Source organism: Sporosarcina sp. GW1-11 (assembly GCF_033088395.1).
GTDB lineage: Bacteria > Bacillota > Bacilli > Bacillales_A > Planococcaceae > Sporosarcina.
Genome location: NZ_JAPMIW010000006.1, coordinates 4,529 through 62,199 on the forward strand (window position 1 = coordinate 4,529; position 57,671 = coordinate 62,199).

54 protein-coding genes and 3 pseudogenes (1 of these 57 cut by a window edge) are annotated in these 57,671 nt (G+C 39.1%); 47 read left to right on the plus strand and 10 right to left on the minus strand.

Translation table 11 applies throughout. The annotated features are described in order from the left end of the window. The 18 genes and pseudogenes from purL to ORD22_RS05645 all read left to right on the plus strand — a co-directional run. The coding region (purL, locus tag ORD22_RS05560; protein ID WP_317644938.1) for a phosphoribosylformylglycinamidine synthase subunit PurL at nt 1-1,716 on the plus strand (1,716 nt) is incomplete at its 5' end. Then, nucleotides 1,692-3,116 carry an amidophosphoribosyltransferase gene (gene purF / locus ORD22_RS05565; protein WP_317644939.1) on the plus strand — a complete coding sequence of 475 codons (1,425 nt, stop codon included), beginning with the start codon at nt 1,692-1,694 and terminating at the stop codon, nt 3,114-3,116. The genes purL and purF, both read left to right, overlap by 25 nt. Nucleotides 3,117-3,127: 11 nt before the next feature. Then, nucleotides 3,128-4,183, plus strand: a complete 1,056-nt coding sequence (gene purM / locus ORD22_RS05570) for a phosphoribosylformylglycinamidine cyclo-ligase (RefSeq protein ID WP_317644940.1) — start codon at nt 3,128-3,130, stop codon at nt 4,181-4,183. Then, the gene (purN, locus tag ORD22_RS05575) at nt 4,183-4,755 is read left to right on the plus strand and encodes a phosphoribosylglycinamide formyltransferase (protein ID WP_317644941.1); all 573 of its coding nucleotides are present in this window, start codon (nt 4,183-4,185) and stop codon (nt 4,753-4,755) included. Before purM ends, purN begins: the two co-directional genes overlap by 1 nt. Nucleotides 4,756-4,803: 48 nt before the next feature. After that, entirely contained in the window at nt 4,804-6,339 is a 1,536-nt protein-coding gene (purH, locus tag ORD22_RS05580) for a bifunctional phosphoribosylaminoimidazolecarboxamide formyltransferase/IMP cyclohydrolase (protein ID WP_317644942.1), read from the plus strand. A 21-nt stretch (nt 6,340-6,360) separates the two neighbouring features. Further along, nucleotides 6,361-7,620 carry a phosphoribosylamine--glycine ligase gene (gene purD / locus ORD22_RS05585; RefSeq protein WP_317644943.1) on the plus strand — a complete coding sequence of 420 codons (1,260 nt, stop codon included), beginning with the start codon at nt 6,361-6,363 and terminating at the stop codon, nt 7,618-7,620. Nucleotides 7,621-8,501: 881 nt separating this feature from the next. Continuing rightward, the gene (locus tag ORD22_RS05590) at nt 8,502-10,217 is read left to right on the plus strand and encodes an adenine deaminase C-terminal domain-containing protein (protein ID WP_317644944.1); all 1,716 of its coding nucleotides are present in this window, start codon (nt 8,502-8,504) and stop codon (nt 10,215-10,217) included. A gap of 8 nt (nt 10,218-10,225) precedes the next feature. Continuing rightward, nucleotides 10,226-11,242 (plus strand): DUF3048 domain-containing protein, encoded by a 1,017-nt coding sequence (locus ORD22_RS05595; RefSeq protein WP_317644945.1) that lies wholly within the window; start codon nt 10,226-10,228, stop codon nt 11,240-11,242. A 24-nt stretch (nt 11,243-11,266) separates the two neighbouring features. After that, nucleotides 11,267-11,584, plus strand: coding sequence for a YerC/YecD family TrpR-related protein (locus ORD22_RS05600; protein ID WP_099689360.1), 318 nt, complete (start codon nt 11,267-11,269; stop codon nt 11,582-11,584). Nucleotides 11,585-11,680: 96 nt separating this feature from the next. Beyond that, nucleotides 11,681-12,379: a heptaprenylglyceryl phosphate synthase gene (pcrB, locus tag ORD22_RS05605; RefSeq protein ID WP_411567623.1), complete on the plus strand. Its 699-nt coding sequence runs from the start codon at nt 11,681-11,683 to the stop codon at nt 12,377-12,379. Between the two features lie 44 nt (nt 12,380-12,423). Further along, on the plus strand, nt 12,424-14,658 hold the full coding sequence (gene pcrA / locus ORD22_RS05610; RefSeq protein ID WP_317644947.1) for a DNA helicase PcrA: 2,235 nt from the start codon (nt 12,424-12,426) through the stop codon (nt 14,656-14,658). A gap of 29 nt (nt 14,659-14,687) precedes the next feature. Next, on the plus strand, nt 14,688-16,715 hold the full coding sequence (gene ligA / locus ORD22_RS05615) for an NAD-dependent DNA ligase LigA (protein ID WP_317644948.1): 2,028 nt from the start codon (nt 14,688-14,690) through the stop codon (nt 16,713-16,715). Next, nucleotides 16,708-17,832 carry a CamS family sex pheromone protein gene (locus ORD22_RS05620; protein ID WP_317644949.1) on the plus strand — a complete coding sequence of 375 codons (1,125 nt, stop codon included), beginning with the start codon at nt 16,708-16,710 and terminating at the stop codon, nt 17,830-17,832. Before ligA ends, ORD22_RS05620 begins: the two co-directional genes overlap by 8 nt. Nucleotides 17,833-17,921: 89 nt before the next feature. Then, nucleotides 17,922-18,209 (plus strand): Asp-tRNA(Asn)/Glu-tRNA(Gln) amidotransferase subunit GatC, encoded by a 288-nt coding sequence (gatC, locus tag ORD22_RS05625; RefSeq protein WP_317644950.1) that lies wholly within the window; start codon nt 17,922-17,924, stop codon nt 18,207-18,209. Nucleotides 18,210-18,264: 55 nt separating this feature from the next. Next, complete coding sequence (gene gatA / locus ORD22_RS05630) at nt 18,265-19,728, plus strand: Asp-tRNA(Asn)/Glu-tRNA(Gln) amidotransferase subunit GatA (protein WP_317644951.1); 1,464 nt, start codon at nt 18,265-18,267, stop codon at nt 19,726-19,728. Nucleotides 19,729-19,730: 2 nt separating this feature from the next. Continuing rightward, on the plus strand, nt 19,731-21,161 hold the full coding sequence (gatB, locus tag ORD22_RS05635; protein ID WP_317644952.1) for an Asp-tRNA(Asn)/Glu-tRNA(Gln) amidotransferase subunit GatB: 1,431 nt from the start codon (nt 19,731-19,733) through the stop codon (nt 21,159-21,161). A gap of 93 nt (nt 21,162-21,254) precedes the next feature. Next, nucleotides 21,255-21,810: pseudogene (locus ORD22_RS05640) on the plus strand (thioredoxin family protein). 77 nt (nt 21,811-21,887) lie between these two features. Continuing rightward, nucleotides 21,888-22,811 (plus strand): diacylglycerol kinase, encoded by a 924-nt coding sequence (locus ORD22_RS05645; protein ID WP_317644953.1) that lies wholly within the window; start codon nt 21,888-21,890, stop codon nt 22,809-22,811. A gap of 112 nt (nt 22,812-22,923) precedes the next feature. On the opposite strand, the gene ORD22_RS05650 is transcribed toward ORD22_RS05645, so the two are convergent. Next, complete coding sequence (locus ORD22_RS05650; protein ID WP_317644954.1) at nt 22,924-23,355, minus strand: NUDIX hydrolase; 432 nt, start codon at nt 23,353-23,355, stop codon at nt 22,924-22,926. Nucleotides 23,356-23,662: 307 nt separating this feature from the next. Between ORD22_RS05650 and ORD22_RS05655 the strand changes: the two genes are divergently transcribed. The 5 genes from ORD22_RS05655 (at nt 23,663) to ORD22_RS05675 (ending at nt 27,950) form a co-directional block, all read left to right on the plus strand. Then, on the plus strand, nt 23,663-25,000 hold the full coding sequence (locus ORD22_RS05655) for a cytochrome ubiquinol oxidase subunit I (protein WP_317644955.1): 1,338 nt from the start codon (nt 23,663-23,665) through the stop codon (nt 24,998-25,000). Beyond that, nucleotides 24,997-26,022, plus strand: a complete 1,026-nt coding sequence (locus ORD22_RS05660) for a cytochrome d ubiquinol oxidase subunit II (protein WP_317644956.1) — start codon at nt 24,997-24,999, stop codon at nt 26,020-26,022. The genes ORD22_RS05655 and ORD22_RS05660 overlap by 4 nt, the downstream gene beginning before the upstream one ends. A 12-nt stretch (nt 26,023-26,034) precedes the next feature. Next, nucleotides 26,035-26,169, plus strand: coding sequence for a cytochrome bd oxidase small subunit CydS family protein (gene cydS / locus ORD22_RS05665; RefSeq protein ID WP_317644957.1), 135 nt, complete (start codon nt 26,035-26,037; stop codon nt 26,167-26,169). Nucleotides 26,170-26,236: 67 nt separating this feature from the next. After that, entirely contained in the window at nt 26,237-27,604 is a 1,368-nt protein-coding gene (gene rlmD / locus ORD22_RS05670; protein ID WP_317644958.1) for a 23S rRNA (uracil(1939)-C(5))-methyltransferase RlmD, read from the plus strand. 118 nt (nt 27,605-27,722) lie between these two features. After that, the gene (locus ORD22_RS05675) at nt 27,723-27,950 is read left to right on the plus strand and encodes a type IV toxin-antitoxin system AbiEi family antitoxin domain-containing protein (protein ID WP_317644959.1); all 228 of its coding nucleotides are present in this window, start codon (nt 27,723-27,725) and stop codon (nt 27,948-27,950) included. Between the two features lie 189 nt (nt 27,951-28,139). Here ORD22_RS05675 and ORD22_RS05680 read toward each other — a convergent pair whose 3' ends face one another. From ORD22_RS05680 to ORD22_RS05690, 3 genes are read right to left on the minus strand one after another with little or no spacing between them, the layout of a single operon-like run. Then, nucleotides 28,140-28,661 carry a hypothetical protein gene (locus tag ORD22_RS05680; protein ID WP_317644960.1) on the minus strand — a complete coding sequence of 174 codons (522 nt, stop codon included), beginning with the start codon at nt 28,659-28,661 and terminating at the stop codon, nt 28,140-28,142. Nucleotides 28,662-28,666: 5 nt separating this feature from the next. After that, a complete protein-coding gene (locus tag ORD22_RS05685; protein WP_317644961.1) occupies nt 28,667-29,950 on the minus strand; it encodes a hypothetical protein in 1,284 nt (427 codons plus the stop codon). Next, complete coding sequence (locus ORD22_RS05690) at nt 29,947-30,237, minus strand: hypothetical protein (protein WP_317644963.1); 291 nt, start codon at nt 30,235-30,237, stop codon at nt 29,947-29,949. The genes ORD22_RS05685 and ORD22_RS05690 overlap by 4 nt, the downstream gene beginning before the upstream one ends. Before the next feature lie 163 nt (nt 30,238-30,400). On the opposite strand from ORD22_RS05690, the gene ORD22_RS05695 reads away from it, so the two are divergent. From ORD22_RS05695 to darG, 6 genes and pseudogenes are all read left to right on the plus strand, one after another. Further along, nucleotides 30,401-30,880: a DEAD/DEAH box helicase family protein gene (locus ORD22_RS05695; RefSeq protein WP_317644964.1), complete on the plus strand. Its 480-nt coding sequence runs from the start codon at nt 30,401-30,403 to the stop codon at nt 30,878-30,880. An 8-nt stretch (nt 30,881-30,888) separates the two neighbouring features. Further along, entirely contained in the window at nt 30,889-31,032 is a 144-nt protein-coding gene (locus ORD22_RS05700) for a DEAD/DEAH box helicase family protein (RefSeq protein ID WP_317644965.1), read from the plus strand. 170 nt (nt 31,033-31,202) lie between these two features. Further along, the gene (locus ORD22_RS05705) at nt 31,203-31,796 is read left to right on the plus strand and encodes a hypothetical protein (protein ID WP_317644966.1); all 594 of its coding nucleotides are present in this window, start codon (nt 31,203-31,205) and stop codon (nt 31,794-31,796) included. 15 nt (nt 31,797-31,811) lie between these two features. Next, nucleotides 31,812-32,087 (plus strand): annotated as a pseudogene (locus ORD22_RS05710) (restriction endonuclease); the annotation flags it as partial. A gap of 286 nt (nt 32,088-32,373) precedes the next feature. Further along, nucleotides 32,374-32,967 (plus strand): DarT ssDNA thymidine ADP-ribosyltransferase family protein, encoded by a 594-nt coding sequence (locus tag ORD22_RS05715; RefSeq protein WP_317644967.1) that lies wholly within the window; start codon nt 32,374-32,376, stop codon nt 32,965-32,967. 31 nt (nt 32,968-32,998) lie between these two features. Beyond that, nucleotides 32,999-34,039, plus strand: coding sequence for a type II toxin-antitoxin system antitoxin DNA ADP-ribosyl glycohydrolase DarG (gene darG, locus ORD22_RS05720; RefSeq protein WP_317644968.1), 1,041 nt, complete (start codon nt 32,999-33,001; stop codon nt 34,037-34,039). A 340-nt stretch (nt 34,040-34,379) separates the two neighbouring features. On the opposite strand, the gene ORD22_RS05725 is transcribed toward darG, so the two are convergent. After that, complete coding sequence (locus ORD22_RS05725) at nt 34,380-34,796, minus strand: hypothetical protein (protein WP_317644969.1); 417 nt, start codon at nt 34,794-34,796, stop codon at nt 34,380-34,382. A 162-nt stretch (nt 34,797-34,958) separates the two neighbouring features. Then, the gene (locus tag ORD22_RS05730; RefSeq protein WP_317644970.1) at nt 34,959-36,458 is read right to left on the minus strand and encodes a reverse transcriptase domain-containing protein; all 1,500 of its coding nucleotides are present in this window, start codon (nt 36,456-36,458) and stop codon (nt 34,959-34,961) included. Between the two features lie 1,787 nt (nt 36,459-38,245). Between ORD22_RS05730 and ORD22_RS05735 the strand changes: the two genes are divergently transcribed. From ORD22_RS05735 to ORD22_RS05745, 3 genes and pseudogenes are all read left to right on the plus strand, one after another. Next, nucleotides 38,246-44,113 carry a leucine-rich repeat protein gene (locus ORD22_RS05735; protein ID WP_317644971.1) on the plus strand — a complete coding sequence of 1,956 codons (5,868 nt, stop codon included), beginning with the start codon at nt 38,246-38,248 and terminating at the stop codon, nt 44,111-44,113. A gap of 631 nt (nt 44,114-44,744) precedes the next feature. Then, on the plus strand, nt 44,745-45,053 hold the full coding sequence (locus ORD22_RS05740) for an HNH endonuclease (RefSeq protein ID WP_317645045.1): 309 nt from the start codon (nt 44,745-44,747) through the stop codon (nt 45,051-45,053). Then, nucleotides 45,020-45,346: pseudogene (locus ORD22_RS05745) on the plus strand (protein adenylyltransferase Fic); the annotation flags it as partial. The gene ORD22_RS05740 and the pseudogene ORD22_RS05745, both read left to right, overlap by 34 nt. Nucleotides 45,347-45,535: 189 nt before the next feature. On the opposite strand, the gene gloA reads toward ORD22_RS05745, so the two are convergent. Continuing rightward, the gene (gene gloA / locus ORD22_RS05750) at nt 45,536-45,913 is read right to left on the minus strand and encodes a lactoylglutathione lyase (protein ID WP_317644972.1); all 378 of its coding nucleotides are present in this window, start codon (nt 45,911-45,913) and stop codon (nt 45,536-45,538) included. 227 nt (nt 45,914-46,140) lie between these two features. Then, a complete protein-coding gene (gene gloB, locus ORD22_RS05755) occupies nt 46,141-46,842 on the minus strand; it encodes a hydroxyacylglutathione hydrolase (RefSeq protein WP_317644973.1) in 702 nt (233 codons plus the stop codon). 383 nt (nt 46,843-47,225) lie between these two features. Here gloB and ORD22_RS05760 point away from each other — a divergent pair, with 383 nt between their 5' ends. From ORD22_RS05760 to ORD22_RS05770, 3 genes are all read left to right on the plus strand, one after another. Continuing rightward, a complete protein-coding gene (locus ORD22_RS05760; RefSeq protein ID WP_317644974.1) occupies nt 47,226-47,915 on the plus strand; it encodes a GAF domain-containing protein in 690 nt (229 codons plus the stop codon). 20 nt (nt 47,916-47,935) lie between these two features. Next, nucleotides 47,936-48,295 carry a helix-turn-helix domain-containing protein gene (locus ORD22_RS05765; RefSeq protein WP_317644976.1) on the plus strand — a complete coding sequence of 120 codons (360 nt, stop codon included), beginning with the start codon at nt 47,936-47,938 and terminating at the stop codon, nt 48,293-48,295. A 68-nt stretch (nt 48,296-48,363) separates the two neighbouring features. Further along, the gene (locus ORD22_RS05770; RefSeq protein ID WP_317644977.1) at nt 48,364-49,152 is read left to right on the plus strand and encodes an ATP-binding protein; all 789 of its coding nucleotides are present in this window, start codon (nt 48,364-48,366) and stop codon (nt 49,150-49,152) included. A 218-nt stretch (nt 49,153-49,370) separates the two neighbouring features. Here ORD22_RS05770 and ORD22_RS05775 read toward each other — a convergent pair whose 3' ends face one another. Further along, a complete protein-coding gene (locus tag ORD22_RS05775; RefSeq protein ID WP_317644978.1) occupies nt 49,371-50,324 on the minus strand; it encodes a calcium/sodium antiporter in 954 nt (317 codons plus the stop codon). A gap of 292 nt (nt 50,325-50,616) precedes the next feature. Then, nucleotides 50,617-51,162: a cupin domain-containing protein gene (locus ORD22_RS05780; protein ID WP_411567624.1), complete on the minus strand. Its 546-nt coding sequence runs from the start codon at nt 51,160-51,162 to the stop codon at nt 50,617-50,619. Between the two features lie 307 nt (nt 51,163-51,469). On the opposite strand from ORD22_RS05780, the gene ORD22_RS05785 reads away from it, so the two are divergent. The 12 genes from ORD22_RS05785 to nagZ all read left to right on the plus strand — a co-directional run. Then, nucleotides 51,470-51,592 carry a hypothetical protein gene (locus ORD22_RS05785; protein WP_317644979.1) on the plus strand — a complete coding sequence of 41 codons (123 nt, stop codon included), beginning with the start codon at nt 51,470-51,472 and terminating at the stop codon, nt 51,590-51,592. A 74-nt stretch (nt 51,593-51,666) separates the two neighbouring features. Next, nucleotides 51,667-51,789, plus strand: a complete 123-nt coding sequence (locus ORD22_RS05790) for a hypothetical protein (RefSeq protein WP_255407423.1) — start codon at nt 51,667-51,669, stop codon at nt 51,787-51,789. Nucleotides 51,790-52,149: 360 nt separating this feature from the next. Next, nucleotides 52,150-52,272, plus strand: a complete 123-nt coding sequence (locus tag ORD22_RS05795) for a hypothetical protein (RefSeq protein ID WP_317644980.1) — start codon at nt 52,150-52,152, stop codon at nt 52,270-52,272. Between the two features lie 59 nt (nt 52,273-52,331). Further along, nucleotides 52,332-52,454: a hypothetical protein gene (locus tag ORD22_RS05800; protein ID WP_317644981.1), complete on the plus strand. Its 123-nt coding sequence runs from the start codon at nt 52,332-52,334 to the stop codon at nt 52,452-52,454. Between the two features lie 54 nt (nt 52,455-52,508). After that, nucleotides 52,509-52,631 carry a hypothetical protein gene (locus ORD22_RS05805; protein ID WP_317644982.1) on the plus strand — a complete coding sequence of 41 codons (123 nt, stop codon included), beginning with the start codon at nt 52,509-52,511 and terminating at the stop codon, nt 52,629-52,631. 164 nt (nt 52,632-52,795) lie between these two features. Beyond that, nucleotides 52,796-53,398, plus strand: coding sequence for a TetR/AcrR family transcriptional regulator (locus ORD22_RS05810; RefSeq protein WP_317644983.1), 603 nt, complete (start codon nt 52,796-52,798; stop codon nt 53,396-53,398). Nucleotides 53,399-53,417: 19 nt separating this feature from the next. Continuing rightward, nucleotides 53,418-54,257 (plus strand): substrate-binding periplasmic protein, encoded by an 840-nt coding sequence (locus tag ORD22_RS05815; protein ID WP_317644984.1) that lies wholly within the window; start codon nt 53,418-53,420, stop codon nt 54,255-54,257. Between the two features lie 21 nt (nt 54,258-54,278). Further along, nucleotides 54,279-54,920, plus strand: a complete 642-nt coding sequence (locus ORD22_RS05820) for an amino acid ABC transporter permease (RefSeq protein ID WP_317644985.1) — start codon at nt 54,279-54,281, stop codon at nt 54,918-54,920. Between the two features lie 14 nt (nt 54,921-54,934). Further along, nucleotides 54,935-55,681, plus strand: a complete 747-nt coding sequence (locus ORD22_RS05825) for an amino acid ABC transporter ATP-binding protein (RefSeq protein ID WP_317644986.1) — start codon at nt 54,935-54,937, stop codon at nt 55,679-55,681. Nucleotides 55,682-55,700: 19 nt separating this feature from the next. Beyond that, nucleotides 55,701-56,123, plus strand: a complete 423-nt coding sequence (locus tag ORD22_RS05830; RefSeq protein ID WP_317644987.1) for an OsmC family protein — start codon at nt 55,701-55,703, stop codon at nt 56,121-56,123. Between the two features lie 209 nt (nt 56,124-56,332). Next, nucleotides 56,333-57,283 (plus strand): bile acid:sodium symporter family protein, encoded by a 951-nt coding sequence (locus ORD22_RS05835; RefSeq protein ID WP_317644988.1) that lies wholly within the window; start codon nt 56,333-56,335, stop codon nt 57,281-57,283. 348 nt (nt 57,284-57,631) lie between these two features. Beyond that, nucleotides 57,632-57,671: the start of a beta-N-acetylhexosaminidase gene (gene nagZ / locus ORD22_RS05840; protein ID WP_317644989.1), read on the plus strand. 1,229 nt of this gene lie beyond the right edge of the window; the window shows 40 of its 1,269 coding nt (coding positions 1-40); the start codon lies at nt 57,632-57,634; the stop codon falls past the right edge of the window.

A 57,671-nucleotide genomic window follows, 5' to 3' on the forward strand; every position in this document is an offset into this window, starting at 1 on the left:
GAAGTTCAGTTCGATCAATGTTATTCTAAGCGTCCACTCGTTAATGCGATGGCAGTAGGGTTATTGAATCACGAAGATATTCAAAAAGGTTTGGCTGCAGGTGTTGGCAACACGATCATCTATGCGGGTGCTACAACTGGTCGTGACGGAATTCACGGGGCGACGATGTCTTCAGCTGAATTGGCTATTGACGAAGAAGCAGAACTACCTGTTATGCAAGCGGGTGATCCATTCATCGAAAAGTTATTGATGGAAGCTTGCCTAGAATTAGTTAAATCGGATGCATTAATCGGTATACAAGATATGGGTGCTGCAGGTTTAACTTCTTCAGCAGCAGAGATGGCTTCAAAAGCTGGCTATGGTGTGGAGATGAATTTGGATCTAGTACCACAGCGTGAAGAGAATATGACGGCATATGAAATGATGTTGTCAGAGTCTCAAGAACGTATGCTAATCGTTGTTAAAAAAGGTCGCGAAGAAGAAGTCATTGCATTATTCACGAAATACGGTATTAATGCAGTGGCAATCGGTCATGTAACAGATGATAAAATGCTACGCTTGATCTTTAAAGGAGAAGTAGCGGCAGAAGTGTCAGCTGATTTATTGGCTGAAGACGCTCCTAGCTATCAAAAAGAATCAAAAGAACCAGCATCGTTTGCGGAAAACCAAGCGATTGAAAATAAAGAACCACAAGTAACAGATTTAAAAGCTACATTGCTTGATTTGCTACAACGTCCAACGATCGCGTCTAAAGAATGGGTCTACAATCAGTTTGATACAGGTGCTAGAACGAGTACAGTATTAGCTCCTGGTGCGTCAGCTGGTATCGTGCGTGTTAGAGGAACAAACAAAGGAATTGCGATGACAGCAGATTGTAACTCACGTTTCATTTACTTGGATCCAGAAACAGGTGGTAAAATTGCGGTTGCAGAGGCTGCACGTAATCTTGTTTGTTCTGGAGCAGAACCGATTGCGCTTACGGATTGCTTGAACTTCGGTAGCCCGGACAAACCAGAAGTGTTCTGGCAGCTTGAAAAGTCTGCAGACGGAATTTCAGAAGCTTGCCGTAAACTTAATGCACCAGTCATTGGCGGTAACGTTTCACTTTCAAATGAAGTTAACGGAGTTTCAATCTACCCAACACCAACAATTGGTCTTGTAGGACTCGTTCATGATTTGAAGCAAGTAACAACACCTGGTTTCAAACAAGCTGGAGATGCGATTTATCTAATCGGTCAAACAGCAACAGAATTCGGTGGTAGTGAACTGCAACAAATGACCGAAGGAAAGATTTTTGGTCAAGTGCCAGCAATCGATCTAGATGTAGAAGTGAAGCGTCAAGAGCAATTGTTAGCTGCGATTCAGCAAGGATTAATACAATCAGCTTCAGACCTATCAGAAGGCGGATTTGCTGTAGCGCTTTGTGAAAAAGCATTCGCAACAAACGGCTTAGGTGCAAATGTATCAGTTGAAGGTTCTGCAATTACGGCTTTATTTAGTGAAACGCAATCACGTTTCCTAGTGACAGTCCAAGCAGATCAAGTAGCAGCGTTTGAACAGAGTGTAGATGACGCAGTGAAAATCGGAACAGTGACAGATGACGGACAACTAGTCATTAAAAGTGCAGAAGGAACTGTCCTAGTAGAAGGGACGGTAGAACAATTCCACGCTGCTTGGAAAGGAGCTATTCCATGCTTGCTGAACTCAGAGGACTAAACGAAGAGTGCGGCGTATTTGGTATTTGGGGGCATGAGGATGCGGCACAAATTAGCTATTACGCATTGCATGCGTTACAACATCGTGGGCAGGAAGGAGCCGGCATCGTCGTAAAAGGCGATGGCGGTCTCCATGCTGTTAAGGGTGAAGGGTTAGTCAATGAAGTGTTCTCAGGTGATAACTTGAGTACACTAAAAGGCAGTGGGGCAATTGGACAAGTCCGCTATACAACAGAACTAGGACGCGGTATTGAAAACGTTCAACCACTCGTCTTCCGTTCAACTACAGGTAGTCTTGCTATTGCTCATAACGGTAACTTAATCAATGCGACAGATTTAAAAGAACATTTGGAGCGTCAAGGAAGTATTTTCCAAACAACATCAGATACAGAAGTATTAGCCCACTTGATCAAGCGTAGTAGTGGTTCATTGAATCAACGTGAAAAAGTGAAAAAAGCATTGAGTATTTTAAAAGGTGCGTTCGCATTTGTCTTAATGACTGATGAAGGATTAATGGTCGCACAAGATCCGAATGGTATGCGTCCACTTTCTCTAGGGAAAATTGGGGATGCATGGGTTGTAGCTTCGGAGACATGTGCATTTGATATTATTGGAGCTGAACATATTCGTTCTGTAGAACCAGGTGAGTTATTAATTATCAATGATAAAGGATTAATTTCTGAACGATTTGCGCCAGCCGCCGATCCAGCGATGTGTTCAATGGAATACGTTTATTTCTCACGTCCCGATTCAGATATCGACGGAATTAATATTCATGCTGCTCGTAAGCGTTGTGGAAAACAGCTAGCTCGTGAAGTACAAATTAGCGCGGATGTCGTTACGGGTGTTCCAGACTCTAGTATTTCTGCGGCTATCGGTTTCTCCGAGCAAAGCGGAATACCATACGAACTTGGTTTGATCAAAAATCGTTACGTTGGTAGAACATTTATTCAACCGTCTCAAGCATTGCGTGAAAAAGGTGTGAAGATGAAGCTTTCGCCTGTTCATCAAGTGGTTCATGGTAAGCGAGTCGTCATGGTTGATGATTCAATCGTCCGTGGTACTACGTCTAAACGTATTGTTGCGATGTTACGAGAAGCGGGTGCTAAAGAGATTCATGTGGTCATTGCATCACCACCTCTAATCGCTCCTTGCTATTACGGAGTAGATATTAGCTCTGATTCTGAATTAATTGCAACGGGTCGTACCGTAGAACAAATGTGTGAAGAAATCGGTGCGGATTCGCTTCATTTCCTATCAATAGAAGGAATGCTTGAATCGAATGGTCGGTCGTCTGAAATGAAAAATTGCGGACAATGCTTAGCTTGTTTCACAGGTGATTATCCAACAGAGATTTATTCGGATACTGCAATGCCGCACGTAAAAGAAATCGTACGATAGGAGGCCTTTCCATGTCGAAGGCGTATGAAAAAGCAGGAGTCAATATTGAAGCGGGCTATGAATCAGTAGAACGCATGAAGTCCCACGTAGCAAGAACTACTCGTAAAGGAGTGGCAGGCGCATTTGGTGGTTTTGGCGGAATGTTTGATCTTTCTGCTCTTGAATATAAAGAACCGGTTCTGATTTCAGGAACAGACGGTGTAGGTACGAAGTTGAAACTAGCGTTCATGGCAGATCGTCATGATACGATTGGTATCGACTGTGTTGCAATGTGTGTAAATGATATCGTGGCTCAAGGAGCAGAACCTTTATATTTCCTTGATTATGTAGCGCTTGGAAAAGCAGTTCCAGAAAAAGTTGAAGCAATCGTTAAAGGTGTAGCGGATGGCTGTGTGCAATCCGGTGCTGCATTGATCGGTGGCGAGACTGCGGAAATGCCAGGTCTATACGAAGAAGATGAATACGACTTAGCTGGTTTTGCGGTAGGTGCTTGTGAAAAGAGTAAGCTTGTTACAGGTGAGAACGTACAAGTAGGCGATGTTCTTGTTGGAATCGCGTCTAGCGGTATTCATTCGAATGGTTATTCACTTGTACGTCATATCGTATTCGAACAGTTGGGTGCGGATATTAATGGTACAATTGAAGGCTATGAAGAGCTAGGAACAGTTGCGGAAGCATTGCTTACACCGACAAAAATCTATGCGAAGCCTGTACTTGAAATGCATCAACAACTAGATGTTCACTCGATGGGACATATTACAGGTGGCGGATTCTTTGAAAACCTACCACGTATGTTCTCTGAAGGATTTGGAGTAGAGGTAGATTTAGGCGCATGGCCGATTTTACCTGTCTTCCACATGCTAAAGGAAAAAGGTGAATTAACAGACCGTGATCTATATAGTGTCTTTAATATGGGTGTAGGTTTCGTCGTTGCACTACCAGAAGCGGAAGCAGAAAAAGCAATTGAAATTGCAAAAGCGCATGGTGAACAGGCATATGTAATTGGGCGCGTTACAAATCAGGAAGGCGTCAAGTTCAACGGTGAACATGACGGTACTTTAGCGTAATGGAACAGAACGTTAGAATTGCTGTTTTTGCGTCAGGAAGTGGTAGTAACTTCGCAGCGTTAGAAGCGGCATGTAAAGCGGGAGAACTACCTGCCGACATCGTATTACTTGTAACGGATAAACCGGATGCCTATGTTAACGAACGAGCGAAGCAAGCTGGAGTTCCAGTAGCATCTTTCCGCCCGCGTGAATTTGCAACAAAGCAAGCGTATGAGCAAGCAGTTCTAGAAACTTTACAAGAAGCAAAAGTAGAGTGGTTAATACTAGCAGGTTATATGCGTTTGATCGGTCCGGATTTACTCAATGCTTACCCAGAACGAATCATCAATATCCACCCATCTCTCTTGCCTTCATTTCCAGGTAAAGATGCGATTGGGCAAGCAGTTGCTAAGGGTGTCAAAGTAACAGGCGTTACGGTCCACCTTGTAGATGAAGGAATGGATACGGGTCCGATTTTGGCACAGCGAGCAGTTGATGTGATTGACAATGATGTAGAGCAAACTGCTACTGCGATTCATGCAGTAGAGCATGATTTATATGTGGAGACGTTAAAAAACGTATTTAAAAATTGATTAGCCTGTTGTGAAAACAGGCTTTTTTTATAAAATGGAGGGATTTTCTTGAAAAAGCGTGCATTGCTAAGTGTATCAGATAAAAGTGGCGTATTGGAGTTTGCGAAAGAACTCGAACAGCTTGGATATGAATTATTATCTACAGGCGGTACGATGAAGCATTTGAAGGACAATGGAGTAGCAGTTACAGCAGTCGATGAAATTACAGGTTTCCCTGAAATTATGGAAGGTCGCGTAAAAACATTGAATCCGATGATCCACGGCGGATTGCTAGCGAAGCAAGATGATCCAGGACATCAAGCGCAAATGAAAGAACACGGCATTCAACCAATCGATGTTGTATGTGTAAACTTATATCCGTTTAAAGAAACGATTTCAAAGCCAGACGTATCTACCGAAGATGCGATTGAAAATATCGATATCGGTGGTCCAGCGATGCTACGTGCTTCTGCAAAGAATCATGCATACGTTACTGTGATTGTTGACGCGTCAGACTACGAAGCAGTTTTGGATGAACTAAAAGCAGATGGTAAAACAACACTGGAAACGCGCCGTCGTCTAGCAGCTAAAGTTTTCCGTCATACAGCAGCTTATGATGCATTAATTTCTAGCTACTTAACAGATCTTGCGGGTGAACAATTCCCTGAACAAGTGACGTATACATACGAATTAAAACAACCGTTGCGTTACGGAGAGAATCCACACCAACAAGCTGCATTTTATAGCCGTCCGATGGGTTCTGATTTCTCAATCGCTTATGCAGAGCAACTTCATGGAAAAGAGCTTTCATACAACAATATCCAAGATGCCAATGCAGCGATTCAAATCGTTAAAGAATTTACTCAGCCCGCTGCAGTTGCAGTTAAGCATATGAACCCTTGTGGTGTTGGTACAGGTAGCACGATTGCAGAAGCTTTCAAGAAAGCTTATGAAGCGGATTCAACGTCTATCTTTGGCGGAATCATCGCGTTAAATAAAGAAGTAGATCAGGAAACTGCAGTACAGTTAGCAGATATTTTCCTTGAAATCGTAATCGCACCTTCATTCACAGAAGAAGCAATTGAGACATTGACGAAGAAGAAAAATATCCGTCTATTAACGATTTCATTTGAACAGAAGAAAAAAGATCAGTGGAACACGGTATCTGTTGAAGGTGGATTGCTCATGCAACAGCCGGATACATACGGATTTGAAGAAGCGGATATTAAAGTAGCAACAGACCGCGAACCAACGGAAGCTGAATGGAATGCGATGAAACTTGGTTGGGCCGTTGTTAAGCATGTGAAATCTAATGCAATCGTCGTTACAGATGAGCATATGACAATTGGTGTAGGTGCGGGTCAAATGAATCGTGTAGGTGCTGCAAATATTGCATTAACACAAGCAGGCGAACGCGCAAAAGGAGCAGCTCTTGCATCGGATGCGTTCTTCCCAATGGATGATACAGTGGAAGCAGCAGCAAAAGCGGGCATTACAGCGATTATCCAACCAGGTGGTTCTGTGAAAGATGCTGACTCCATTAAAAAGGCAAATGACTATGGCATTACAATGGTATTCACTGGCGTACGTCATTTTAAACACTAAAAGGCAGGAGGAAAACGGACAATGAAAGTTCTTGTAATTGGAAGTGGCGGTCGTGAACATGCAATTGCTAAACAGTTCAACGAATCACCTTCTGTAACGGATGTGTATGTTGCACCCGGTAATGATGGAATGAAACAAGATGCTACATGCTTACCAATTGATGCATCGGATTTTGAAGCATTGGCGAAATTTGCGATAGACAATGAGATCTCGTTAACATTTGTAGGACCCGAGCAACCGTTAGCAGAAGGAATTGCTGATTTCTTCTTGGACAAAGGCTTGACTATATTCGGTCCGACGAAAGCAGCAGCTCGTATTGAAGGTAGTAAGTCATTCGCTAAAGAAATTATGGATAAGTATGATATTCCGACAGCTTCTTACGGCACGTTTACGGATGCGGATGAAGCGAAGGCATTCATTCGCGAACAAGGCGCGCCCATTGTTATCAAAGCAGACGGATTAGCGGCTGGTAAAGGCGTAATCGTAGCAATGGAACTTCAAGAAGCGTTAGATGCAGTAGATGATATGATCGGCAATCAAAAGTTTGGTGAATCATCTTCACGTGTTGTAATTGAAGAATTCTTAGACGGCGAAGAATTTTCTTATATGTCATTTGTTCATGATGGACAAATTTATCCAATGGTGATTGCACAAGACCATAAAAGAGCATATGACGGAGATCGTGGTCCAAACACAGGTGGTATGGGAGCTTATTCTCCTGTACCTCAAATTTCAGATGAAGTCGTACAAGAAGCGTATGAACGCGTTGTAGTTCCAACAGTCGAAGCAATGACGGAAGAAGGGATTCCTTTCACAGGTATTCTATACGCGGGCTTGATCTTGACGAAACAAGGCCCAAAAGTCATTGAATTCAATGCGCGTTTTGGAGATCCAGAAACACAAGTCGTTTTACCACGCATGGCTTCAGATTTCGGGAAGTTCATGGAAGCGCTAATGGCTGGAGAAGCCTTTGACTTACAGTGGCATGAAGAAGCGATGCTAGGTGTCGTAGTGGCATCAGAAGGTTATCCAGGCGATATCGTCAACGGTAAAAAATTACCCAATTTAGATGGGCTGACAGCTAATGGGCTAGATGTGTTCCACGCAGGAACAAAAATGGAGAATGACCGTTTTGTTGGTAATGGTGGCCGCGTCCTTCTAGTTGCTGCGAAAGCTGATACTCTAAAAGAAGCACAGCAAAAAGTGTACGAAGGACTAGCAACTGAAGAATGGAACGGTTTCTTCCACCGCAATGACATTGGCTGGAGAACATTTTCTTAAATAAATATACTTTACTACGAAATCCCTCTGTGAATGATTAGCAGAGGGATTTTAGTTTGTAGATAAAGGAATCGAAAAAAGCTAATAAGTACATCGGGATTTACACTACAGAAATTAAGGCAGCGGTGATCCTAACGCTACACTTTCGTTCAGTCCACGGTCACAGACTCACGCTATTCTTCAGGGAAGAGCAGTAACGAAGAACGTCTTTTGCGATCATAAGCGAAGCGTTGAAAGTACATCTTTGCATTTCGCCCCTTCTTAAGCTTCAATCCTATAGAAAGAATACAAGTAATTTGAGACTTCATTGTAGTTATTAAGTGACGTATTGACCGTTCTTTAAGTTCAAATATAAATGCTAAGTAAATAGCTGAATCTTCTACTCACTATCTTCAGGATAAAACACTAGTGAAGCGTAGTGTAAGGCGGCGACTCGGGGAGGATCAGCCCGACAGGTGAGACGACCAGGGGAGCAAAGCGACCGGTTGGCTCACCGCGGGCCCTCCCGAACGCGTCCGCCTGAAACGAAGTGTAACGGTATCCTACGCTTTCCCAATCTCATTATCTACAAACTAAATCCCTCTGTGCATATGCAGGGGGATTTATTATTGTTCAACAAATAAATGAATATTGTGGATAACTCATGTATAACCGTAGATATTCACAGCTAAAATAAAAATCTGTGAATGATTAGTGGGTAAATTGTTAGTAAGTTGTTAGTAATGTGAATAGTTTGTCTATAAAGTAAAATACTATTAACATAGTTGTGGAGAACGCAAAGGTAACTTGCCTATTTTTCTTCAGATTGCTATCTTAATATAAAGCATACACGTATGAAATATTGGAAAAATGTAAAACTACTTTATAGGAATGGTGATTGAATGTGGAATGCACAAGAAATAGAAACACAGCTAGCGATTATTAACGGACAAAAAGCACCTGATATAGTAATTGAAAATGCTACCTATTTACAATCTATATTCAAGAAATGGATGCAAGGTAATATATGGATTCACGGTGATCGAATCGTTTACGTGGGGGAACGGCTACCTGCACAGCTTGAAGGTACGGAACGAATTGATGCTTCAGGAAAGAAAATCGTACCGGGCTATATTGAGCCACATGTCCACCCGTTTCAGCTTTATAATGTGGAGACATTTGCGGATTATGCTGCGCGTCGTGGAACGACTACATTCATATCTGATAACTTATTACTATTCATGACGCTTGATAAAAAAATAGCCTTTTCGCTCATTGATCAATTGAATAAGCTACCTTTTTCATTCTATTGGTGGGCACGTGTAGATTCACAGACAGTCTTACAAAATGAACGAGAGTTATTCAATCCTTCCAAGATTGCAGAATGGATAAAACGTCCAGATGTCTTGATGACAGGAGAGTTATCGGGGTGGCCAAGACTATTGAAAGGTGATCAAAATATGATGCGTTCAATAGAGGAATCTAAACGCCGGGGGAAGAAAGTTGAAGGCCATTTTCCGGGAGCATCTGAACGAACACTAGCAAGGATGAAATTGCTTGGGGCAGACGGTGATCATGAAGCGATGACCGTAGAGGAAGTAGGAAACCGTTTACAACAAGGCTATGGGGTGACGTTACGCTATTCTTCGATACGTCCAGATTTACCTAATCTATTGGCTGGGATAGTGGACAAAGAGTGGGAAGTGTTTGATCATCTAATGATGACAACTGATGGCTCTAGCCCGGCGTTTTATAAAGCAGGTGTAATGGATCAGTGTATTCAGATTGCACTCGATGCCGGAGTGAAACCAATCGATGCGTATCAAATGGCTTCTTATAATGTAGCAAGGTACTATGATATCACTGACTTGCATAGTGTAATCGCGACTGGTCGTTTTGCGACATTGAATTTTTTAGAAGATGAACGAAATCCAGTGCCGACTGACGTCTTGTCTAAAGGTCGGTGGATATTGCGAGGGGGGCAAGTGACAAAGTCATTTAACGTAGTAGACTGGACGAAGTTACCGAAATTTGAACCGCCGTTTGAGCTGGATGATAAAGACTTTACCTTCCCATCGACTACAGGGATTCAAATGCTCAACGATGTCATTACGAAGCCCTATGAAACAGAGTTAGACTTAAGCAAATCAGTAATTACTTCTAGTGATGAGTGTTTCTTAGTCTTGCTTGATCGTCATGGAAAGTGGAGAGTCAATACAGTATTGAAAGGTTTTGCTGATAATTTACAAGGATTTGCATCTTCCTATTCAAACACAGGCGATGTATTATTAATTGGACAGGATTGGAAAGAAATGAAGAGAGCTTTCGATGAAATGAAACGGATAGGTGGCGGTATGGTAATTGCTGAAAACGGACGAATTATTGAAACGGTACCTTTAGTGATTGGTGGCGGGTTATCCGATCAGCCGATGGAAGTACTAATGGAGCAAGAATTAGTGATCAAGGCAGCTTTGAAAGAACGTGGTTATCATCACGGAGATGCTGTATTTACACTACTGTTTCTACAATCCGTTCATCTGCCACATGTCCGCATTACGCCCATTGGTTTAGTGCAAGTCATGAAAAACGAATGTTTACTTCCGAACACAGAAAGGTAGGGACTGTATTGAAATGGAATAGCCGAAAGCTGCTTTTAACCGCATGTATAGGACTTTTATGTATAAGTGGCTGTTCACGTTCTAAAGAACAGCTGGAAGAGACAAAGACACCTTCACAAAATGTTTTAGCGCCATTTACGGGTGAGCAGATTACTGAAGGTTTACAAAATCGCCCAATCGTCGCTACGATTAATAATCATCCGTTAGCACGGCCGCAGTCTGGAATTGCTGAAGCTGATCAAGTCTATGAGTTTTTAGCAGAAGGTAATGTCACACGGTTCGCAGCTATATTCCAAAGTGAGATTCCTAATCAAATGGGTCCAATACGTAGCGCTCGTGAGTATTTTGTTGATTTCGCAGATGGAATGGATGCATTTTTTATTGCGCATGGTTATAGCCCGGATGCCAAGAAATTATTAGACGGTGGGGTAGTGGATCATGTCAATGGCATGCAGTATGATGGAAGTTTGTTTGAACGTTCATCTGACCGTAAAGCACCGCATAACTCATATATTTCTAAAGAGCATATAGAAGAAGCGTTCGAAAAGACGAATGCTTCCGAAAAGATCTCGAAGACGCCGACCTTTTCTTTCCTAAAACCCGAAGAAAGTGATAAAATAGGGGATATAGCTTCATCGATTACGGTATCGTACAGTTCAGACCCGAGGTTTATTAGTACGTATCGTTATGATGAGGAGAAGAATCGATATTATCGTTCCGTCAATGGTATTGATACGGTTGATAAGTTGAATGAACGACGAGTGGAGTTATCGAATGTAGTAGTGATGGAAATGGATCATCAAACAGTCGATCAACAGGGAAGGCTAGCAATCAATCTTCAGTCCGGTGGTAATGCAATGTTATTTCATGAAGGGATTACTAGAGAAATCGAATGGGAAAACAGGGATGGATTTTTAATTCCAATAGAACAAGGAGTGCCTGTAAAGTTAACAGTCGGGCGAACTTGGATTCATATTGTCCCCTCCCTTTCAAGCCCGTCTGCTGCCGTCACTTATACTCCGTAAGATCGAGAAAGAGAGGGCGAGAATATGCAAATAGATAAAATTCGCGGTGAGCAAATAGATCAGTTATTTAAAGCCATTCTAGAGTTAAAGGATTTGGAAGAGTGCTATCAGTTCTTTGATGATGTATGCACAATGAGCGAGGTCCAATCACTAGCACAGCGACTAGACGTCGCTCATAAACTACGTCTGAAAAAAACATATGACAGTATTCAACAAGAGACCGGTGCGAGCACTGCTACCATCTCTCGTATCCGTCGTTGTGTCGATTACGGCTCTGGCGGCTACAACCTTATGCTGAACCGGCTTTATCCAGAACTTGAAAGTCAACAACCAAAGAAATAAATAACCCCAACCGGCCGGGTAACCATCCCAACCGGTTTTTGTGTTGTTATACGGTGTTGTGATGATAAACTATAATAAAAGAGGGTGCACATAATAATGGACTATAAAACATGGCGACATGCTTTTAAAATCGATCCTGCCAAAGAATTATCCGATGAACATCTTGAGCGCATCGCGGAATCAGGAACAGACGGTGTGATTATCGGTGGATCTGATGGAGTGACGATAGAAAATGTACTCGATCTACTTGCGCGTTTTCGCAGATATTCTGTACCGCTTGCATTAGAAGTATCTACAGTAGAATCAGTCACGCCCGGTTTTGACTATTACTTCATTCCGACGGTGTTAAATACATCTGATTCAAAATGGCTAAATGGGCTTCATCATGAAGCGCTCCGTGAATATGGTCATATGATGAACTTCGATGAAATTATTACTGAAGGATACTGCATACTGAACCCAGACTGTAAAGCGGCTAAACTGACAGGTGTAGATCGAGTTCCAGATGAAGACGATGTACAAGCATATGCACGCATGGCTGAACATCTATTTTCACTACCTATTTTTTATATGGAATATAGCGGACAATATGGCGATCCAAAAATCGTTCAGGCAGCTAAAGAATTGTTACAGAAGACGCGTCTATTTTATGGCGGTGGAATCCGTACGAATGAGCAGGCGATGGAAATGGCTGCGATTGCGGATACTGTTGTTGTTGGAAATATCGTATATGAAGACTTAAAAGCTGCACTTGCCACGGTACATGCTGTGAAATCAGTTCCTTTATCTGTGTAATTAGTATATAATTAGAACAAACGTTCTCAAAAGGCGGTACGGATATGAATAAACTATCAGAGGATTTATTGAAAGGTATGAACCCAGAGCAAGCGCGAGCGGTTAAGACAACAGAAGGACCACTACTCATCATGGCGGGAGCAGGATCTGGGAAGACCAGGGTATTGACTCATCGAATCGCTTATTTAGTTGTAGAAAAACAAGTATATCCATCAAATATATTAGCAATTACGTTTACTAATAAAGCTGCGCGTGAGATGCGCGATCGAATTGAAGGTCTACTAGGTGCAGGATCTGGAGAAAGAATGTGGGTGTCTACATTCCACTCGATGTGTGTTCGCATATTGCGTAGAGATGTAGATCGTATCGGCTTAGCTAAAAACTTCACTATTTTAGACAGTGCGGATCAGTTAACTGCCGTCAAACGCGTCTTGAAAGAATTGAATTTGGATCCAAAACAATATGATCCACGCGCTATGCTAGGTGCAATCAGCAATGCGAAAAACGAATGTATCGATGCAAGTGAGTTCCGTAAAAATTGTAACCCGCAAAACCCGTATGAGCGAACAGTGGCGGATATTTACGAACGCTATACGAAAAAACTACGTCAAAATCAATCAATGGATTTCGATGATTTAATTATGATGACACTTGTCTTATTTGAAAGAGTGCCGGATGTATTAGAGTACTATCAAAATAAGTTTCAATATATTCATGTTGATGAATACCAAGATACGAACAACGCGCAGTATCGTTTGGTCAAGATGCTTGCGTCGAAATTCCGAAATCTTTGTGTAGTAGGGGATTCCGATCAGTCGATTTACAGATGGCGTGGAGCTGATATTGGCAATATATTGTCTTTTGAAAAAGACTATAAAGAAGCCAACGTTATATTATTGGAGCAAAACTACCGTTCGACTAAGCGTATTTTACAAGCGGCGAACGAAGTGATCGACAATAATAAAAGTAGATACGATAAAAAGTTACGCACAGACAATCCGGAAGGCGAATTGATCACCATCTATAAAGCAAAAGATGAAAAAGATGAATCGCAATTTGTTGTGCAACAAATTATTGAATTAAAACTATCGCAAGGTTTAACTCTAGATCAATTCGCAATACTTTATCGTACGAATGCGCAATCCCGTTTGATCGAGGAATACTTATTGAAATCCAATCTCGACTATACAATTGTTGGCGGTACGAAGTTCTATGATCGAAAAGAGATTAAAGACTTACTTGCCTACTTGCGTCTCATTGCAAATAACGATGATGATTTGGCGTTTGCAAGAATCATTAATGAACCAAAACGAAGCATTGGTGCGACTTCATTCGAGCGTATGGCGGCATTTTCTTTGGAAAATGATCGTTCGATTTTCGACTCACTGCAAGAAGTGGACTTTATGGGCTTGCCTGCAAGAGCGGCAAATGAAGCGTTTAAATTCCGTGAGATGATTGACGGATTCACGAAAATGCAGGAATTCTTGTCTGTCACGGAACTTGTAAAAGAAGTTATTGAGAAGTCTGGATACCGCAGTATGCTTGAAAAAGAGAAGTCTATTGAAGCGGAAAGTCGTCTGGAAAATATCGAAGAGTTTCTATCCGTTACAGAGGCTTTCGAAAAACGTGCAAAAGAAGAAGAAAGTGAAAGTTCACTAGTTGCATTTCTTACCGATCTTGCATTAGTTGCCGATATTGATACATTGGATAACGAAGAGAACTCTTCTGCAGAAAAAATCGTCCTAATGACGATGCATGCTGCGAAAGGATTGGAATTCCCAGTCGTCTTCGTGATCGGTATGGAAGAAAATATCTTCCCGCATATTCGTGCACTTGCTGATCCTGAAGAAATGGAAGAGGAGCGGAGGCTTGCATACGTAGCGATTACACGTGCAGAACAGCGACTCTACTTGACGTGTGCAGGATATCGGATGTTATTCGGAAAGTCGAACTTTAATCAACCTTCTCGCTTCCTCAATGAAATATCAGAGGAATTAACGGACAAGCTAGCGAAAGACAATGCAATGAGTGTGCCATTTGATCGTGCACCTGCCAAACCGAGAGTACGCCCAGCAGTGAAACGCCCTACTTATCATGAGAGTGGCGGAGAGAAACTGCAATGGAGTCCCGGGGATAAAGCAACCCATAAAAAATGGGGTGTCGGTACAGTAGTCAGCGTCAAAGGTACTGCAGATGACTTAGAGCTTGATATCGCATTCCCGAATCCTGTGGGAATCAAGCGTCTACTAGCGAAATTTGCGCCAATAGAAAAACAATAAAGCATTTCCCTAAGGAGTGTGGAAAACGGATGGATGACGTCCTAGAACTAGAAAAACGAGTGGCAGAGTTGAATAAAATCCTACATCAATACGGACATGCCTATTATGATCTGGATTCACCGATTGTTCCGGATTCGGAATATGATGAAAAAATGCAGGAGTTGCTCGCGATTGAAGCAGAGCATCCGGATTTAATTGTCCCCGATTCACCGACGCAACGAGTGGGTGGCAAAGCGCTCGAAGTATTTAGCAAAGTCGTTCATAGGCATCCGATGCTCAGCTTAGCGAATGCGTTTAATGAAGAAGACTTACGGGACTTTGATCGACGTGTGAAAGATGCGGCAAGTGATGCAGTATATGTCTGTGAATTGAAAATCGATGGTCTTGCGGTTTCATTGCAATATGAAGATGGGCGTTTTGTGCAAGGTGCTACTCGTGGAGACGGTGCGGTAGGTGAAGATATTACCGCGAATTTAAAAACTATACGCTCCATACCTATGAAGTTAAAAGAGCCATTGACGATTGAAGTACGTGGAGAAGCTTATATGCCGAAGCAATCATTCGCCCAGCTGAATGCAGCTCGAGATGAAGCGGGAGAAGTACCATTCGCTAATCCAAGAAACGCTGCAGCAGGCTCGCTACGCCAGCTAGATTCACAAATTGCCGCTAGTCGTAACTTAGCGATATTCATTTACGCGGTAGGTGGCGATGTGGAGGAGTACGATTTGGATAGTCACTCCGAAGCACTCGACAAGATGGCTGGCATAGGATTGACGACAAATACAGAACGCAAACGTTGTACAACGATTGAAGAAGTATTAAAATACGTAGCATATTGGACAGAAAATCGCCAATCACTCGATTATGAAATCGATGGTATCGTCATCAAAGTGGATAATTTTGAAGCACAAGAACAGCTAGGCTATACGGCAAAAAGTCCTCGTTGGGCGATTGCTTACAAGTTTCCTGCAGAAGAAGTGCGGACAAAATTACTTGATATTGAATTGAGTGTAGGACGTACAGGTGTCGTTACTCCAACGGCAATTCTTGAGCCAGTACTTGTTGCAGGCACGACGGTTGGACGAGCTTCGTTGCATAATGAAGATTTGATCAAAGAGAAAGATGTCCGGATAGGCGACACAGTCGTGTTGCGAAAAGCAGGCGATATTATTCCGGAAATCGTCATGGCAATTACAGATGAGCGGACGGGTGATGAACAACCATTCCATATGCCATCCACTTGTCCAGTATGCAGTTCAGAGCTTTTGCGAATTGAAGGAGAAGTAGCACTGCGCTGCGTGAATCCGAAGTGTCCGGCGCAAATGAAGGAAGCACTTATTCATTTCGTCTCTAGAAAAGCGATGAATATTGAAGGTGTTGGCGAAAAGCTAGTAGAACAATTATATACAGCCAATCTTGTACAAGATGTATCGGATCTTTATACGCTAAAGAAAGAATCGCTATGTAGCCTTGAACGAATTGGAGAAAAGTCAGCGACAAATATTTTGACAGCCATTGAACAATCGAAAGAAAATTCATTGGAGAAATTATTATTTGGTTTAGGAATCCGTCATGTAGGAGAGAAAGTAGCTAGCATTTTGGCAGAACAATTCCGTACGCTTGATGCACTAGAAGTAGCGACGAAAGAACAGTTAGTCACCATTTTTGAAATTGGAGATATTGTAGCAGACGCGGTTACAACGTACTTCAGTACTGAGGAAGTACAAGATGTGATGAATAAGTTACGTTCATATGGTGTGAATACGGTGTATAAAGGTTTCACACGTGAAGAGTTACCGACGACGGGACCATTTGCAGGGAAAACGGTTGTACTAACCGGTAAATTGACTGGGTTGACACGTGGCGATGCGAAGGAACAAATAGAGGCGCGTGGCGGAACAGTTAGCGGTAGCGTCAGCAAGAAAACAGACCTAGTCATTGCAGGAGCAGATGCAGGTTCTAAACTGACGAAGGCTCAGGAATTAGAGATTGAAATTTGGGATGAACAAGCGATGCTTGATGCCCTTGGAGTGGATACGAGTGAAAAGAATGAATAAATGGCTTGGGCTCAGCATCCTATCAGCTATACTGCTGACAGGATGTGTGCCTTCACCTTCCGATGATCAGGAAAAAGCACTACAGGAAACAGAAGAAAGCGAACAAGAAACGGTGATCATTCCTGACGAACAAATTAAGAAAGAATATTACCGGACGCCTGTGCCTTTTAAAAAGAGTGCAAGTAGAGGGCTTGTCGTCAGTAATTTGAATACGAAGTACGATATGCAAGAAACAGAAGAAGGCTTGCTACGCATTTCATCGCTATATTTTGATACGCAAAATTACTACTTCCAAGAAGGTCAGTATATCGATCGCGAGACAGCGAAAGAATGGATTTCTAGAAAGTCGAATTACGAGGCTGGACTCAACCCTGCGATTACAGATGATATGACACCTGCACAGATTGCAGAGCAAGCACCGATTTATTTAGCACATATTGTAGAGCAAAATTATTTACAGTTGACGGATGATAAAAAGGTGAAGTTGGCGGGTATGACGATCGGACTTGCTATGAACTCTATTTATTATCCACGTGAAGGCAAAGAGCGTTCTATTGATGATAAGACTATCGAGGAAAAAGGTAAGCAGATGGCAGATATTATTTTGACGCGCCTACGTAGTAAACCAGAGCTTGCAGATATTCCAATTGCTGTCGGCCTTTTCAAACAAAATAGTCGAAACGATATTGTCCCAGGTACGTACTTTGCTACAGCTTTTGCAGCGAAAGGCAAAAGTGAGTTCATTGGTTGGAAAGAAGTAGATGAGACGTATGTCTTGCTTCCAGCGTCTTCTTCAACAGGAAACTACCGAGATTTAAATACGACATTTAAAAACTTTAAGCAAGATATTGATGACTACTTCCCAAGTTTTGTGAATGTAGTCGGTACTGCATTTTATAAAGATCAGAAATTGCAGTCACTTCATGTCGAAATCCCTATTCAATTCTTTGGGAAAAGTGAATTGATTAGCTTCTCGCAATATTTAACTTCGTTAGTGAAAACACATTTTAAAGACATCCCAATAGAAGTTAGTGTCACATCTGTTAATGGCCCAGAACTGTTGATTGTAGATGATGGAGATAGGAAAGAGCCATTTGTCCACGTCTATGGGTATTAACATGACAGTTCTTGGCATTCTGAACTTTCCAATGCCCTAATTAGATGGTATGATTAATCGTACGATTGCAAAATGAGGAGGAACTATGTATGACAACATTTTCAACAGATGACGTCAAATATTTTGCGGATTTTGTCCGTATTGGCGTTTCCGAAGAAGACAAAGAAATTTTCTCTGCAAAAATTGCAGATTTGATTGAAAGTGTCAGTAATTTAAAAGATGTAGACGTGACAGGTGTAGAACCTATGACGCATCCTATTGCTATGATCAACGTATTGCGTGAAGATCAGCCGAAAGATATCTTGGATCGCGAAATCATGCTAGCTAGTGCAGAAGACCAGGAAGACGGTTCGATTAAAGTACCGGATATTTTATAAGAATCCGCTGCGCTAAAAAAACACTCATAGCACAATGACAGTAGGAGGAATAGTGATGACGTTAACTAGTAAAACAGCCGTAGAACTTCAAGCCCTTTTACAAAATGGTGAAGCAACGGTAAAGGAAATAACAGAAGAAACGTTACAAGTAATTGAACAAACAGATAAGAAAATCAATGCATTCATACATGTGGCGACAGATGAAGCGAATGCACGTGCAGAACAGCTGGATCAAGCTGCAGCTGATACACGTGGTCGTCTATTCGGTGTGCCAATCGGCATTAAAGATAATATCGTAACACTAAATATGACAACGACATGTGCTAGTAAAATGCTAGAGAATTTTGTACCAGTATATAATGCAACAGTTATGAATAAATTAGAAGCTGCTGGGGCAGTAAACGTAGGTAAATTGAACATGGATGAGTTTGCAATGGGTTCCACTACGGAAACTTCTTATTTTGGTAACACGCTAAATCCATGGAACACAGACTACGTACCAGGAGGCTCTTCAGGCGGTTCTGCAGCAGCAGTCGCAGCAGGAGAAGTACCACTTTCACTTGGTTCGGATACGGGTGGATCAGTTCGTCAACCCGCTGCTTTTTGTGGAATCGTTGGCATGAAGCCTACATACGGTCGTGTATCACGCTTTGGTTTGACGGCATTTGCTTCATCACTAGACCAAATCGGTACATTATCACGTACAGTGGAAGATAACGCACTATTATTGAGCGTAATTGCGGGCGAAGATGACAATGATAGCTCATCATCTGCAAAGCCAGTACCTGATTATACACAAGCATTAACGGGCGATATTAAAGGTCTTAAAGTGGCTGTACCGACAGCATATTTAGGTGAAGGAGTGGACGAGGAAGTAGCTACAGCGGTAAAAGAAGCGCTACGCGTCTTAGAATCACTTGGAGCAGTATGTGAAGAAGTGGAATTACCACATATTCAATACGCACCTACGACATATTACGTAATCTCTTCATCGGAAGCACAATCCAATCTTTCTCGCTTTGATGGTTTACGTTATGGTTACCATACAGAGAACGCGGAAAACTTGGAGCAAGCGTATTTCCGCACGCGTCAAGAAGGCTTTGGAGAAGAAGTGAAGAAGCGTATTATATTTGGTACGTATGCAATGAGTGCCGATCATCATGAAGATCTATACGTACGTGCACAAAAAGTACGTACATTGATCGCTCAGGATTTCAACGAAGTCTTTGAAAAGTATGATGTCGTTATTGGGCCAACTGCTGCAACAACAGCGTTTAAATTAGGTGAAACAGGTGGTGACCAGCTCGTTCATTATGCAAATGATGTATTAGCTGTACCGGCAAACCTAACAGGACGTCCAGCACTTTCTGTACCATGTGGCTTTGTTAATGAATTACCGGTTGGAATGCAAATCATGGGTAAGCACTTCGATGAAGAAACACTTTATAAAGTAGCACACGCTTATGAGCAAGCAACTGATTTCCACAAACGCACTCCATCGATTCAGGAGGGGAACTAATCATGAACTTCGAAACTATTGTAGGACTCGAGATCCACGTAGAACTTAAAACAGATACAAAAATCATGTCTCCAGCACCTGCTCACTTTGGTGCAGAGCCAAATAAAAATATCCACGTAACAGACATAGCTTACCCAGGTGTCTTACCTACGTTAAATAAAAAAGCAGTAGAGTTCGGAATGAAAGCGTCTATGGCACTAAACTGTGACATTGCACCAATCATGAACTTTGACCGCAAACATTACTTCTATCCGGATAATCCGAAAGCGTACCAAATCTCTCAGGATAAGCGTCCTGTAGGATCAAACGGTTGGATCGAGATTGAAGTAAACGGCAAGAAAAAGAAAATTCGCATTGAACGCGTTCATTTAGAAGAAGATGCGGGTAAGTTAACGCACTCGGATAATGGTTATTCATTGGTTGACTTAAACCGCCAAGGTACACCACTAATTGAGATTGTTACAGAAGCAGATGTGCGTTCACCTGAAGAAGCATATGCATTCTTAGAAAAATTGAAAGCAATTATCCAATATACAGGAGTATCTGATGTTCGTATGGAGGAAGGTTCACTTCGTTGTGATGCAAACATTTCATTGCGTCCATTCGGCCAAGAGAAGTTCGGTACGAAAACAGAATTGAAAAACCTTAACTCATTCAACTTTATCCGCCGTGGTATAGAGAATGAAGTTGCACGCCAAGAAAAAATATTGCTTTCTGGCGGTACCATTCAACAAGAAACACGTCGTTATGACGAAGCAACAGGCGAAACAGTGTTGATGCGTATTAAAGGCAGTGCAAATGATTACCGTTTCATCAATGATCCAGATTTGCCTGAAGTCCATATCGACCAAGAATGGATTGACCGTGTGCGTGCGGAAATTCCAGAATTACCGGATGCGCGTAAAGCGCGTTATGTATCTGAAATGGATCTTCCAGAGTATGATGCACATGTATTAACATTGACGAAGGAAATGTCTGATTTCTTTGATGCGACTGTCAAAGCTGGAGCTGAACCGAAATTGGCTTCGAACTGGTTGATGGGTGACGTATCTGCTTATCTGAATGCAGAGTCAAAAGAATTACATGATACTCCACTAACACCTGAAAGCTTAGCTCAGTTGGTGAAGTTGATTACAGATGGTACGATTTCTTCTAAGATTGCGAAGAAAGTATTCGTGGATCTTGTGAAAAAGGGTGGCAATCCGGCAGATATCGTTAAAGAAAAAGGACTTGTTCAAATTTCTGATGAAGGTACATTACGTACAATCATTACAGAAATCTTGGATGGCAATGAACAGTCCATCGAAGACTTTAAAAACGGTAAAGATCGCGCGGTTGGTTTCTTAGTTGGACAAGTTATGAAAGCAACAAAAGGACAAGCGAATCCACCATTAGTTAATAAATTACTAATGGAAGAAATTAAAAAGCGATAATAAATAGTTCAATCGAGAAACGTTTCAGGGGAGACAGGACAGTCCAATCCTGGGCGTTTTTTCGATTGAATTCCATAATGGGAGGGGATTGTTATGAAAACAGAACAGCAATATTTCGAAGAAGGCGTTCCGCTTCAGTCATATATGGATAATATGCAAGTACAAAAAGACAATAGCTTTTTGGTATATAATGGCTTTGAAGTGCCGCAGGATGATGAATTTATTGAAATACTGAAAGAAAAGCAACCCCATGTATTAGCTATCACGGAAGATTGGTGCGGTGACGCGATGCTCAACAACCCAATTTTGCGACGAATAGCTGAGGCAGCAGAGATTGAAGTTCGTACAGTTCCACGGGATGAGGATACGGACTTGATCGATTGGCGGACGCTCAATTCCGATGTATTTATTGCTTGATCAAACTGGGGAAGTAGTAGCGAAATGGGGACCGCGTGCACCGATTTTGCAAGAGTACGTAATGGCAGGACGTGCAGAGTTACCTGCTAAAGATGCTCCAGATTTTGAAGAGAAGCAAAAAGCATTTTATTCGAAGCTTATGACAGAATATACAGCGAAGCCAGCGAACTGGTTAGCAGTGTATGAGGATATCCGATCTACATGGTTACCTGTTTTACAGAAAACGAATTGATTTTTTGAAGTTCCCATACTATACAGGTTACGGTTTGAATAGTTGATTCAGACGCGAAAGGAACGAGGGAAAAGTGTATGAAACGTGCACGTATCATTTATAATCCAACGGCTGGTAGAGAAATTTTTCGTAAGCATTTAGCAGAAGTTCTCGAAAAACTAGAGAACGCTGGTTATGAAACATCTGCTCACGCAACGACTTGTGAAGGAGATGCAACAGCCGCCGCGAAAGCAGCAGTTGAAAGAGGTTTTGACGTAGTGATTGCGGCCGGCGGAGACGGTACGCTTAACGAAGTTGTGGAAGGTGTAGGGCATTTTGAAAAACGTCCTAAAGTCGGTCTAATTCCTATAGGGACGACGAATGATTTCGCCAGAGCGCTACGTATTTCAAGGGATATTCACGAAGCAGTTGATATCATTTGTAAAGGAGAAACGACTCCAGTTGATGTCGGGATGATGAATGATCGATACTTTATTAATATTGCAGGTGGCGGCCGGATGACGGAATTGACTTATGAAGTACCTAGTCGTTTAAAAACAGTCATTGGTCAGCTCGCGTATTATTTAAAAGGTATTGAAATGCTGCCATCCATTCATTCCAGTCATTTACGAATTGAGTATGATGGAAAAGTGTTCGATGAGGAAGCGATGATGTTTCTTATTGGACTGACCAATTCGGTTGGCGGATTTGAAAAGCTAGCACCTGATTCCAGCATCAATGATGGATATTTCACGTTGCTTATTTTAAAGAAATGTAATATTGCTGAATTCATTCGCGTGGTGACACTAGCTTCAAGAGGAGAACATTTAGATGATCCACTTATCGTTTCTGCTAAAGCGCAAAAAATTGTTGTTACGTCAAAAGATGAAGTATTGCTAAATTTGGATGGGGAGTATGGCGGTGTATTGCCTGCAACTTTCCAAAACTTATACCGTCATATCGAGATGTTTGTTCCATTACAGAAAATACGTTCACAAGACCAAGTGCAAGAACTTCAATAAAAGACAAAACAAAAGACTATTCCAATCGATGTCTAACGTTCGATGGAATAGTCTTTATTGCGTGTAATGAAATTGTAGTGGACTATGCGACGCGCATAGCAACAGGTCGATATCAGATGTATTCAATTGCCTCTCCTTGTTTAGCAGCTAATTTTGGAACTGCATGCAATGGCATCCAACGGTAGCTGAATAATTGACCTGCGTCTTTCCCTTCGCCTTCAACGATATACTCCCATTCGCTTTTCTCTTCTCCTACATAGGAAAAATGGAAAATCGTTCGTTGGTAAACGACGTTTTTATCTTCAGGGAAGAATTTTGATGACTTGACTTTACCTTCTAATATAAGTTCATCTCGAAGGATACCAGATTCCTCTTCGATTTCTCGGTATAAAGCATCCAATAAAAGTTCATTTCTCTCAATGGTACCACCGGGAACTTGCAGACCTGCTTCAGGCTGATCTTTTTGCTCATAGACGAGCAGTTTTCGGTGTCTACCTTCACCTTTTGTAATATACGCTAATACTTTTCGTTTAACTCGTTTCAATATATTTCACCTCACTATATTTAATCAATTATACTTTAAATTCCATCCACTTACAAGTGAAAAGGTATAATCATTTATTATACAACATCTAGTTGAACTGTAAATGAAAAAATTCGTCTAAATTTCAACAAATAGGTTATATTAAGATCTTTAAAGGGAAATGGTAAAGAAGGACTGTCTAAGGAAGGGATGCACTATGTATAAGAAGCAGGAAAGAAGACTAATGTGGTTAGCATTTGGTGTAGCGGGAATCATGTTAGTGTCGATAATAGGAAGAATTTTTTCGTGAAATTAGGAGGTGGTTTAGTTGGATTCAGTTTTTTATTCAAGAGTATTAACCGAGCTGACGTTATCATTTCATATTATTTACGCGACGATTGGTGTTGGAGTACCACTTCTGATTATGCTGGCACAGTGGGTCGGTATTAAGAAAAATGATGAACACTATATTTTACTAGCTCGGCGTTGGGCAAGAGGGTTCGTTATTACAGTAGCAGTCGGTGTAGTGACAGGTACAGCAATCGGACTGCAATTGTCATTGTTGTGGCCGAATTTTATGGAACTCGCAGGAAATGTTATTGCATTACCGCTGTTCATGGAAACATTCGCGTTCTTTTTTGAAGCTATCTTTCTAGGTATTTATTTATACACATGGGACCGCTTTGAAAATCAGAAAAAGCATTTCCTCCTACTTATTCCAGTTGCGATTGGAGCTTCATTTTCAGCAGTCTTCATTACGATTGTTAATGCATTCATGAATGCACCCCAAGGCTTCAATTTGGTGAATAATGAACTAATAAACGTTAATCCGTTGATGGCTATGTTTAATCCAGCAATGCCGACAAAAGTAGCCCATGTCTTGGGAACTGCTTATATGACAACCGCCTTCTTATTGGCTGCGATTGCTGCGTTTCGCTTATTGCGTGGATCAAATCATATTTATCATAAAAAGGCATTGTTCCTCACGCTAAAAGTCGGTTTCATCTTCAGTGTGAGTGCAGTATTGATCGGTGATTTGTCAGGTAAATATTTAGCGGAATATCAACCCGAAAAACTAGCAGCAGCCGAATGGCATTTTGAGACGGAGGAAAACGCACCATTGATATTGTATGGAATACTTGAAGATGGGGAAGTAAAATATGCCATAAAAATCCCGTACGCATTATCCATTTTGGCTCATGGCTCGCCAACAGCTGAAGTCATTGGTTTGGATCAATTCCCTGAAGAAGATACGCCGCCACTTTATATTCACTATTTATTCGATATTATGGTGACAATTGGTATGATGTTACTCGGATTGTCAGCAATCTTTTGGTTTGGTATGTGGCGAAAGTGGAAGTTTGTTGAGTCGCGATGGTTCCGCTGGCTCATTGTTATTTCAGGACCGCTCGTGTTTGTCTCGCTAGAAGCAGGTTGGTGGCTAGCAGAAGTAGGTAGACAACCGTGGATTTTACGTAATATTATGCGTACGTCTGAAGGTGCGACAACGAGTGGGCATGTAGATACGATGTTAGTACTCTTTGCGTTACTCTACTTAGTTCTAGGTGTAGGAAGTGTTGTAGTGTTACGTCGAATGTTTATTCAAAATCCGGTAGAACGAGAGATTGCTGACCGCGCGCAAGAAAAGGGCGGTGATATTCGATGAACATTGAAATTCTTGGTATTACCGTTTTGTGGGTATTTTTATTCGGCTATATTATGATTGGGGCAATTGACTTTGGCGCTGGCTTTTTCAATGCCTACAGTTTGTTGACAGGGAAAAAACGGATTTTAACGAATGTCATCCAGCGCTACTTATCCCCTGTGTGGGAAGTGACCAATGTATTTCTCGTATTTTTCTTCGTTGGGATGATTGGTTTCTTCCCGAAAACCGCATTCTATTATGGAACAATATTGCTTGTACCCGTGAGTTTCGGAATTATATTGCTAGCAGTCCGAGGTTCATACTATGCATTTGAAACATATGGTGCGCGTGGACATAAAGGATATTCATTAGTTTATGGTGTAGCAGGTTTATTATTACCTGCCTCTCTATCGATTGTACTAACAATTTCTGAAGGTGGATTTGTGGAGTTAGTGGATGGTCAACCTATTCTCGATTATTGGAAGCTATTCACCAGTCCTCTTACTTGGTCAATCGTTGTGCTAAGTATAGCGGCTACGCTTTATATTTCATCTGTATTTTTAACATGGTATGCCAATAAAGCGGGAGATTTAGAAGCGACCCAATTGTTGAGAAAATATGCGCTCATTTGGGCATTACCAACTATCATCACAGCAGGGGGCATCATAGTTGAATTGCGCAGGCATAATCCTCTTCACTATGAAAACATCCAACGTTTCTGGCCACTATTCTTACTGTCGTTCTTACTGTTCATAGGTACGGTATTTCTACTCTGGAAACGTCGTCAATATGGACTGGCTTTCGGATTACTAGCTGGCCAATTCGTTTTTGCTTTCTTCGGCTACGGTGCATCGCATTATCCTTATTTGTTGTATCCGTACTTAACGATTTATGACAGCTTTACGAATCCAGCGATGGCGATTGCATTAGTTGTGGCCTTTGTATTTGGTTTGCTGTTGCTCATCCCCTCTATATACTTGCTACTACGAATGTTCTTGTTCAATAAAGACTACGTCAAAGGGAAAGAGGATCACCATGCGTGAGGAGGATTTGATATGAATGAATTTTTGATTTTTTATGCACCTTTTCTCGTGATTATCGCGGGGATTGTTCTTTCATTTTTTGTTGTATTAAAAGATGATGCGGTGACGAAAAATGAAGTGAAGGAAAGTGAAAAAACAGACGTTTGATGCGTCTGTTTTTTTCTTTGCGTTGCATGGTACACTAGGAGTATCTGAAAGATGGAGGAATATATATATGAGCTTTGCTGTAAATAAAAACGAACAATTACAAGTCCGTATAGAAGATTTAACACATGACGGTGCGGGGGTCGCGAAAGTTGACGGCTACCCACTATTCATTCCTGGGACATTACCTGGCGAGACAGTCACTGTACATGTGCTCAAGACATTAAAGAACTACGGCTTTGCTAAATTAATAGACATCGTAGAACCTTCTGCAGCACGCGTTACACCACCATGCCATGTATTCCCGACATGTGGCGGATGCCAGATGCAACACTTATCATACGATGCCCAGCTTACGCAAAAGCGTAAATCAGTACGCGATGTGATGGATCGTATAGCGAAGTTACCAGACGTTCCTGTGCATGAAGTAAAAGGAATGGAGGATCCATGGCGTTACCGCAATAAATCGCAAATTCCGTTTGATACAGTAAATGATCAGGTCATCACAGGCTTTTATAAAACACGCACACATCAAATCGTCGATACAGATGTGTGCTTGATTCAAACGAAAGAAGCAGATGAGTTGATGACGATGCTCAAGCATAAACTTCAGCAGTTAGGAATTGAAACATATAATGAAAAGACGCATAAAGGAATGCTTCGTCATTTGATCGTCAGAAAGGCGCGCCAGACGGATCAAGTAATGGTCGTGTTAGTGACGCGTCAGAAAAAGTTCCCACAGAAGCAAGCGGTTGTGGATTTGATTTTGCAAGAAGTACCGAATGTTACGTCAATTATGCAAAATGTTAATATAGCAAACACCAACGTCATTATGGGAAATGAAACAATTAATCTTTACGGTTCAGATGTAATTGTGGATCGAATTGGTAATACCGAATTTGAAATTTCCGCGCGTTCTTTCTATCAAGTGAATCCCGTACAGACAGAAGTACTGTATCAGCAAGCCTTAGACTATGCGGGACTTACTGGTAATGAAACAGTCATTGATGCCTATTGCGGCATTGGAACGATTTCATTATTTTTAGCGAAGCAAGCGAAGGAAGTGTATGGTGTAGAAATCGTGCCGCAAGCGATTGAAGATGCGAAACGTAATGCACAGATCAACGGTATAACGAATACGCATTTTGAAGCAGGTCCTGCAGAAGATATTATTCCAAAGTGGTATGCAGAAGGTAAACGCTTTGACGTATTAGTTGTCGATCCACCACGTAAAGGGTGCGATGAGAAGTTGTTGGATACGATTTTAAAGTATAAGCCGGCGAAAGTCGTTTATGTATCCTGTAATCCAGGGACGCTAGCACGTGATTTACGTATTTTGGAAGATGGCGGTTACCGGACGAGGGAAGTGCAACCGGTGGATATGTTCCCGCATAGTAGTCATGTGGAGTGTGTGGCTTGGTTGGAGTTCGGTAAATAAAGAGCAACTGAAGCCCGAGAATCTATAAGGGATTCTCGGGCTTCTTTCTGCACAGAAACTTTTCACTTTGTCTTCTCGACTTATTTATTTTCATGCTTACTTTAAGTATAATGGTAGCATGAAGGTAAAGGCGGGTGTGAATTACCGTGAAATGCTCGAATCGTTGATTGAAGAACATGAAGGACTTATCTTAACTACAGATGTGACAAAAGCAGGGATTCCACGCACTTATTTAGGTACCTTCGTTAGGGAGGATATTCTGGAGCGTGTGACACATGGCGTTTACTTATCAAAGCATGCATTTGAGGCTGAGTTGTCAGTTTGCAAGCCGAAAGTAGCCGATTAATTTACTCCTATAAGCCCGCTCTTTACTTGCACGATTTAACTGATCGTGATCCATTACAATGGGGTGGTACTGTCCCAAGGGGATATAATAGAACGAATTTTAAAACTTGTATAAAATAGTAATAATTAAAAGATTTCATTGGAAAGCATTATAAAAAGGCTTAAGATCAGTCTCAAAGCCTTTGGTCTTTTATAGAAATAAACCAATAACGAATAGTATACCTATTATAATTCCGATACTTATAATCGCATTCTTAATGATTTTTTTAGTACTTGATAGAGCTGTTGAGGTATTTCGCTGCAATAAATTAACATTTTCAACTTGGCTATAAAGAAATTCAATATGATCGGTTATCCTAGTATATGTACCTTTTGATTGTTCTAACTCATCAAGTATATCTTCCAAAGCCCTTTGATTTTGAGAATGCATGATAGCTAACGAAAGAACCAATTGAATGGTCATATTTTGAGCATCTGAAATATCACGCATAGCGGCAACCATTTCTTTTTGATTACTACCAGTTATCGCTCCAACCATTCTTTTAAAGAAACCTTTATTCTCTATTGCGTCAATTCTTCCTTCCACATCGTTTAGTTTCATTAGAGCATTCTGTACTGTTTGCCGGACATTGTTCTGTTCTACTACATCTTGATATTGATTTAATACTTTTGCTGCTTCCAATTTTGATTTAATTGCGACTACATTCCCCATTTCGTTCACTCCAATCTCGCTCTCATCACATCTAGTTTATCGAGTTTAGAAACCACTGATTGGTTTCTTTCTATTAAGACTTGTCCACTTTGATGCTGTATTTCAAGGTTTTGCAACCTATTTAAAGTATCCAGCCTTTCAGCAGCCAGTTCTTCAACGGTGTCAACAGCTCTAGCTATTTGTTCACCGTCTGCTACAACCAATTCTGCCATGTAAACAGAACCATCATGAAGTAGTTTTACATTTGCTTGAACTGATTTTGTTAAATCCAATACTTCAGCAAAAATTCCATCTCCAAAGGCATCATCTAATGCTCTTCTTAAAACGGAGCCAACCACAAATCCAACCCCGATACCAATAATACCGCCAGGAACAAATAATGATAGACCAGCAAGGGCGCCACCTGTGATTGCCCCTTTTGCTCCGTCTTTACCCACCCTAGTAAGCATCTCTTTTTTACTAATCTCGCCCTTTGTGTATGCAATAAAGTTAAATAATGAACTGATACCAATTGATATAGCTGCACCGATAACAGCCCCACCAGCTACTTTTCCCATGACTTCCTTTGTTGTTAGTTCCGTAGCCATTTGTCCACTTTGGACTCTATCTTTTAATTCTCTAGCTGACTTTGCATTATCTTCAACGCTTCCCATCATTTTGACCGGGTTAGGTAAACCTTGTCTTTTTGCTTCCTCGATTAGTTCCTTTGGACCGACTAAAGTAATATTTTCATCATAATGTTGATTGTTGGTAAAATCCTTTAAAACTTGATTTATACTATCCTTGGTGCGTAAAGTCTTAATTTGAAACTCGTTTAGTACATTGCCGGTAAATCTATTAATTTCAATTGCATCTATTCCGGGATAATTACTCGTAATATTCCCACCAGCGTCCCTGGCGAAGTCGGTTTTTATAAAAAGACTTCTGAGACTACCTTGCATTTCCCTTACAAAATCAACTTCCCCGGCACCATCGCCTTGCAATCGATTTAAGGCATTAGCCCCTGCTTGCGTTGATCCAGACAAACGGTCGGTAAGCCAATTTTTAAATCCCTCTGCAGTATCATACGGCATATTTGGGAATTTTTGTTGTAGCAGTTGGGCTGTTTCTATGTCTCTAATAAACTGCTGAGTACCCTCGTATACACCCGGAATACCCCGGGTTATAGTTTCGTGTGCTCCTGCAACAGAGGCTATATCAAAAAACTCTTTTAAATCTTCTTTACTGAGGTTCTTTTTTATATATGTAAATTCTTCTTCTGACAACTTTTTATCAAATCGGCTGGTCATTTGCCCAACTCCTTTAAAGTTGAATTGGATATATCTTTAACAGTTTTACACTTATCACTAGTACTAAGCCTTCTAAGAATATTAATTGGTGTGTTTATATTAGAAGCAACAGCTTCCCTAACAGTCGTACTGCGGTCATACGATAAATCTATAATAATACCATCATATTTTTTGATGTGTTTGGCCAAATAAATACGTTCTTCTTCCTTTAAATTCAGTGCAATTTTTTCGTCATTAGGGCTCCATTCTTCCAAATCAAGCAATCTAGCTAATTCACGATTTTCCATATCAACACATCCTTTTGGTAATAGGAATATTTCACTACAATTATGATATATTTACGCTAAATAGTCTATAAATTTAACCAAAAGAAGGGATTGTTTGGTAATGTTTAAAAATATAATCTCAACAATTGTCGTATGAATAAGTTAAGTCGCTATATGGATGCCGATGGTAAAGTTTTTAGTCGAGAAGAGATTGTTAATAGCTGGAAGGTTTCGTATCAGGAAAGAGTATCCCGAAATAAAAAGAGAAAACGGTTTGCGGTTGCCACAATTTGTGGCAATATCTGCAATTCGTGCCCATTGGGCGACAACAAATTCCCCAGCTAAAATTGTTTTACCTACTGGAAGAGGAAAGTCGGAAAAGATGTATGCTACGATTATTTCTGAAAGATTATCTTCAACTCTAATTATTGTACCGTCTAATCTTTTAAGGGAACAAATTTTTGAAGGAACGAGTCATTTCGGTACACTTCCAAAATTGAAAATGATTTCCTACAAAGTTATTTATCCAACTACTTTTCTTTATAAATCAAAAGTAGAGGCCGAGGATGAAAGAACCATGATTTCTGCACTTGAAGAAGTAAATATAATTGTTTCAACCCGCGGTATGATTAAAAAATGTCTTCATCCGTTTTGGATAAACTAGTTGAAGAGGTGGAGGTTGTAATTTTTGACGAAGCACATCATCTTGCGGCCCCAGAGTGGGGTGCAGTAAAGGAAAGATTTTCAGGAGAGAAGATTCTACAATTTACTGCAACTCCATTTAGAAATGATGGCAAAAAGGTTCATGGTAAATAATTTTTAATTATGGTTTGGCATTGGCACAAAAAACTGGGTATTTCAAATCAATAGACTTTTATCCAATTCATGAATTTGACGAGCGGAAGTCTGATGAAGAAATCGCAAAAATTATAATAGGTACCAGGTACACACACAACTTCAGTTCAATTCAGAATAGTTTCTGAATTGTGTTGGGACCTGGTACCGTATTTATTAAGGATGATCGCCTAAGAGGATTCAAAGTGCTTCATTTAGGGATGGAACATGGTGAACCATATGTCAAATTTACAAATGAAGTGTCAGTGAAAAAGTTTGAACCATACAAATTCCATGCAGAAAGAGCAGAAAAGCCTAAGAAGCAAATTGAACAAGCGGACAAGACCACCTATCCGATTCCCGATTTTATCACTCGTACTGCCAATGAAACGAAATTGACGAAGAAGACGATTGTTGAAATTTTTAAGGGGATGAGGGCAGAACAGAAGGAAAATATTTTCTTTAATCCCGAAGGATGGATATCCGAATTCTTATCTCAAATTAAAATTACTTTAAGTGACCATATTGTTGATAATATTGAATTTGAAATCGACGAAAATGCTGAAATCTATGATTCGGAAGAATTGTTTCCTGAAATGGTGAAACAACCACAGCGTGAGCTAATAGAGGCGGGTGTAGCAGGCTTATACGACAAAGTGCAGGTAGATTCAGACGTAGAGCGTGATTTTATCCAGAACCTTGTTCGACCTGATGTTGAGAAGGATAATACGATTCTTTATTTTTAATTTCCGCCGAAGTTTAAAATATTACTGCCGAAAATTATTGGGAACTATAATCCAGACTGGGAAATCGTCAGGAAAGATGAAGCTGATGATAAGTTGAAGTTAGAATTGATAAGGGAAACTAAAGGTGGACTTAAACTTGACGAGTTACGATTCCCGCAGGAGAAACGGAAAATCCTTTGTGCAAAGAAATACTTTGAGAAAATCGGAGTGAATTACAGGGTTGTAAAAGGGGATAGTTATGATTGGATGGAACTAACGGAGCCAGAGCAATTAAGTTTGGAGACAAACTAAATAGAAAGTAATGAAAAAGGGTCGGGGCTTCTGTTCCGATCCTTTATCTTTATAATGGGTACCAGGTCCGCACACAACTCTAGTGCAATTCAGAATAGTTTCTAAATTGTGTTGGGACCTGGTACCGTACTTCTAAAATAGGGAGAGTGTTTATGATAGACGGGGGATATTGATACTGTAGAATTATGTTGTAAATCCCACTGTATTGATACAGCAGTATGATATAATAGCAGTAAAAACACTGCTTGATATAGTAGCGTTATTATATTAAGGTGGGATTGGAAACGTGGCTAACGAAAAAATAAAGCAAGGTAAGTTATTGTACCATTTAACTAGATTATCGAATCTAGACTCCATTATTGAACATGGTTTAGTTTCAAGAAAATTGGTAAAGGCTAATGATGTCCGTTTTTTTGATATTGCCGATCAAAAGATTATTTCTAAGCGTACGATACTTGGCCTTGATAAATACACGCCATTTCATTTTCATCCATATTCATCATTTGATGTTGCAGTAAAAAGCACATATCCAGATGAGGAATTTATATATATTTGTATTAAGAGAGATTTGGCCAAAAACAATAATTTTAAAATACTGCCGAGGCATCCACTTAACAATGAGGAAAACTTTCGGCTATATGACTATGATGAAGGTTTCGAAGCGATTGATTGGGACACAATGCACACACCCGGTACGGAGGATCGATATACAAAGAGTGTAAAAATGGCCGAGTGTTTAATACCGCTAATCGTTCCCGCCAAATTTTTCCATTGCATTTATGTGAAAAACGAAGCGACAAGAGAGGTTGTTAGGGGAAAATTGAAATCTGAAGGAATTACCAATACTCCACCATTTGTTGATATCGGTCTGTGGTTATAATAAAAAATGTAATAGGAAGCGGGGTGAAAACGTGATTATCTATACTACAGGTGATTTATTAAAATCTTCAGCAGATGCTTTGGTGAATACTGTGAATTGTGAAGGGTATATGGGAAAAGGGATTGCTTATCAGTTCAAAATGCAGTTTCCCAATAATAATAAAGATTATGTTAAAGCCTGTAAAACAGGAGAACTGCAAATAGGGAAGCTACATTATTTTAATGAAGATGGTAAACTCATCATTAACTTTCCGACAAAAAATAAGTGGAGAGCGAAGTCTAAGATTGAATATGTAGAAAAGGGTCTGGATGAACTTGTGAAGCTAATAGAGCAATTGGATATTCAGTCGATTGCTATTCCACCTTTGGGCAGTGGAAATGGTGGTTTAATTTGGAATGACGTGAAATCGTTAATTGAGAAAAAACTATCAGCTGTTGATGAAAATGTACAAATCCTTATATACGAACCGTCCCAAAATTATGTATCCCAACCAAAAGCTGAACCCAATTTAAGTTTATCTGGGCTTGTTTTAATGGATATTAAACATCACCTCAAGAAATTTGATACGTTACGACTTCAAAAGACAGCTTTCTATATGGATGTTTTTTCTGGTCAACAATACTTCAATTTTGCAAGATATAAATTTGGACCATATGACAATTCCATTTCCATTGTCAGTCGAAACATCAAGGAGTTTCAAAAGTATCATGGCGTTAAGAATACAGATGAGGCATATGGTATTTTGTATAATAAAATCGTCAGTGATCACGTTGAATCAAAGCTTAAGACTTTACAGCCTTTTATTGAAAAAGCAGCAAAATTCGTGAATACTTTTAAATCAAATGATGAACTAGAATGTTTGTCCACCATTACGTATATATTGAAAGAAAAAGAAGAACTCACACGAGATGAAATTGTGGATGAATTTAAACGTTGGTCAGAAGATAAAGCAAACAGGTTTTCCGAAGATGATATTAATAGTGGTATTGATAAGTTGTTCGAGTTTCATATCGTCGAAAAAACACTAATGGGCTACACGCTTAATCCATCCTTTGCAAATAATCAAAATTAATATCGTTAGCTATGTTTTAGCATCTCTTATGAGGTGCTTTTTTCATGTAGGAATACCAAGTACACACACAACTAATCGGGCGTAGGCTCACATCGTGGAGCCAGAGAAAGTCTCGATACAGCGTTTCGTTTCTTTACTGCTAACAGTAAGGCGATTAGCAATACAATCAGCACGAAAATCAGGGACTATCTAATGCATATTGTAGTTGGTGCCAGGTACACGCACAACTTCAGTTCAATTCAGAATAGTTTACGAATTATGTTGGGACCTGGTACCGTATTTCAAAGTTTAAATATCTAAATGGACAGGCAAAGTACTAATCAATCAAATCAAGGTCTATCTATGCTTTTTTGTTATCTAATAATATTTTAGTTGTAAATGCTCCAGCTCCTAATGCAACTAATGTTACGATAGTAAAAAAACCTGTTGCTTGATTTCTATCTTTTTCTTCTCTTTCGTTATTATTCTGCCGCTGTTTTTCTTTTTCTTCTCTCATCCTATTCATAATATCTTCTCTTTGCTTGTAAAGATTTGATTTTTCTTCTGGAATGTTAGTTTTACCGATTTCTTCATTAATTGATTTTAATATTTCCGAGAGCGCAGCATTGTATTCTGTGGTTGATTGTTGATCAGCTTTAGTTATATCCTCGTTACTTTTTCCAAACTTTAGTGCTTCTTTTGCCAAATCAGCAAGGTTTTTTGCAGCTTCAGCACTTGCTTTAACAGTTGTATCGTTTGCTGGATTTTTTTCTTTCATTGTATTCTCCTTCACTTCATATTTTATAGTTAATTATAAAGAAGCGCTCACGCTAATAATACAAGCCCTATTCTAATACCATTATCGCGCCCGATTCTTGAAGGAATTCGCTGTTATTAAAACTAATCCAAAAAGGTGTGATTTGTTTAAGCATATATGAGGTTAGTAACTATATTCATTGGATTTTGGATGCATAGTAGCTTCTATCCCTTTTACCTTAACTGATTCTTTTATAGCTTGGTATATTCTTGTGAAACTTGGTATTTCGATTAGCCCCTTTTTACCATGTATTCTTTTTCGTTTGCATTCTAACAACAAGTTACTATTGTCTAAATTGAACGGAAATTGATTTGAGCGATTATGACCGTGACTGATCAATAATTTATTTCTCCTCTTTAACGCATTAAGAATTGTCGATAGTAACCACCTGTCAAGTTCTATCATTTGCTTTTCATCATCTAAAAGAGGATAAAAACACATTACGCCTTTAAAGTTAAGACGTTTATATGAGCCGTTCAAATAGTTTTTTAACATATTTTCATTCAAATTGCCGTACATATATCTTCTTATTTGCATAATCGCCGTAACAAAATCACTATCGTTGTTATTACTAGGGATTTTTACCGTTTGAAGGGGTTTTGTATTTAATGGTTGGATAAGATTTTTAAATAGCAAGTAACTTATGTGTTTCTTTATTTTTTTTACAGAATCGGGCTTGATACTAATATTATCACCGGAAAGACTGTATCCAAGAAATTCAATAGAATTTTTATCAGATTGGAATTCAGATGGCATACCTTTCTTGGACAAAAGACTAATACCATGGGATTTATCAAAATTAATTTCTACTCCGGTTTCTTTGGAGAAATCTTGTATTATATCAAATGACTTGCAAATTTTTTGATAACTCTCTGACCATATAACAGTGTCATCGGCATATCTTGCAAATCTAAGCCCTTCTAGCTCTAGTTGTCTATCTAATGACCAGCATGCCAAATTTGCTAAGAATAGTGAGATTGACGTCCCCTGCGCTATGCCTTTTGGAAATTGAATAAGAAACTTTTTAATTACATCTGTCTCAAAATCACTGATTAAAAATCCGTTCTTTTTAAATTGTGTTAACAAATAATCATGGTTGATTGAACCAAAGAAATCCCTAAAATCAAACTCAGCAACGAACATCCGTGGATTTCCTTTTATATCTAATGCAATATCTTGAATAGCATAATGTACATTTCTATCGCTCCTATAAGCATAAGCAAAGGAACTAAATCTATGTTTATTTTTGCTTAATAACCTATTGTATAAGTAATTGGAAACAGCTTCGTCAGGGATCTGATAAACATGAACAGGTCTAGTTTTAGTACTATTTTTCTTAGGAATTTGCTTCTCATATGGTGGAAAAGGTTGATAAGTTCCATTAATTAATTTTTGGAATACTGATTTTGCAATTTGTTTTTTATGTTTCAATACATAGAATGGATTATATTTCTTATCAACACCCCATTCTTCGGGTATTTTTATTTCTTTTGAAATTGGGTTTTTAATTCTTCGATGCTCTCTTTGATTGATTAAATCAATGTTGTTATGGTATTTTTGAAATTCTTTTGCCTTTCTTTCCGCTATCTGTTCAATATGTAATTCTATCTCTTCGAGTAACAAAAAAATCCCCCCCTATACAAAAAGCCTTATCTAAAAAGATAAGACTTCCCACGTAAACCATAATTAAAAATAAGTTCTCACTTAGAACTTGGCCTGAGTGAGCCTCGTTCTCCAATTTCGAATTTTATCCTGAATCCGAATCATATGGCTTCCGTTTGCCACCTTATGGCATGGCTCTATCATATAACAACTATTGGAAAACGTAAATGACTTCTATCAAATTTTTTAGTCCTCAAATAATTCCTTGACAAATAGCCTATTCCGAGTGATTACTAGGCTACCATTTGCCAAGGAGTGTTGCGAATATGAATGATGAACAAAGAAAACAGATTAAGATTTTGAGGTATCAAGGCGTTGGCTATAAAAAGCGGAAGCGATGGGCCAATCTCGTGATGTGATTAGAGGATATTGTAAAAGGTATGGACTTATAATAGGTACCAGGTCGAGCGACCGAGCCTAGGTTGCAACATATAGCGGGTGGGATTCCCGTCGAGTAAGAACTAGCCATTCACTCGTAGCGAGTCTTGGAGGGTATCAGGTAACCGATATCTTTAAGCGTAGACAGTTAGAGGGCGGGCCGAAAGCCAATTGGTTGAAGGCATTGAGCTCCGAAATACCAGTCAAGGGGGCTAATTGTGTTGGGACCTGGTACCGTATTTCAAGAAGCGATCAAAGTCCTGCAAGGGGAAACACTGTCATAGCGTTAAGAAACAAACAACTTTCAATTAATAGGTATTCTTTTTCTTGTAATCAAAATATAGCTCAACTGCACGGTAAAGGGATAACGTTCCTTCATAGACCGAAATATAGCCTTTAGTTCCTTTGATCTTAATCGAATGCCTCGGCTCGACTTGTAGGTGGTACCAGGTACACACACAACTTCAGTTCAATTCAGAATAGTTTCTGAATTGTGTTGGGACCTGGTACCGTATTTAAAGTGTCAGAAGATGTGAGATTTCATTATGAAGTTATCACAATGGCAACCGATGCGTTTGGTCTTAGTCAAAGTGAAACCTTTGACAGAAACGCATGATAGAGTTTTTAGGTATCTATTATGTTAAATAGATAGTTGGTAAATGCGAGAAGTTGTCAAGTGTCTAGAGTTATCTAATTAAAAAGCAGACGAGCCAAGAATTTATTGCGGATTCTTAGGCTCTTCTGCTTTAATTTTATTTTGTGGAGCACCTGTGCAATATTGAATTCAGAAAAGTTTTCTGCACAGGTACGCGAAATTTTTGGAACACAGAAGGAAATCATGAAGATCAATTAGAAAGAGCCATTACCTTATACAAGGGTAAATTATTAGAGCAAAAAAATTATATGTGATGTACCCCTATCAGAGAGATATATTATCAGCAATTCTTACAACTCGTCCAAACCGTTGACACTTATTATAAAAAACATCAACAGACAACCAAGCTAAGAAAACTGCATCAAGATGTTAAACATTTATTGAAAAAGGAAGATTACGATGTGCTAATTATGTAGTGCAAAATACTTTTTAATAAATAAAACAGCCAGTTGATGCATGTATTTGCATGGAAATGGCTGTTTTTTTGTCGAAAATGTAAGGGAAATGTAAGGTTCGTTTGATATTGTGTTTGAAAAGTAGCTCAACTTGCGATTAACATATTATCAATTGTAAGTAAGAGAGGTTTGCTTAAATAGAGTTGATCCGAACTTGGAGGTGTTGGGGGTAAAATAGAGACCTTTATTAAGGTAGAGGAAAGCGAATAAGAAATTATTATATCTTTAAAGTAACTTGAAAATAGAAAGGAGATTAAAAAGTGAGGAAATTATTTAGGAGTATGTTGGTTGTTCTTCTCGTACTTGCTAACATTCCATTTGTAGATGTTGTTAATGCATCATCATCATTTACGACTACTGAAAATCTAGATGGCACCTTGACGGTTACAAAATATGCTGGAGGTGGCACAGTGGATATTCCGGCAACAATAGGAGGGAAAAAAGTCACTGTGATTGGAAAGGATTTTTTGAAAAACCGTTCAAATTGGCAAATTTTAACTAGTATCATCATTCCGAACACTGTGACGGAAATAGAAGAAAGCGCTTTCGAAAATGCTTTTTTCAGCAGTTATGATCATACTATTAAAATCCCATCTAGTGTGAAAAAAATAGGAGCTTCAGCTTTTAGATATAATGGGCTTACGAGTGTGACAATTCCAGAAGGTTTGGAATCAATAGGAGCTTCAGCTTTCCGAAGCAATAAACTAGTGAGTGTAAAGCTTCCAGAAAGTCTGAATTCATTAGGAGATTCTGCATTTAGGGAGAACAAACTTAGTAGTGTGACGATTCCGAGTAACATAACTTCAATACCAGTTGATGCATTTTTTTCTAATCAACTAACAAGCGTGAAAATTCCCGAAGGCGTGACGTCGATTGGGAAAGGAGCTTTTGCTAAGAATGAGCTCACTAGTGTAACGATTCCAAATAGTGTAAGGTCGCTATCAGGTTTTTGGCAAAATGTTAATCTCACGAATGTAATAATTCCAAACGGTGTGACCTCGATAGAACAATCAGCTTTTTCCGAAACTCGGTTAACAAGCGTGACGATTCCAGACAGTGTGACTTTTATAGGGTCATCTGCTTTTCAGGATACTCAGCTAACAAGCGTGACGATTCCAGACGGGGTGACTTCGATACAAAGCCATACCTTTCGGGATACTCCGTTAACAAGCGTGACGATTCCAGACAGTGTGACTGTCATAAATTCATTTGTTTTTCAGAATACTCAGCTAACAAGCGTGACGATTCCAGACAGTGTGACTTTTATAGGAGGTTCAGCTTTTCAGAATACCCAGTTAACAAGCGTGACGATTCCAGACAGTGTGACTTATATAGGATCATCTGCTTTTCAGGATACTCAGCTAACAAGCGTGACGATTCCAGGCAGTGTGACTACGATAGCTGTGCATGCTTTTAGTGGTAATAGGCTAGAACACATCGTATTTGAAGGTAAACCAAGTATTGGCGATAATTCCTTTCGGCAGGATTTTCAGGGTTTTGGTGGATGGTATACAGACCCATCACTTATAACTGCATGGAATGGAAAATCTATACCAAGTCATGGAAAAGTGTATGCCAAAACAACATTACCGAGTTCACCGTCAAATGTGAGTGCAGTAGCTAGTGATACCCAAGCTGATGTATTCTTTACAGCATCAAATCATTCAGGTACTTCAGACATAACAGGGTATAAAGTAAAAGTTTATGTAGATGGAATAGAACAACCAAATTTAAGTAAACCCGGAAATTCCTCACCTATTACTGTACCAGGGTTAAAGAACGGTACTGATTATACGTTTAGAGTGATTGCATCAAATAGTACAGGTGATAGTTTTAATTCAGAAGCCACTGAGATTGTAACACCGGGGACTTACCAGGTCGTGGAAAATCAAGATAAAACAGTGACGATTACAAAATATAATGGTACCGAAACAGAAGTTGTGATTCCTAGTGAAATAGATGGAATAACAGTCACGGGTATTGGAGTTGAGGCGTATTCAAGGAAACAATTAACAAGCGTAACGATTCCAGCTAGCGTGACAGCAATTAAGCAAAACGCTTTTTCTGATAATCAAATTGAGCAGATCACGTTTGATGGCAATCAGATAACGATTGATAGTTCCGCTTTTAGTACGACTGAAACCGCTTTTCCTGAGTTCGTTGGTTGGTACACTGATAAAAGCTTAGAAACAGTATGGGACGGAACGTCAGTACCTATTGATGGGAAGGTTTATGCCAAGAGAACACCTAATCCACCAACAAACGTAAAAACCGAAGTTGGAGATAGAAAAGTTACAGTTTCTTTTACAGGCCCAGTACATACGGGTGGTAATACAGTCACTGATTATACTGTGAAAGCATATGTGGGTGGAATAGAACAACTGAACTTAGAAACACCGGGCAATGCATCACCAATTACGGTGAAAGGATTAACACATGGTACCAACTATACATTTAAGGTAACTGCAACGAATAAGGCAGGCCATAGTGTGGAATCGGCTGCATCAGATGCAGTCGAGGCAGTAGAGATATTTGAAACTACAGACAATGACGACGGTACTGTGACAATTAAAAAATATAATGGTAAGGAAACTGTAGTTGACATTCCTAGCGAAATAGACGGCAAAGAAGTTTCAGAGATAGGAATGTACGTTTTTAATAATAAAAATTTAACAAATGTAACGATCCCTTATAGTGTGAAAAAAATTGGGGTAGGCGCCTTTAGTTATAATAAACTGACAAGTGTTACAATCCCTAAAGGTGTAGAAAATATTGGGTCTTCCGCTTTTGATAATAATTCACTTGAAACTATAATTATACCTGGAAGTGTGAAAAGGATTGAGAGCAAAGCCTTTAGTAACAATGCTGAACTGATGAGTGTAACCATCGAGGATGGTGTGACAGAAATCGGGGATTATGCCTTTAATTACACTAGTTTAACAAGTGTGACGATCCCGGGAAGTGTGAAGTCAATAGGGAATAATGCCTTTGACATAAAATTAAATAAGCTCACGAGTGTAACGATAAATGAGATTGTAACGACCATAGGTGATTATGCCTTTTTCGACAATTCTTTATCAAGCGTTACAATACCAAATTCAGTAACTGCGTTAGGGGAATATGCGTTTTCTAAAAATAAATTAACGAGTGTGACGATTCCGCAAAATGTGGAAATTGTTGGGAGTTATTCCTTTGCTTATAATCAATTAGAGCAAATCACATTTGAAGGTTCACCGGTGTTAGGAACTGAAGCATTTAATCAGTTGTCGTCTTTTTATCAGGGATTTAGAGGTTGGTATGCAGACCCTGAATTTAAAACAGAATGGGACGGGGCATCTGTACCAGCTGGAAAGAAACTTTACGGTAAGAGAACACCGAATCCACCGAAAGAAGTGAGTGCAATTGCTGGAGTTGAAGAAGCAACTGTTTCCTTCACAGGTCCAACACATATCGGTGGAAATGCGGTAACAGGTTATTTAGTGAAAGTATATGTAGGCGAAACAGAACAAACCGACTTACAAGCAACAGGCATTGCTTCACCGATTACCGTGTCAGGTTTAGCGAATGGTACTACCTATACATTCAAAGTTGTCGCAACGAATGCGGCAGGCGATAGTATAGATTCATTAGTATCTGATACAGTTGTACCAGTAGTTAAATATGAAACGACAATAAATCAAGACGGTACAGTAACGATTACTGGATATAACGGTACGGAGAAAGATGTTGAGATTCCTAGTCAAATAAATGGCATGGCCGTATCAGCAATTGGTGAGGATGCTTTCAAGGAGAAAGGATTAACGACCGTTGAGATTCCTGTCACTGTGACGTCAATAGGTAAGAATGCGTTTAGTCATAACCAACTCACGACTGTGACAATTCCATCTAATGTTTTGAAAATAGGGGCATATGCCTTTAGTAATAATAAAATTACAGATGTATCATTGCCATCAGGTATAGGCGAAGTGGGAGATTATGCTTTTTCCGCTAATGAATTAACAAGTCTAACGATACCAGGTAGCTTAGGAAAAATAGGAGACAATGCCTTCAGTAATAATAAACTCACAAGTATAAGTATCCCACCTAGCTTAGGTGTGATGGGTAAAGGTGCCTTTAGTTATAATAAACTCGAGAATGTAACAATTGAATTAGGTGTAGGAACTATAGCAGACAGTGCGTTTAGTCATAATAAACTTACGACGGTATCGCTCCCAATTAGTGTAAGCACAATAGGGGCGAATGCATTTGCTTCTAATCGATTAGAACGTGTCACATTTAACAGTGAACCAACGATTGGTACGGATGCATTTAAACAGGATGATGCTTCTATTTTCCCAGCGTTCGTAGGATGGTATACAGCTGCAGATTTACAGGATCAGAATGCCTGGAACGGGACTTCTGTTCTGGTAGGAAAAGAGCTGTATGCCAAGAGAAAGCCGAATCAAATCACAGCTGTAACGGCAAAAGCAGGGGTTTCCCAAGTAACCGTCTCCTTTACAGGCCCAATCCATACAGGTGGCAATGTTGTAACGGGTTATACCGTGAAGGTGTATGAAGGTGAAAAGGAGTTAACAGAATTAGAGACAACTGGCATCGTATCGCCAATTACAGTGAAAGGTCTACAATCAGGAAAAGCCTACACGTTCAAAGTAATTGCAACGAATGCAGCAGGAAATGGTGAGGAATCTGTATCTTCAGCTAGCGTGAAACCGACTGCTCCGAGTAACAATAATGGAGGCACAAACCCAAGTCCAAATCCAAATCCTGCTCAAGAAATCATCACGGTTCCTGTTGAAGCAGGTGAACAAGGATCAAATGTATCCACTGCTACGATCAAGCGTACAACAGATGCAAAAGGAAACAAAAAAGACGAACTAGAATGGACACCTGCAATTGCTGCTGAAACGGTTCGGAATTTAAAAGAGGCGGGCACCGACAAGGCACGTATTGCCTTTCCAGATGCAAAAGATGAAGTAACCGAATTAAACTTATCAATTAATAAAGAAGCCATTCAAGCATTCCAACAAGGTGCTATCAATCTTGAGGTCTACACGGAAAATGCAAGAATCATCGTACCGAAAGACTCGGTCAATGGAATTAGAGACAATCTTTACTTCCGAGTGATTCCGATCAAAGCAGAACAACAAAAAAATGAAGTGAAAGAACGTGCAAAAAAGGAAAAAGTAGTTAGCGAAGTGGCGGGTAGCTCGGACATCCATGTAGTGGGTCGACCTATGACGATTGAAACGAATATGCCAAATCAACCAGTCGACATAATTCTTCCTTTAAAAGATGTAACAATCCCTACTGAAGAAAAAGAACGGGAAGAATTCTTCAATAAACTAGGCGTATTTATTGAACACAGTGATGGGGAGAAGGTATTTATCAAAGGTGAAGTCGTTCCCTATAAAAATGGCGAACTAGGCTTAAAGTTTACCATTAATAAATTCAGTACCTTTACGATTATTAATATGGAGAATGGTTGGAAAGAGCCGAACTATAACAATCAATTTACGGGACGCACATCCGAACTAGAACTTCCTGTAATGACGGATAAAGTTTGGACAATCACGTTCAACCAAGCCGCGAATCCAGATACCGTTAACGAGAATACAGTGTATCTTTACGATGAAAAAGGAGGAAAAGTCGCGATTGATCTTCAACTTACGAACAATAACCGTTCGATTAAAATTAGCCCGAAAACGTATTATAAGCCGAATACAAACTACTATCTCTATTTAAGTGAAAAGATGGAATCGGCCAATGGAAAGCAATTGGGCACTCCAGAACGATATGTATTTAAAACGACATCATATTCACTCGAAACAGGTAAACGGCAAGAGGAAACCAGTGTGTCACCTACCAAAGAGTGGAAGGTGACCTTTAATACAAATATTAACGAAGCATTGTTAACGGACAATCATCTTCTTGTAACCGATCAACATGGACGAAAAGTGGACGTTGTGATCGAATTGATGAATCCAAAAACAGTTCAGATCAGACCCATTAAGCCATACAATCATGGAAAAACTTATTATCTGTTCATGAAAGATTTAGCGTCCGATACAAACGTGGCGATGAAGAATCAAACATGGATGAAATTTACGATTGAATCGAAAATAGAATAGGTTGTGTTAAAGTAGTGCATTAAGAAACAGAATTAAATCTGTTCTTAATGCGCTATATTTGTTAGTTCCTATTTGTAATAGGTACCAGGTCCGCACACAACTTCAGTTCAATTCAGAATAGTTTCCGAATGGTGTTGGGACCTGGTATCATATTTGAATGTGAGAAATGGTGAGTGATTCTTATGGAAAAAGAATTATATTACTATCCAAAAATGCAAAAAATTGTACTGTCGATGAGTGGATTCAGATGTTACAGGAGAAAGACTGTTTTACTCCTGTCTTACTTGAAGCTATCTATGTCTTGGTGGTTGAAATGGGTGGTAAAGGATCGGCCAAACAAATATCGAAAATTACTGGACGACCATATCAAGTATATAATTCATCTATGGCTCAAACAGTTAAACGACTAAGAAAAAAAGGTTATACATTTGTGGCTGATGTAAGGAAAAACAGTAAAAAGGAGAGATATTGGAGTCATTTTTTTAAGGGATATTATGAGAAGGAGTTATTTATTTGGGAAGTGAAAGATACTTTACAAGAAGCATTTATGAAATACAAGGAAAAGTTTGATAGAGGCGATGCCTGCACTCATGATAATGAAATAGCGGATGAATATGAAACTGTCGAAGGAATGAGACGCCATCGTATTCATTATCAAATTGAACGTAATTCAGATATTATAAATATTGCGAAGAGAGAATTTATAAAAAAACATGGCGAACTTTTTTGTGAAGCATGCAAATTTTCATTCAATAAAACATATGAGATTGATTTCATTGAAGCACATCATATTTTACCATTATATATGGGGAAAAGAGTGACTAGAAAGATAGACTTAATTATGTTGTGTGCAAATTGTCATCGCGCAGTACATAATAAAAAATGGAATGATAAGCCGATAGATGATTTTTTGGAATATATGAAAAATATGTTGAGATGAATATTGCGCACCCTTTCAGAGAGGGTAATGGAAGAAGCGCGAGAATTTGGTTGGACAATATCCTGAAAAGGGAATTAAAACTGTTGGTTGATTGGAGTAGAGTGGACAAAGAAGACTATCTTTTGGCAATGGAAAGAAGTCCTATTAAAGACGTTGAAATCAAAATTCTTTTAAAAGCAGCCTTGACGGATAAAATCAATGATCGGGAAGTTTATATGAAAGGTATCGATATGAGTTATCATTATGAAGGGTACTACGTTTATAAAATGGAAGATCTACAAGATGAGTCGTAAGTTTTTACGGTAATCATCTTTTTGCCTATGAAAATACAAAAAGTAGAAGAAATAGTATTATACGATTCGGAAGTTTATAAAATTAAGGCACAACATTAAAATAAAAGCCTAGCCCTCATTTCTCTATTTTGTAATTAGAGGATCGAGGGTTAGGCTTTTTACAATCATTTTTATATTTAGAACGTTTTATTACTTACGCTTTACTTCGATTCTATAGCCGTCAGGGTCAGTAACAAAGAAGTAAGAAGGTGCTCCACCTGAAAGTCCTTTCAATTCACTTGTTTCATAAGAAGAAGCTTTACAAATTTTATGCATTTCTTCTAAGTCATTTACTGTTACGCCTAAATGACTGAAACCATTACCTATAACATATGGATCTGCATCATAATTGTAGGTAAGTTCTATTTGCACTGAAGAACCTGGTGAGTTTAGATAGATTAAATCAAATTTATCTTCAGGGAATTCTCTGCGACTGGCTACTTCAAAATCAAAAAGCTCAGTATAAAAATCTAAAGTAGCATCAATGTCTCTAACACGTAAACAAATTTCAACGAGTACTTGGTTCATTGTATCATCCTCCGTAATTATATTAATCCTATCTTATCATAGATCCTATATAGGCACACTTGATGGGATTGGACAAAGTCGATTGATATTTGAAATGGTTGGCCTGATTTTAAATAGTATTTCAATTCCAACATACATTATAAGTACAGTGAAATCATGGGGAAAGAAAGCGTAGACATCTTGCCTTTATGCAATATCATTCGGCAAAAAGAAACCTAGTAATTATTCTAGAAATCATCACGGGCGTTACGCAATTCGATAAAGTTCTCCAATGTTTCCACTTGCAGAAAGAGGTTAATTTCCTTCTCCTTACCGATCGTTGTCGGGAGTGTTGGTTCTCCTTTAGCACGCAATTCACGGACTTCTTCCAATGCTTTGGAAATTTTTTTATTATCCGGCTGCATGTCGTATGCAAAACGTAAATTAGTTTCGGTATACTCGTGACCGGGATAAACATTTATCTCATCATCCAAGCGCTTAAATTTCTGCAATGTTTCATATTGAGCCTCGTAATCACCGGTAAAAACTCGACCGCATCCTGCTGAAAACAAGGCATCCCCGCAAAAGAGATTATCTCCCATTAAAAAACTAATATGGCCATGTGTATGCCCACCCGTTTCGGAGACTTGAAAAGTTTGGCCCAACAAGTTAAAGGAGTCCCCTTCCTCTATAACACGATTCGCCAAGCCCTCCGTTTCTTTCGGTCCATAAATCTGACTTTCTGGATGTCTCTCCATAATCTCCAGTACCCCGCCGGTATGGTCTTCATGCTTATGCGTTAAAAGAATGGCCGCCAAGCGAAGCTGCTTTTCTTCGAGGTAATCAAGGACACCATTCGCTATTCCCGGATCAACCACAACTGCCTCTGTTTCTTCTTGAATGCACCATATGTAATTATCAGCAAAGGCTTTAATTGGATGAATAATCACCTTACGATTCCTCCCTCTTTTCACATATCTGATTTGTGGCTTGGAGACTAGTTTTTCCTACTATCATAACACAGAGATTACTAATATACATTAGGGAGACAACCTCCTCTGTCTGTAATTAACAAACGATAGAATAAGTCGTTACCTCTGGGACAGTTAGATATAATATACAATCAAAAGTATTGATAGGATGCACCCTTCACCTTTGTTTATATGAAGTCATAAATAAGCTAGTTGAATATTACTATGTGTTTTATGTTATCCTAGACGAATAGTCAAAGAATTTTTTTGACCCCTGTGACATTTGAAGTTTAACCAAATATATTATATGATAAAAAATAGTCAGAAAACTATTTGCGGATGTGGAAGGAAGTCTGATGATAATGAAAAAGAGGTCAAATCATCATAGTATCGTTGAAAGTTTACAAGAGTACAATCTAAAGAAAAACATTAAAGAACAATTGAAAATAATTAATCCTCTCTTAGGTAAAAAAGAAACAGACATAAAAGTCCATTTAAAGAACGCGTTAGCAAATGGTGTAATTACTAAAAGGGAAATGGATTTCTTGGAAATCAAAATAGAACTTGGTCGTATGTGTTTGGAATTAGAAGAAGCCTTGGAAAGTGTTTATGTCACTTTGTTGTTTTATGATAGAGAACGAAATAAAGTTTTTCATGGTGCTGCCCCTAGTATTCCAGTAGAATTCTTTGATTTCTTTAGTATGATTAATGAACAGGGAATATTAGATGAAAATTGTGCTTCATGTGGAAGAGCTATTTATACACAAGAAGTTGTACAAACAGATATTGGAACGAGTACACTTTGGACAAAATTTAAAGAAAGTATCTTAGAATATGGTTTCAGGTCTTGTACATCAATACCATTTTATACACAAACTGGTCGATTAGCTGGAACGTTTGGCCATTATTCTAATAGGCCAAACAATCGTTTAACACAAGATGAAGTGGAAATGATTCAAGAAAAAGTTTCTATGTTTAGTTTTGAAATTCAAACGATATCTGATCGTATTCATGAGTATACGCAAGTTGGTAATGTTAGACTGACTATTTAATAAGGAAAGGGGATTAGCACATGACTGTTGGAAACCGTCTAAAAATGCTTCGCTTGGAAAAAAGACTTACGCTGCAAGAGGTTGCAACTAAAATTGGGCTGGCCAAATCTTCTTATGCGAGTTATGAAGGGGGACATAGAAATCCACCCATCGATAAACTAATAGCACTAGCCCAGTTATATCATGTTTCAACAGATTATCTATTAAGATTAACGAATATTCCTGATTCTGTTGAATCTCTTCAAAAGCAACATTTACAATGGGATGGAATAAGTTTAAGTGAAAAGGAATTAGAAGTTGTTCATCAGGTTGTTGAATTAATGACTGAAAAGCATCAAGAAAGTAATAAAGTAAAGTTGAGACATATGGATATCGGGTAATATTCAGTGTCTTTTTTTTCTATAAAAGGTCGCTTAAAGTGAACAAAGTTCTGAATGGGGGTATTTTTATGAGGAGTGCATATAATTATCAATTTAAAAAAGTTAACGTAGGAAATACAGATAACCATGACACTAGTAATGATCAACTACAAAAAGCAAGTACATCATTACTGACGAATGACGAAATGATGCTAGTGGGAAAATTAGCTGCTGGAGTAGCTCATGAGATTAAAAATCCACTTACCTCCATTAAAGGCCTTGTTCAATTATTAAATATGGGGGTAAATAAACCTGAATACTATTCAATGATTTATTCCGAGATAAATAAGGTCGAGGAGATAATCAATAGACTTGTTGGGCTCGCAGAAACACAATCAGTGAATTTTTGTATAAATGATATTGGGCTTATCCTGGAACGTACTATTACGCGGATGAATGACTTGGCTCTACCAAAAAGTATTAAGATCATTTCAAGTTTAGAAGGAACTATTTTTTCTAGTTACTGTGATGAAGCTCAACTTCAACAGGTCTTTGAAAATATTATTAAAAATGCGATTGAAGCTTCTGCTTGCAATAAAAAAATATATATCACTTGTAAAACAGATGAATCTCATGTTCATATCAGGGTGAAAGATCAAGGAGTCGGTATCCCAGATGAGAAAATTGTGTATCTTTTTCAACCATTTTACTGTAAAAAGAAGAATAGTACTGGTTTCGGTCTAATGATTAGTGACAATATTATTAAAGAACATAATGGAACAATTGAAGTTAAAAGTGAGTTAGAAATGGGTACAACAGTCGATATTTATCTTCCACTAGTAAAATCATATGACCATTTATCTCAGCAGTTACAATAAATTTTATCAGAATACATAGAGGTACAAGCGGCTCACGCAAAATGGAAGTGAAGAACAGAGATTAGTAGACTTGCGAGTCAGAAGTAGGGGCAAGTAGGTATTTGAGAACCCTTAATATGGGTGTGTAAAGGTGGGATACATTTACGCAGAATCAGGATAATCGTGTAAATGTATCCAAAAATACTTTGACATACGTCGAGTACGTGATGGTGTTTCCATTAATTCCGTAAAATAATATAAACTAAATAAATAATGTAGGACGCGGCAAGTACAAATCCTTCGCGCTTTCCAACTTTGTATCCAGTCCTTGAGAAAATTAATAATACAACAGTCAGTACAATCATAAACACAACATCAATTAATACTTTACCGTTCACCGCTAATGGAGAAATTGCAGAAGAGATACCAAGAACAAATAAAATATTGAAAATATTACTGCCTATAATATTCCCTAACGCAATTTCACTTTCTTTTTTCAGTGCTGCTGTAATAGATGTTACAAGTTCAGGAAGAGATGTTCCTATTGCAATAATCGTAAGCCCCACCAATGTTTCGGACATGCCCAGAGAGTAGGCAATTTCTGTACCGTTATCTACTACTAAATCCCCTCCGAATATAATTGCAGCCAGCCCTAATATCGTAATAAATATATTTTTACCCCATTTGATGTTCGTAGGTGCGGGTTCGTTCGCTGCACTTTTTCGACCTTTTAGGCCGCTTTCTATAACATAGTACAAAAAAATGGAAAGAAACAACAAGAAGATGAACCCATCGCTTCGTGTAATCATATTGTTGCTGTGCCCCTGCAATGCAATATCACTCATAAGGATGAGCAAAGCAATACTTGCCAGTAAGGTAAACGGGATTTCTTTTTTAACATTCTCACTTTCAACTTTCAAAGGATATAAAAAAGCAGCCACTCCAACTACGAGAGTAATGTTGAAAATATTGCTGCCAACTACATTTCCCACAGCAACACCAGCACTTCCTTCCAGTGCAGCAATAATACTGACAGTCGCTTCCGGAGAACTTGTCCCAAAAGCTACAATTGTTAATCCGATTAAAATAGGCGGGACCCGAAGCAGTCTTGCGATATTGGAAGACCCGTCAACAAAAGAGTTAGCTCCTATTATCAACAACGCAAATCCAACAACTAATAAAATATAAGCCATTAATATTTCCCCTCCATTCAAGTGCTTTTACTAGCACATTCTATCACTTTAAATATACCCCCTTATTAGGAAATATAAAAATAATAGCGCGGGAAATGATACATTTTATTAGGATATTTTTCTTTTGAACTAAGTATTTATAAAAGTATCTATTTTCAGGTACAGGAGTGTACTGAAGCAGAAAAAGGCCTACTCCTGCGGGATCCAGCGCGAGTGTTTGATACCCTGCAGGAGCGCCAGCGACGAGTAGGCTCAAGTGTGTCTTTTGAAAAGCTGGGGAACGGACTATTTTTTAGTTATGTCCCAATCTCTTCATATATTCATATTGTTTTTCAGTAGCGTCTGCAATCGCTTTGGTTTCATGTACGGTACCAAATGGATGCTCTGGCGGTGCATAGATGGAATATAATTTGATCGGTTGACTGCCGGTATTCTTGAGATTATGCCATTTTCCAGCTGGTATGGTAAAGATATCGTCATCCTGAACGTTACGTACGAAGTCCAATCGCTCTTTCGTATCACCTATTTGAACCAGTCCTTGCCCATTTTCTATACGTACAAACTGATCAACATCAGAATGCATTTCTAGTCCGATATCTTCACCTGGATTGATACTCATCAATGTTAGTTGCAAATGTTTACCTGTCCAGAGAGCTGTACGGAATGTATCGTTTTGATTTGTAGCTTCTTCTATATTGATAACTAGCGGAACCGTGCCATAATCAGTTAGGCTGCTGTCTCCATGCGCAACAACTTCATTCGGAGGCATGTATGCAGGCTGCAAAGGATCTCTAGGACAAGGCATAATATAGAAGGGAACATAATAACAAACATTCATAAAACTTGGATGATTGAAGATTATACTCATTCCTTTCATAGCGCTTTTCCATGTAGTATATGATGTGGACCTAGAAGTGTGATGAAAATGAATGCGGGTATGAAAAATAGCATTGTGGCTAAACCTACTATGGCTTGAATTCACATACTGGACATATGTAAGCGTTATGACTTTGAATGAATTGTGAAAACTTTCACAAGGTGCTTCCAATGATGCCAAAAGAGGGTATGATAAGAGTAACAAAAGAAAGTAGTTATAGATTCTTACCGAGAGAATCAAAATACAAACCAAAAGGAGACTGAACAACATGTGGGTAATCACTTTGTTCGAACAAGAAAACGTACGGATTTTTGAATTTGCGGAGAAAGCAGAAGCGACAAATGCTATGAAACAATTCAACGAGTACGCTGTTCTATCCTTTACAAAATAAACAGCAATAAATAGTACTAAACATTTCTACTACTGAACTTTATAAATATAAAAATCAAAAGGAGACTAAAAAACATGTGGGTAATTACATTGTTTGATCAAGAGAATGTACGAATCTTTGAATACGCCGAGAAAGTTGAAGCAACAAACGCGATGAAGAAATTCAGTAAATATGCTGTTCTATCTTATACAAAATAATAGCGTAACAACTCACTCACAGCCTTTCCTGCTGTGAGTTTTTTTATTTGGAAATGAAGTGTTGGGCTTAATCTTGTAAGACATTGGACACTAAAGATCGTCGAATCATACAATATTTTGTTTATATTTACATTAAATTATTTAGTAAATTCATGCATAACTTTACTTCCAATAACAAGAAAACGTTTGCAGACACAATTTCGCCTTATGTAAGCGTTTTGTCTTTGAATGAATTGTGAAAACCTTCACATGGTAGTTTCTTTTGTTGTAGAACAGCGTATGATAAGAGTAACAAAAGAAATTGGTTGGCAGATTCCATTCAGGAAATATATAACCGATTAAAAAAGGAGACTGAACAACATGTGGGTAATCACTTTGTTCGAACAATCAAACGTACGAATCTTTGAATATGCGGAGAAGACAGAAGCAACAAACGCAATGAAAAACTTCAGCAAGTACGCAGTTCTTTCTTATACAAACTAAGCCAAGGCTTTTTATAGCATTAGATCAAAACAATACAAACTCAGAGGAGACTGAATAACATGTGGGTAATCACTTTGTTCGAACAATCAAATGTACGAATCTTTGAATATGCGGAGAAGGCAGAAGCAACAAACGCAATGAAAAATTTCAGCAAATACGCAGTTCTTTCTTTTACAAACTAAGCCAAGGATTTTTATAACGGAATACCAATACAAACTCAGAGGAGACTGAATAACATGTGGGTAATCACTTTATTTGAAACAGCAAACGTACGAATCTTTGAATATGCGGAGAAGGCAGAAGCAACAAACGCAATGAAAAACTTCAGCAAATACGCAGTTCTTTCTTACACAAACTAATCTACTATCATCCAGCCCGCAGCTATACTAGCTGCGGGTTTTTCATATTTTCTAAATAACATTGACTAATTCATTGTTTTCAGATAGGATTAATTTAATTGATCAGTCAGTCAGTTATGAAAGAGGTGAAAAGAATCCCTACAATTCAAATAAATCGAAAAAAGTTGGATAGAAAAAATCAATTGATAGATATTGCTTTAGAACTGTTTGCTACGAATGGTTTTGAGGGGACGAAGATATCGGATATCGTTGCAGCTGCCGATGTGTCACAAGGGACATTCTATTGGTATTTCAAAAGTAAAGAAAGTATTGTAATTGAAATAATTCTACTAAGTGGTAAAGAATTACTGCAAGTGGTTGGTCAGGGGTATCGCACAACGGGTGGAACGGTTCAAGATTCGGTTGATGCTTCCCGTAATTTATTTGTACAGTTATTTACCTTCGCTGAAAAAAATCGATACTTTATGGAAATTCTATGTAAAGGTATGCATTTTCAACCTGCAATTCAACAAGAGTTAGATGCTATTCGGTCTGATATTCACCATGCGTTCACAAAAAACATTAAAAGAGCGCGTGAGTTGCAAATATTGCCTGATATAACGTATCCAGAACGAAAAGCAGCGTTTTTATTATCTTTAGTAGAGGGTGTCATTACACGTTGGTTAATCGATCAGGAAAAGGGCGAATCAACTTTTGAAGGAATGACACCGGAAGAGTTAGCCGAGGAAATGGTAACATTTGAGTTTTATGGTTTAATGGGTATTTAAAAAAGAAGGAGAGAGAAAAATGAAACATACGACAAAAGTGATACTGGCAATGGTATTGATGTTATCCTTACTACTTGCAGCATGTGGTAAAGGTGATAACAAAGCAGGAGAAAGTACAAAGGATAATGAAAAAGCGAGTAATCTTCTAGAAGAAATTAAAGAGCGTGGTGTCATTAAAGTAGGCATGATGGGGACGTACGCACCTTATAATTTCCTAAATGATAAAAAGGAAATGGACGGATTTGATGCAGACATTTCAAAAGCATTGGCAAAGAATCTTGGTGTAGAGCCTGAATTTATTGCGCAAGAGTTTTCAGGGATGATTCCAAGCCTTCAAGCAGGTAAATTTGATATCGTAGTGAGTCAGATGACTATAACAGATGAACGAAAAGAACAAATGGACTTCACACAGCCATATATAACAAATGAAGTAAAGGTAATTGTAGTAGAGAACAATACTGACATTAAAGAAAAAGAAGATTTTGTTGGAAAAAATATCGGCGTGGGCCTTGGAACAAATGACGAGACTTATTTGCGAACGGTATTAATGCCCGAAATTGGTGATTTCACAATTAAAACGTATGATGATGTCATTACTTCATTAAAAGATTTGGACGCTGGCCGTATTGATGCCACGATTAATAATCTATATGCATTAAAACCAATCATTGCTGAAAATGGATTTAAAATTAAAGCTGTAGGTAAACCTGTAAAAGCAGATCCAGCCGGTGTAGCTGCTAAAAAAGGGAATGAAGAATTAATTGCTGCGTTAAATGAGGCGTTAACACAAATAAAAGAAGATGGAACGTATAATGAAATCTTCAAAAAATGGTTTGGTGAAGAACCTCCAGCAGAATGATGAAAGCGGGATGGAATCTGGATGACTATAGTTATTGAAAATTTACCTTTCTTATTAAAAGGTGCTTACTACACATTATTAATTACAATGATATCCATGTTCTTTGGTTTGATCATAGGCGTACTAACTGCGATTGCCCGTTTAAAGGGCAATCGTCTTCTTCAAGGAATCTCCCGAATATATGTTTCAATTATTAGAGGAACTCCACCACTCGTTCAAATAGTAATCGTCTACTATGGATTAGTAGATTACGGTATTACATTAGGACCACTGACAGCAGCTTGTATTGCATTAAGTATAAATATAGGTGCGTACGTTTCTGAAACTTTTCGTGGGGCCATTCAAGCTATACCGCCTGGTCAAACGGAGGCAGCATTAGCTACAGGCATGTCTGAGCAACAGGCAGTCCGACGAATTATTTTACCGCAAGCCATTCGAGTTGCAATTCCACCATTAGGAAATACGTTTGTCGGGATGTTAAAAGAAACGTCGTTAGTATCTGTTATTGCTGTCACTGAATTATTGCGGTCAGCCCAATTGTTAGTTGCACAGTATTATGTCTACATGCCAATTTACTTGTCCATAGGTGTGATGTATTGGATTATGAGCACTGGTTTTACAGTCATTTTAAATAAAGTAGAAAAACGGCTATCCGTGTATTAAAAGGAGGATCTGGTTTGATTCAGACGAAGAACCTATCGAAGAAATTCATAGATAATGAAGTGTTGAAAAATATTAGTGTGGACATACCAGATCAACAGGTAGTAGCGGTTATTGGACCAAGTGGATCAGGGAAAAGTACGTTTCTACGATGCTTAAACGGTTTAGAGGAAATATCAGGCGGGATTGTCGACGTAAACGGTTTGATCGTAGATGCTTCAGATCCTAAGAAAGTCAGACAAAAAAACGTTCGTTCCATTCGGCAACAAACAGGAATGGTATTTCAGCAATTTAACCTATATCCACATAAAACGGCTTTGGAAAATGTGATTGAAGCATTACTTATTGTGAAAGATATGAAAAAAAGTGATGCGGTTTTAATTGGTGAGAAACTTCTACAACGCGTTGGATTAATTGATAAAAAAGATGCCTATCCGTCAAAGCTATCAGGCGGTCAACAACAACGTGTGGCGATTGCACGTGCATTGGCGATGGAACCGGCTATTATGTTATTTGATGAACCTACTTCGGCATTAGATCCTGAACTAGTGGGGGAAGTGCTATCCGTCATTAGGGAATTAGCGAAGGAAGGAATGTCAATGATCATCGTCACGCATGAGATGAGATTCGCACGCGATGTGGCGGATCGAATTCTTTTTATGGCAGATGGAGAAATTGTTGAAGATACCACATCTGAACAGTTCTTTGAAAATCCGCGAACCGAACGTGCAAAAAAGTTCTTAGAAAAAGTAATTGAGTACTAAGAGAAAGGTTGGTTTACTGATGAATGTTCAAGCGAAATGGTTAGGTGGTAGAGCCTTTACGGCAGTTGGACCTTCGGGATTTGATATGTCAATGGATGCTACAGCAGCCTATGGAGGAGAAGGAAATGGAAATACACCGACAGAGATGTTGCTAGGTGCTTTGGCTGGGTGTATAGGGATAGATATCACGATGATTTTGAATCCCCACCTTGATCAAATTAAAAGCATTGATATAGAAGTAAAAGGTACTAGACGAGAAGAGCTACCTACAGCATTTACAGCAATTGAAATTGTTTTTACAATTGATGGAGACATTACGCCTAAAAAAGTATGGCGCGCCATTAGGTTAGGTAAGGATAAATATTGCGCTGTCTCCGCTTCATTAAAAGCGGATGTGCACTTCTCACTTTTGTTAAATGGAGTTCAAGTTGAGGAAGTATGACGAATAGAATATTGTTCATGTAATACGTAACCCGTAGCTATCGTAGCTGCGGGTTTTTCTAAGTACTTCGTAAGAAAACTAGTTGGAATGGGATGAACGGTTGATTTCCTGTGCTAGAATATCTCTATATCAATCATTAGCATATAGAAGAATATAACTACATTTCACTATTTCTATTGGAATCATTTTGATAAAGAAGGGAATTTTCTATGTTAGCAAAGGTAAATATGTGGTTGCAACGAAGAATTGCGATTTTAACACCGCTTAGTTTAGTGTTAGGTGTGTTATTCCATCAAGTAGGAGAGCAGCTATTATTCGTCGTCTCCTGGTTGTTTGCGTTTATGACGTTCGTAGGTAGTTTAGGTATGAATGCAAAAGAGACGAAAATGGTTGTGAAATACCCTAGTTTCGTTCTCGCGAGTATCGCGTTTTTGCATATACTCATGCCTGGTTGGGCTTATGTTCTCTCTACTGTATTCTTTGATGATCACTTACTAACGGTTGGTTTTGTGTTGGCCGTTGCCATACCTACTGGGGTTACAAGTATTATTTGGGTATCGATTACAAGGGGGAATTTACCACTCTGTCTGTCTATCATTTTGATCGATACGTTGTTAGCACCTATCATTATACCGGCAATTATTCATGTTGTGGCTGGAGAACGAATTGCGGTAGATACGACTTCACTTATCTTGAACTTATTATGGATGATTGTATTACCGACATTGCTCGGTATTTTATTGAACGAACTGACGAAAGGGAAAGTGCAAACAACGTTGATGCCTAAATTAGCTCCATTTTCTAAGTTGAGCTTATTCGCAATCGTCGGTATTAACGCTAGTGCCGCGGCTCCTTATGTAAAAACAATTTCATGGGAATTATTCGGTGTGATCGCGCTTGTATTGTTTATTGCCATTACGGGATATGCTACCGCTTTAGCGATTGGACACTTATTATGGAAAGATCCAGACATTGCGACAACGTTCATGTATGTTGCAGGTATGCGTAATATTGCGACTGGTGTCGTAGTGGCGACTACATTTTTCCCTGCCAAAGTGGTTGTGCCAGTCGTTTTCGGTATGTTGTTTCAGCAAGTATTAGCTTCTTTCTACAGTAAAGTGGCAGAACGATATAAGTTGTATCAAGTTCGCTTAACGTAAATCGTTTAATGAAAACTGCCGCCTTCTGATTGACAGAGAAGCGGCAGTTTGTTTATTTCCTCTTATTTTTCTTATTCGAAGATTTTGTATCAAAGTCAGCAGATAATTCCTCGTGTCTATTGTCGTTAGGGTTATTGTTATTACTGTTGCTAGCATCTTTGCTTTTGCTTTGATACGTACCTAGTGGATTATGCGTACGTTCATTCATCGTTTTATTATTGTTTTTATTAGCTATGTTAAACACCTCCTAAAGCGTATTATGGACGGGAAAGAGTAAATCATTCTATAGGCATGTCATTTTGTTGTTAGCAAAAAAATGGTAGTATATCTAAAAGAGGAGGTGGGCATTTGCGAAACATAGTTAAACTTATGATGGTACTAATCGCAT

Coding starts and splice junctions, on each gene's coding strand:
- ORD22_RS05740 (WP_317645045.1), top strand. CDS start 44,745: ATGAGACGCCATCGTATTCATTATCAAATTGAACGTAATTCAGATATT.
- pcrA (WP_317644947.1), top strand. CDS start 12,424: ATGAATAAACTATCAGAGGATTTATTGAAAGGTATGAACCCAGAGCAA.
- purF (WP_317644939.1), top strand. CDS start 1,692: ATGCTTGCTGAACTCAGAGGACTAAACGAAGAGTGCGGCGTATTTGGT.
- ORD22_RS05645 (WP_317644953.1), top strand. CDS start 21,888: ATGAAACGTGCACGTATCATTTATAATCCAACGGCTGGTAGAGAAATT.
- ORD22_RS05835 (WP_317644988.1), top strand. CDS start 56,333: ATGTTAGCAAAGGTAAATATGTGGTTGCAACGAAGAATTGCGATTTTA.
- gloA (WP_317644972.1), bottom strand. CDS start 45,913: ATGAACCAAGTACTCGTTGAAATTTGTTTACGTGTTAGAGACATTGAT.
- ORD22_RS05795 (WP_317644980.1), top strand. CDS start 52,150: ATGTGGGTAATCACTTTGTTCGAACAATCAAACGTACGAATCTTTGAA.
- ORD22_RS05830 (WP_317644987.1), top strand. CDS start 55,701: ATGAATGTTCAAGCGAAATGGTTAGGTGGTAGAGCCTTTACGGCAGTT.
- ORD22_RS05805 (WP_317644982.1), top strand. CDS start 52,509: ATGTGGGTAATCACTTTATTTGAAACAGCAAACGTACGAATCTTTGAA.
- ORD22_RS05695 (WP_317644964.1), top strand. CDS start 30,401: ATGGTAAAGTTTTTAGTCGAGAAGAGATTGTTAATAGCTGGAAGGTTT.
- ORD22_RS05690 (WP_317644963.1), bottom strand. CDS start 30,237: ATGGAAAATCGTGAATTAGCTAGATTGCTTGATTTGGAAGAATGGAGC.
- cydS (WP_317644957.1), top strand. CDS start 26,035: ATGAATGAATTTTTGATTTTTTATGCACCTTTTCTCGTGATTATCGCG.
- ORD22_RS05620 (WP_317644949.1), top strand. CDS start 16,708: ATGAATAAATGGCTTGGGCTCAGCATCCTATCAGCTATACTGCTGACA.
- ORD22_RS05685 (WP_317644961.1), bottom strand. CDS start 29,950: ATGACCAGCCGATTTGATAAAAAGTTGTCAGAAGAAGAATTTACATAT.
- ORD22_RS05725 (WP_317644969.1), bottom strand. CDS start 34,796: ATGAAAGAAAAAAATCCAGCAAACGATACAACTGTTAAAGCAAGTGCT.
- gatA (WP_317644951.1), top strand. CDS start 18,265: ATGACGTTAACTAGTAAAACAGCCGTAGAACTTCAAGCCCTTTTACAA.
- ORD22_RS05590 (WP_317644944.1), top strand. CDS start 8,502: ATGTGGAATGCACAAGAAATAGAAACACAGCTAGCGATTATTAACGGA.
- ORD22_RS05680 (WP_317644960.1), bottom strand. CDS start 28,661: ATGGGGAATGTAGTCGCAATTAAATCAAAATTGGAAGCAGCAAAAGTA.
- ORD22_RS05660 (WP_317644956.1), top strand. CDS start 24,997: ATGAACATTGAAATTCTTGGTATTACCGTTTTGTGGGTATTTTTATTC.
- ORD22_RS05815 (WP_317644984.1), top strand. CDS start 53,418: ATGAAACATACGACAAAAGTGATACTGGCAATGGTATTGATGTTATCC.
- ORD22_RS05785 (WP_317644979.1), top strand. CDS start 51,470: ATGTGGGTAATCACTTTGTTCGAACAAGAAAACGTACGGATTTTTGAA.
- ORD22_RS05800 (WP_317644981.1), top strand. CDS start 52,332: ATGTGGGTAATCACTTTGTTCGAACAATCAAATGTACGAATCTTTGAA.
- ORD22_RS05790 (WP_255407423.1), top strand. CDS start 51,667: ATGTGGGTAATTACATTGTTTGATCAAGAGAATGTACGAATCTTTGAA.
- rlmD (WP_317644958.1), top strand. CDS start 26,237: ATGAGCTTTGCTGTAAATAAAAACGAACAATTACAAGTCCGTATAGAA.
- ORD22_RS05765 (WP_317644976.1), top strand. CDS start 47,936: ATGACTGTTGGAAACCGTCTAAAAATGCTTCGCTTGGAAAAAAGACTT.
- purN (WP_317644941.1), top strand. CDS start 4,183: ATGGAACAGAACGTTAGAATTGCTGTTTTTGCGTCAGGAAGTGGTAGT.
- pcrB (WP_411567623.1), top strand. CDS start 11,681: ATGGACTATAAAACATGGCGACATGCTTTTAAAATCGATCCTGCCAAA.
- purM (WP_317644940.1), top strand. CDS start 3,128: ATGTCGAAGGCGTATGAAAAAGCAGGAGTCAATATTGAAGCGGGCTAT.
- purD (WP_317644943.1), top strand. CDS start 6,361: ATGAAAGTTCTTGTAATTGGAAGTGGCGGTCGTGAACATGCAATTGCT.
- ORD22_RS05760 (WP_317644974.1), top strand. CDS start 47,226: ATGAAAAAGAGGTCAAATCATCATAGTATCGTTGAAAGTTTACAAGAG.
- ORD22_RS05775 (WP_317644978.1), bottom strand. CDS start 50,324: ATGGCTTATATTTTATTAGTTGTTGGATTTGCGTTGTTGATAATAGGA.
- gatC (WP_317644950.1), top strand. CDS start 17,922: ATGACAACATTTTCAACAGATGACGTCAAATATTTTGCGGATTTTGTC.
- ORD22_RS05820 (WP_317644985.1), top strand. CDS start 54,279: ATGACTATAGTTATTGAAAATTTACCTTTCTTATTAAAAGGTGCTTAC.
- ORD22_RS05600 (WP_099689360.1), top strand. CDS start 11,267: ATGCAAATAGATAAAATTCGCGGTGAGCAAATAGATCAGTTATTTAAA.
- gatB (WP_317644952.1), top strand. CDS start 19,731: ATGAACTTCGAAACTATTGTAGGACTCGAGATCCACGTAGAACTTAAA.
- ORD22_RS05675 (WP_317644959.1), top strand. CDS start 27,723: ATGAAGGTAAAGGCGGGTGTGAATTACCGTGAAATGCTCGAATCGTTG.
- ORD22_RS05780 (WP_411567624.1), bottom strand. CDS start 51,162: ATGAATGTTTGTTATTATGTTCCCTTCTATATTATGCCTTGTCCTAGA.
- ORD22_RS05770 (WP_317644977.1), top strand. CDS start 48,364: ATGAGGAGTGCATATAATTATCAATTTAAAAAAGTTAACGTAGGAAAT.
- ligA (WP_317644948.1), top strand. CDS start 14,688: ATGGATGACGTCCTAGAACTAGAAAAACGAGTGGCAGAGTTGAATAAA.